The organism is Agrobacterium sp. a22-2 (assembly GCF_012276985.1).
In the GTDB taxonomy this organism is placed as follows: domain Bacteria; phylum Pseudomonadota; class Alphaproteobacteria; order Rhizobiales; family Rhizobiaceae; genus Allorhizobium.
Genome location: NZ_JAAXMM010000023.1, coordinates 1 through 44,966, shown reverse-complemented (window position 1 = coordinate 44,966; position 44,966 = coordinate 1). Strand labels below are relative to the sequence as shown.

41 protein-coding genes are annotated in these 44,966 nt (G+C 64.2%); 30 read left to right on the top strand and 11 right to left on the bottom strand.

Annotated features, from left to right (window positions below):
- Nucleotides 1–93: 93 nt before the first annotated feature.
- The 5 genes from HFC70_RS25055 to HFC70_RS25035 all read left to right on the top strand — a co-directional run bounded on the left by HFC70_RS25055 (nucleotide 94) and on the right by HFC70_RS25035 (nucleotide 3,511).
- Complete coding sequence (locus HFC70_RS25055; RefSeq protein ID WP_168476037.1) at nucleotides 94–693, top strand: HK97 family phage prohead protease; 600 nt, start codon at nucleotides 94–96, stop codon at nucleotides 691–693.
- A gap of 11 nt (nucleotides 694–704) precedes the next feature.
- Complete coding sequence (locus HFC70_RS25050) at nucleotides 705–1,958, top strand: phage major capsid protein (RefSeq protein WP_168476036.1); 1,254 nt, start codon at nucleotides 705–707, stop codon at nucleotides 1,956–1,958.
- A 247-nt stretch (nucleotides 1,959–2,205) separates the two neighbouring features.
- Complete coding sequence (locus HFC70_RS25045; protein ID WP_168476035.1) at nucleotides 2,206–2,775, top strand: head-tail connector protein; 570 nt, start codon at nucleotides 2,206–2,208, stop codon at nucleotides 2,773–2,775.
- Between the two features lie 2 nt (nucleotides 2,776–2,777).
- Nucleotides 2,778–3,113 (top strand): phage head closure protein, encoded by a 336-nt coding sequence (locus tag HFC70_RS25040; protein WP_168476034.1) that lies wholly within the window; start codon nucleotides 2,778–2,780, stop codon nucleotides 3,111–3,113.
- Nucleotides 3,110–3,511, top strand: a complete 402-nt coding sequence (locus HFC70_RS25035; protein ID WP_168476033.1) for a DUF3168 domain-containing protein — start codon at nucleotides 3,110–3,112, stop codon at nucleotides 3,509–3,511. The genes HFC70_RS25040 and HFC70_RS25035 overlap by 4 nt, the downstream gene beginning before the upstream one ends.
- Before the next feature lie 245 nt (nucleotides 3,512–3,756).
- On the opposite strand, the gene HFC70_RS25030 is transcribed toward HFC70_RS25035, so the two are convergent.
- Nucleotides 3,757–4,968, bottom strand: coding sequence for an MFS transporter (locus HFC70_RS25030; RefSeq protein WP_168476032.1), 1,212 nt, complete (start codon nucleotides 4,966–4,968; stop codon nucleotides 3,757–3,759).
- A gap of 323 nt (nucleotides 4,969–5,291) precedes the next feature.
- On the opposite strand from HFC70_RS25030, the gene HFC70_RS25025 reads away from it, so the two are divergent.
- The 21 genes from HFC70_RS25025 (at nucleotide 5,292) to HFC70_RS24925 (ending at nucleotide 27,572) form a co-directional block, all read left to right on the top strand.
- Nucleotides 5,292–5,699 carry a phage major tail protein, TP901-1 family gene (locus tag HFC70_RS25025; RefSeq protein ID WP_168476031.1) on the top strand — a complete coding sequence of 136 codons (408 nt, stop codon included), beginning with the start codon at nucleotides 5,292–5,294 and terminating at the stop codon, nucleotides 5,697–5,699.
- Nucleotides 5,699–6,058, top strand: coding sequence for a gene transfer agent family protein (locus HFC70_RS25020; protein WP_246735951.1), 360 nt, complete (start codon nucleotides 5,699–5,701; stop codon nucleotides 6,056–6,058). Before HFC70_RS25025 ends, HFC70_RS25020 begins: the two co-directional genes overlap by 1 nt.
- Nucleotides 6,055–6,324: a rcc01693 family protein gene (locus HFC70_RS27090; RefSeq protein ID WP_210259438.1), complete on the top strand. Its 270-nt coding sequence runs from the start codon at nucleotides 6,055–6,057 to the stop codon at nucleotides 6,322–6,324. Before HFC70_RS25020 ends, HFC70_RS27090 begins: the two co-directional genes overlap by 4 nt.
- Nucleotides 6,325–6,351: 27 nt before the next feature.
- Nucleotides 6,352–6,930: a phage tail tape measure protein gene (locus HFC70_RS25010; RefSeq protein ID WP_168476030.1), complete on the top strand. Its 579-nt coding sequence runs from the start codon at nucleotides 6,352–6,354 to the stop codon at nucleotides 6,928–6,930.
- A gap of 15 nt (nucleotides 6,931–6,945) precedes the next feature.
- Nucleotides 6,946–7,587: a TIGR02217 family protein gene (locus HFC70_RS25005; protein WP_168476029.1), complete on the top strand. Its 642-nt coding sequence runs from the start codon at nucleotides 6,946–6,948 to the stop codon at nucleotides 7,585–7,587.
- Nucleotides 7,584–8,474, top strand: a complete 891-nt coding sequence (locus HFC70_RS25000; RefSeq protein WP_168476028.1) for a DUF2163 domain-containing protein — start codon at nucleotides 7,584–7,586, stop codon at nucleotides 8,472–8,474. The genes HFC70_RS25005 and HFC70_RS25000 overlap by 4 nt, the downstream gene beginning before the upstream one ends.
- A complete protein-coding gene (locus tag HFC70_RS24995) occupies nucleotides 8,471–8,905 on the top strand; it encodes an NlpC/P60 family protein (protein WP_168476027.1) in 435 nt (144 codons plus the stop codon). Before HFC70_RS25000 ends, HFC70_RS24995 begins: the two co-directional genes overlap by 4 nt.
- A gap of 2 nt (nucleotides 8,906–8,907) precedes the next feature.
- A complete protein-coding gene (locus HFC70_RS24990) occupies nucleotides 8,908–12,750 on the top strand; it encodes a glycoside hydrolase/phage tail family protein (protein ID WP_168476026.1) in 3,843 nt (1,280 codons plus the stop codon).
- Nucleotides 12,751–12,780: 30 nt separating this feature from the next.
- Nucleotides 12,781–13,005: a hypothetical protein gene (locus tag HFC70_RS24985; RefSeq protein WP_168476025.1), complete on the top strand. Its 225-nt coding sequence runs from the start codon at nucleotides 12,781–12,783 to the stop codon at nucleotides 13,003–13,005.
- 93 nt (nucleotides 13,006–13,098) lie between these two features.
- On the top strand, nucleotides 13,099–13,398 hold the full coding sequence (locus HFC70_RS24980) for a hypothetical protein (protein ID WP_168476024.1): 300 nt from the start codon (nucleotides 13,099–13,101) through the stop codon (nucleotides 13,396–13,398).
- 89 nt (nucleotides 13,399–13,487) lie between these two features.
- Nucleotides 13,488–14,159, top strand: a complete 672-nt coding sequence (locus HFC70_RS24975; RefSeq protein ID WP_168476023.1) for a response regulator transcription factor — start codon at nucleotides 13,488–13,490, stop codon at nucleotides 14,157–14,159.
- A gap of 83 nt (nucleotides 14,160–14,242) precedes the next feature.
- A complete protein-coding gene (locus tag HFC70_RS24970; RefSeq protein ID WP_168476041.1) occupies nucleotides 14,243–15,643 on the top strand; it encodes a HAMP domain-containing sensor histidine kinase in 1,401 nt (466 codons plus the stop codon).
- Nucleotides 15,644–15,904: 261 nt separating this feature from the next.
- Nucleotides 15,905–16,333 (top strand): hypothetical protein, encoded by a 429-nt coding sequence (locus HFC70_RS24965; RefSeq protein WP_168476022.1) that lies wholly within the window; start codon nucleotides 15,905–15,907, stop codon nucleotides 16,331–16,333.
- A 118-nt stretch (nucleotides 16,334–16,451) separates the two neighbouring features.
- Nucleotides 16,452–17,609, top strand: coding sequence for a c-type cytochrome biogenesis protein CcmI (gene ccmI / locus HFC70_RS24960; RefSeq protein ID WP_168476021.1), 1,158 nt, complete (start codon nucleotides 16,452–16,454; stop codon nucleotides 17,607–17,609).
- Nucleotides 17,606–18,055, top strand: coding sequence for a cytochrome c maturation protein CcmE (gene ccmE, locus HFC70_RS24955; protein WP_168476020.1), 450 nt, complete (start codon nucleotides 17,606–17,608; stop codon nucleotides 18,053–18,055). The genes ccmI and ccmE overlap by 4 nt, the downstream gene beginning before the upstream one ends.
- The gene (locus HFC70_RS24950) at nucleotides 18,052–20,040 is read left to right on the top strand and encodes a heme lyase CcmF/NrfE family subunit (protein ID WP_168476019.1); all 1,989 of its coding nucleotides are present in this window, start codon (nucleotides 18,052–18,054) and stop codon (nucleotides 20,038–20,040) included. The genes ccmE and HFC70_RS24950 overlap by 4 nt, the downstream gene beginning before the upstream one ends.
- Nucleotides 20,037–20,519 carry a cytochrome c-type biogenesis protein gene (locus tag HFC70_RS24945; protein WP_246735949.1) on the top strand — a complete coding sequence of 161 codons (483 nt, stop codon included), beginning with the start codon at nucleotides 20,037–20,039 and terminating at the stop codon, nucleotides 20,517–20,519. Before HFC70_RS24950 ends, HFC70_RS24945 begins: the two co-directional genes overlap by 4 nt.
- 164 nt (nucleotides 20,520–20,683) lie before the next feature.
- Nucleotides 20,684–22,258: a Do family serine endopeptidase gene (locus HFC70_RS24940; RefSeq protein WP_246735948.1), complete on the top strand. Its 1,575-nt coding sequence runs from the start codon at nucleotides 20,684–20,686 to the stop codon at nucleotides 22,256–22,258.
- A 181-nt stretch (nucleotides 22,259–22,439) separates the two neighbouring features.
- Entirely contained in the window at nucleotides 22,440–23,129 is a 690-nt protein-coding gene (locus tag HFC70_RS24935; protein WP_305792535.1) for a response regulator transcription factor, read from the top strand.
- Nucleotides 23,130–23,139: 10 nt separating this feature from the next.
- On the top strand, nucleotides 23,140–24,549 hold the full coding sequence (locus HFC70_RS24930; protein ID WP_168476039.1) for a HAMP domain-containing sensor histidine kinase: 1,410 nt from the start codon (nucleotides 23,140–23,142) through the stop codon (nucleotides 24,547–24,549).
- A 68-nt stretch (nucleotides 24,550–24,617) separates the two neighbouring features.
- Nucleotides 24,618–27,572: a bifunctional [glutamine synthetase] adenylyltransferase/[glutamine synthetase]-adenylyl-L-tyrosine phosphorylase gene (locus HFC70_RS24925; protein WP_168476016.1), complete on the top strand. Its 2,955-nt coding sequence runs from the start codon at nucleotides 24,618–24,620 to the stop codon at nucleotides 27,570–27,572.
- Nucleotides 27,573–27,588: 16 nt separating this feature from the next.
- Here HFC70_RS24925 and HFC70_RS24920 read toward each other — a convergent pair whose 3' ends face one another.
- The 3 genes from HFC70_RS24920 to HFC70_RS24910 form a co-directional block, all read right to left on the bottom strand.
- Nucleotides 27,589–29,973, bottom strand: a complete 2,385-nt coding sequence (locus HFC70_RS24920; RefSeq protein ID WP_168476015.1) for a PAS domain-containing sensor histidine kinase — start codon at nucleotides 29,971–29,973, stop codon at nucleotides 27,589–27,591.
- A gap of 228 nt (nucleotides 29,974–30,201) precedes the next feature.
- A complete protein-coding gene (pepN, locus tag HFC70_RS24915; protein ID WP_168476014.1) occupies nucleotides 30,202–32,850 on the bottom strand; it encodes an aminopeptidase N in 2,649 nt (882 codons plus the stop codon).
- A 182-nt stretch (nucleotides 32,851–33,032) separates the two neighbouring features.
- Complete coding sequence (locus tag HFC70_RS24910) at nucleotides 33,033–34,142, bottom strand: methyl-accepting chemotaxis protein (protein ID WP_168476013.1); 1,110 nt, start codon at nucleotides 34,140–34,142, stop codon at nucleotides 33,033–33,035.
- Between the two features lie 332 nt (nucleotides 34,143–34,474).
- Between HFC70_RS24910 and HFC70_RS24905 the strand changes: the two genes are divergently transcribed.
- Nucleotides 34,475–35,413: a DMT family transporter gene (locus HFC70_RS24905; protein ID WP_168476012.1), complete on the top strand. Its 939-nt coding sequence runs from the start codon at nucleotides 34,475–34,477 to the stop codon at nucleotides 35,411–35,413.
- Between the two features lie 10 nt (nucleotides 35,414–35,423).
- On the opposite strand, the gene HFC70_RS24900 is transcribed toward HFC70_RS24905, so the two are convergent.
- The gene (locus HFC70_RS24900; protein ID WP_168476011.1) at nucleotides 35,424–36,689 is read right to left on the bottom strand and encodes an MFS transporter; all 1,266 of its coding nucleotides are present in this window, start codon (nucleotides 36,687–36,689) and stop codon (nucleotides 35,424–35,426) included.
- A 468-nt stretch (nucleotides 36,690–37,157) separates the two neighbouring features.
- Between HFC70_RS24900 and HFC70_RS24895 the strand changes: the two genes are divergently transcribed.
- On the top strand, nucleotides 37,158–38,009 hold the full coding sequence (locus HFC70_RS24895) for a hypothetical protein (RefSeq protein WP_168476038.1): 852 nt from the start codon (nucleotides 37,158–37,160) through the stop codon (nucleotides 38,007–38,009).
- Between the two features lie 111 nt (nucleotides 38,010–38,120).
- Here HFC70_RS24895 and HFC70_RS24890 read toward each other — a convergent pair whose 3' ends face one another.
- The 4 genes from HFC70_RS24890 to HFC70_RS24875 form a co-directional block, all read right to left on the bottom strand.
- Nucleotides 38,121–38,291: a hypothetical protein gene (locus tag HFC70_RS24890; protein ID WP_168476010.1), complete on the bottom strand. Its 171-nt coding sequence runs from the start codon at nucleotides 38,289–38,291 to the stop codon at nucleotides 38,121–38,123.
- 136 nt (nucleotides 38,292–38,427) lie between these two features.
- The gene (locus HFC70_RS24885; protein WP_168476009.1) at nucleotides 38,428–38,619 is read right to left on the bottom strand and encodes a hypothetical protein; all 192 of its coding nucleotides are present in this window, start codon (nucleotides 38,617–38,619) and stop codon (nucleotides 38,428–38,430) included.
- A gap of 158 nt (nucleotides 38,620–38,777) precedes the next feature.
- Nucleotides 38,778–39,644 (bottom strand): uracil-DNA glycosylase family protein, encoded by an 867-nt coding sequence (locus HFC70_RS24880; protein WP_168476008.1) that lies wholly within the window; start codon nucleotides 39,642–39,644, stop codon nucleotides 38,778–38,780.
- Nucleotides 39,645–39,735: 91 nt separating this feature from the next.
- A complete protein-coding gene (locus HFC70_RS24875; RefSeq protein WP_168476007.1) occupies nucleotides 39,736–40,617 on the bottom strand; it encodes a LysR family transcriptional regulator in 882 nt (293 codons plus the stop codon).
- Nucleotides 40,618–40,709: 92 nt separating this feature from the next.
- On the opposite strand from HFC70_RS24875, the gene HFC70_RS24870 reads away from it, so the two are divergent.
- The gene (locus tag HFC70_RS24870) at nucleotides 40,710–41,549 is read left to right on the top strand and encodes an arylamine N-acetyltransferase (protein WP_168476006.1); all 840 of its coding nucleotides are present in this window, start codon (nucleotides 40,710–40,712) and stop codon (nucleotides 41,547–41,549) included.
- A 36-nt stretch (nucleotides 41,550–41,585) separates the two neighbouring features.
- Here HFC70_RS24870 and HFC70_RS24865 read toward each other — a convergent pair whose 3' ends face one another.
- Nucleotides 41,586–42,878, bottom strand: a complete 1,293-nt coding sequence (locus HFC70_RS24865) for an Hsp70 family protein (protein ID WP_168476005.1) — start codon at nucleotides 42,876–42,878, stop codon at nucleotides 41,586–41,588.
- Between the two features lie 207 nt (nucleotides 42,879–43,085).
- Nucleotides 43,086–43,289: a hypothetical protein gene (locus HFC70_RS24860; RefSeq protein WP_168476004.1), complete on the bottom strand. Its 204-nt coding sequence runs from the start codon at nucleotides 43,287–43,289 to the stop codon at nucleotides 43,086–43,088.
- A gap of 256 nt (nucleotides 43,290–43,545) precedes the next feature.
- Here HFC70_RS24860 and HFC70_RS24855 point away from each other — a divergent pair, with 256 nt between their 5' ends.
- Entirely contained in the window at nucleotides 43,546–44,832 is a 1,287-nt protein-coding gene (locus HFC70_RS24855) for an MFS transporter (protein ID WP_168476003.1), read from the top strand.
- Nucleotides 44,833–44,966: the final 134 nt, after the last annotated feature.

Sequence of the window (44,966 nt, the reverse complement as noted above, 5' to 3'; positions counted from 1 at the left end):
GGTGGGGAGGGGTCTTTTTCATCTGCTATCAGCGCCACGGCGCCTGCCCTCTACCCCATCCAACATCGCACATTTCATCACGAGGAGACGGACATGCATGCTGAACGCGGGCGCGTTTTGCTGACGCAGAAATTTGCCGATCTGAGCTTGAGCGGCATTGCCGGCGACGGGCGGTTTTCAGGCTATGCCAGCGTGTTCGGCGAGGTGGATCTCGGCCGCGACGTGATCGAGCCGGGGGCCTTTCGCCATTCGCTGATGAAGCGCGGGGCGGCCGGCGTGCGCATGCTGTTCCAGCATGATCCGGCCGAGCCGATCGGCGCCTGGCGGGTGCTGCGCGAGGATGGGCGCGGGCTCTATGTCGAGGGGCAATTGTCGCCCGGCGTGGCGCGGGCCCGCGAGGTGCATGCGCTGATGAAGAGCGGCGCGCTGGACGGGCTGTCGATCGGCTTCCAGACCGTCAGGGCCCGCGCCGACGGGGGCGGCACGGCCGGCAAGAGGCCCGGCAAGGGCTCCGGCGTACGCCGCATTCTCGAGGCCGATCTCTGGGAAATTTCCGTCGTGACCTTTCCGATGGCGCCATCGGCCAGGGTCTCGAACGTCAAGCATGCGCGGTTTTTCCGCGACACGGAAACCGAGCTGCTGCGCACCATGCGCCGCGCCGCTCGGCTGATGGCCATCACCAACTTCAAATGAGGAGCAGCAGCATGACCAGGCAGATGACGACCGTGGCACCGGAGGTGAAAGCCGTGCCCGAAACCATGACGGCAGCCTTCGAGGATTTCATGCAAGCCTTCGAGGCCTTCAAGGATGCCAACGACCAGCGGCTCGGCGAAATCGAACACAAGCTGGTGGCCGACGTGGTGACCCGCGACAAGGTGGAGCGCATCAACAAGGCGGTCGACGAGCAGTCGCGGCTGCTCGACCAGCTGGCGCTGAAGAAGCTACGCCCGGCGCTCGGCCGCAGCGGTCAGGCCACGGTGGACGACACCGAGCGCAAGGCAGCCTTCGAGGCCTATATCCGCCGCGGCGACGAGGCGGGTCTGCGCGAGCTGGAGGCCAAGGCCCTGCAATCGGGCGTGGCCGGCGACGGCGGCTATCTGGTGCCCGAGGAGACCGACAGCGAGATCGGCCGGCGCCTGTCGGTGGTCTCGCCGATCCGGGCGCTGGCAACGGTGCGCCAGGTCTCCGGCGCCGTGCTGAAGAAGCCGTTCGCGCCGGCCGGCATGGCGTCGGGCTGGGTGGCCGAGACGGCAGCCCGCCCGCAGACCGGCACGCCGGAGCTGGCCGAGCTGTCGTTTCCGACCATGGAGCTCTATGCCATGCCGGCGGCGACGCAAGGCCTGCTCGACGATGCGGCGGTCGACATCGAGGCGTGGATCTCCAGCGAGGTCGACATCGCCTTTGCCGAGCAGGAGGGCGCGGCCTTCGTCGCGGGAGACGGCATCAACAAGCCGAAGGGTTTTCTCGCTTATGACACGGTGGCCGACGGAGCCTGGGAATGGGGCAAGATCGGCTACAAGCCGACCGGCACGGCCGGCGGTTTTGCGGCAAGCGGCCCCTCCGACATCCTGATCGACACGGTCTATGCCTTGAAGGCCGGCCATCGCCAGAACGCCCATTTCGTCATGAACCGCAAGACGCAAGGGGCGATCCGCAAGTTCAAGGATGCCGACGGCAACTATCTCTGGCAACCGCCCGGCGGCGTCGGCCAGCCGGCCTCGCTGATCGGTTTTCCGGTGACCGAGGCCGAGGACATGCCGGATGTCGCGGCCAATGCGCTTGCCATCGCGTTTGGCGATTTCCGCGCCGGCTACCTGGTGGTCGACCGCACCGGCGTGCGCGTGCTGCGCGACCCCTACAGCGCCAAACCCTATGTGCTGTTCTACACCACCAAACGCGTCGGCGGCGGCGTGCAGAATTTCGAGGCGATCAAGCTGGTGAAGTTTGCCGCGGGTTGAGGGGTGGGGCTCGATTTTTGCGAGGGCTGCCCCTCATCCCCGGCGCAACGGGTTGCGCCTGACCTGCCGGCACCTTCTCCCCATGAACGGGGGAGAAGGCATATGCCGCACCGGCTGTGTCTTATTGTGCCTCAGCGGTCCACGTCCCCTCTCCCCGCTTGCGGGGAGAGGGTCAGGGTGAGGGGCAAGGCGCAAGGCGCCACCAGGCCGCTCCCATCTTCCATCAATCCATGTTCCGGAGACATCCATGACCTATGCCCTGATCGCGCCGCCCGGCGCGGAGCCGTTGACGCTTGGCCAGGTGAAGGCCCATCTGCGTGTGGATGGGGACGACGAGGATCAGCTGCTGCAGAGTCTCATCGTCACGGCGCGCGAGCATCTGGAGCGCGAGACCGGGCTGTGCCTGTTGACCCAGGCGCTCAGGCTTTATCTCGACCGCTGGCCGCGCGACGGGGTGATTCCGATTGCGAGGGGACCGGTGCAAGGGATTCAAACCGTTACGGTTTATGAGGCCGACGGCACGCCTCTTCAGGTATCGCTTGAAGATCACCTGCTGGATGGCCAGAGCCGGCCGGCGCGGCTCTGGCTGCGCGATCCGCCGCGGCCGGGCCAGAGCCTGAACGGCATCGAGATCGACTTTCGCGCCGGTTATGGCGATGCCGGCACCGACGTGCCGGACACGCTGCAGCGCGCCATGCTGCTGCATGTGGCCGAGATGTTTGCCTATCGCGGCGTCGTCGATGCGAGGGACCAGCCGGCCGGGGTGCCGCGTGGTTACGAGCGGCTGATCGCGCCTTTCTGCCGGCGGGGGCTCTGACCATGGGTATGATCGAGATCGACCCCGGCGGCCTGACGGCGCGGCTGGCCCTGCAGGCGCCGGTGACGGTGCCCGACGGGCAGGGCGGCGCGGCGATCGGCTTCGAGGTGCTGGCCCTGATCTGGGCGCGCATCGAGCCGCGGCTGGTGACGGTGACGGAACAGGCCGGCGCCGAGACGGTGACCGTGACTCACGACATCTGGATCCGCCAGCGCGCCGGTGTTGCGGCCGGCATGCGCTTCGTCAAGGGCGGAAGGATCTTTGCCGTCAAGGCGGTGCACGACCCCGACGAGACGGGGCGATATCTCGTCTGTCGCTGCGAGGAGGAGGGGCGATGAGCGCCGTCAACGAATTGCTGCAGGCCGTTCACGCGCGGCTCTCCGGCGATGCGGCGCTGACGGCGCTGATCGGCACGGCCGGCATCCACGACCGGCGGCTCTCCAAGGCGGCGCTGCCCACTCTGGTGATCGGTAGCATCGAGGCGCGCGACTATTCGACGGGCACCGAGATGGGGTGCGAATGTTTGCTCAGCCTCGAGGCCTGGTCGGCGAGCGGGCGGCGCGAGGCGGAAGAAATCGCCGGCCTGGTGCGCGGGCTGCTCGACGATGCCGACCTGGCGCTGCCGAGCGCGGTGCTGGTCAGTCTCGCGCATCGCAAGACGGTCAGCCGGCGCGAGGTGAAGACGGCGCTGTTCGTGGCGGAGATGCAGTTTCGGGCGGTGTTGGAGGTGGGGTGAGGGGACGTCACGGGATGAGGCTTTGTAACGGCCCGTGTTGTGACCCTGCCCCTCACCCTAACCCTCTCCCCGCAGGCGGGGAGAGGGGACGAGGTCGAGGATGCCGCTCGGGTATCGGGAGCGTCGGCTTGCGTTGCGTCGAGTGCCGAGTTTTCGGGAGCATTGGGCGGTGCGGCCTATGCCTTCTCCCCGTTTACGGGGAGAAGGTCGCGGCAGCGGGATGAGGGGCACGTGGTATCCTAGACCTAAGCCACCCGCGCTCGCCGCGCCATCAGCGCGAGACCGGCGATACAGGCCAGCGCGGTGATCGCCAGCAGCGCCAGCGCCACGAGGGCGGTGGTGGCGCCCTGGCGGTCGAGCAGGGCGGTGAACAGCACCGGGGCGGCGGCGTTGGCGAGGTTCTGCGGCAGCGACAGGTGGGCTGATTGCTGGGCGAAGCGGCTGGCGGAAAAGAAGCTGAGCGGCAAGAGGACGCGCGACAGGGTGGCGATACCCGAGCCGAAACCGTAGAGCGCGATGAACAGCCAGAGCATCGAGGTCTGGCCATCCGCCAGGAGCAGCGCCACCATGGCCATGACCAGGAAGGCCGAGCCGACCAGGCCGGTCAACACCGGCGAGCTGCGCTTGCCGATCAGGACATCGACGGCGCGGGCCGCAATGCCAAGTACGGAGCGCAGCGAGCCAAGCTGCAGGGCAAGCGCCGGCGAGGCGCCGGAGACCTGCAGGATATGGATCAGCGACGGCGACAGGCCGAAGGTAATCAGGCTGAAGATCGAAGTGGAAACCGCAATCAGCAGGAAGGCAAGCACCGACTGGCGCGGCGTGAGCGCCAGCGGCTCGGTATCGGCGGCGCTCGACTGCTCGGCGCTGCGGACCTCGGGTTTGGAGAGCGCCAGGGCATGCAGCGGCAGGCAGACCAGAAGCTGGGCGCCGGCGGCAAGCATAAGCGTCAGGCGCCAGCCGAACTGCTGGTCGAGCAGGCTGAGGATCGGCCAGCAGACGGCAGACGACAGGCCGGCGAAGATCATCAGCATGCCGATGCTGCGCTTGGCACCGGCCCCTTCGTGCTCGACGACGGCGGTATAGGCCGGCACCGACAGGCCGAAGGCGCCGCCCAACCCGATCACCAGCCAGGCGCCAAGATAAAGGGCCGGCCCCTGGGCGAGGCTGAGCAGTAGAAGGCCGGATGTCATCAGGCAGGAGCCCACTGAGAGGATGCGCGAGGCGCCGTGTCGGGCCAAGAGCCGCCCGGTCTGCGGGCTGGCAAAGGCCAGCACCAGCATCATCACGGTCAGGCCGAGAAAGATCATTTCCATGCTCAAACCGAGATCGTCGGCAATGCGCCGGCCAAGCACGCCCGGCATGTCGAAGGTCGTGCCCCAGCCGAGGATCTGGCTGACCGACAGCAGGGCAATCAGCCCGGCGCGCGGCAGCCGGCGAGGCAGAGAGAGGGGCATGAGGATGATTCCGGTGAACGGTCTGGCGGGCGTTTTTCCTTAAGGCAAAACGGCGGCGGGTGGAACGGGGAATCTGTTGTCGTGCTTCTCCTGTGAGGTGCAGTGCGTTCCACCAGATTTGTCGGGGAATTGCTGCCCGTATGAGGCGGGTTATCACCTACGCAAGAAAACCCCTCCCCACAAGGGGGAGGGCTTAACCCTGCCGCACCGTCGATGAATGGAAGCGAGCGGTTTCCGCGAAGTTTTCTCCCTCCGTGTGGGGGAGATGGCCGGCAGGCCAGAGAGGGTCTTTTTCTATTTTTGTTGTCGAAAGGACGGAGACGATGGTGGCGCAGAAGGGCAAGGACCTTTTGATCAAGGTGCATGACGGCAATGCCTATGTGACGGTGGCGGGGTTGCGGACCCGGAAACTGAGCTTCAATGCGCAGACCGTCGATGTGACCGATGCCGAAAGTGCCGGGCGCTGGCGTGAGCTTTTGGGTGGGGCGGGGGTGCAGCGCGCGGCGCTGTCGGGGGCCGGGTTGTTCAAGGACCAGGCCTCCGACGAGCTTGTGCGCGCGGCGTTTTTCAATGCGGCGATCCTGTCGCTGCAGGTGGTGATCCCGTCGTTTGGCGCCGTGACCGGGCCGTTCCAGATCTCGGCGCTCGAGTATTCCGGCCAGCATGACGGCGAGCTGCAGTTCGAGATCGCCCTGGAATCGGCCGGCAGCCTGGCCTTCGGGGCGGCCTGATGGGCGGCCGGCATATGAGTGGCCGCGCCAATCGCCATCGCGGCGAGGTCGAGGCTGTGATCGACGGCGAGCGGCGCATACTGTGCCTGACGCTCGGCGCGCTGGCGGAGCTGGAGACGGCCTTCGCAGCGGAAAGCCTCGGCGATCTCGCCCGGCGGTTTTCCTCCGGCCAGCTGAAATCGGCGGATATGATCCGCATCCTCGGCGCTGGCCTGCGCGGCGCCGGCAATTGCTTTTCCGACGACGAAGTGGCCGGCATGGCGGTCGAGGGCGGCATTGCCGGCAGCGCCCGGGTGGTCGGCGATCTGCTGACGGTGACCTTTGCCGGCGACGAAGGGGCAAACCGCCCGAACCCTTGAGGGCCGCAGCGGCGGAGGCGGGCGGGACGATCGGACGCGGCGACGCGGCCGGACATGCCCCCATTGCGGGGCTAGACCCTTCGCCCTTTCCCTGGGGGCCGGCTTTGCATGCCGGGCTCTGCCTGCTGCGGCTTGATCCCACTGTTTTCTGGGCGCTCAGCCCGCGCGAATTTGCCGCCATGACGGGGGCCTTTGCGCCGCGCCGCGGCCATCCGCAACGGGCGGAGCTTAACGCGCTGATGGCGCGGTTCCCCGACGAGGCTTGAGGCCGACGAACCCTGAGGAGCAAAAAAATGGATGAGGATGACGGGCTGGCCGTGGCGGTGACGCTCGATGCCAGCGGTGTGACCAGCGTGCTCGACGATCTGGAGGCGCGCTCGCAGAGGTTTGGCCAGGCGCTGACCGGCGCGCTGAAGGGTGCCACGGTGGGCGGCAAGGATCTGGAGGAGACCCTGCGCTCGGTCGGCAACCGGCTGGCCGATATTGCCCTGTCAGCGGGGCTGAAGCCGTTGGAAAGCGCGCTGAGCTCGCTGGTGAGCGGACTGACCGGCAGTCTCGGTTCGCTGTTTGCCTTTGCCGATGGCGGCGTGCCGGGGCGGGTGACGCCGTTTGCCAGCGGCGGCGTGGTGTCGACGCCGACCTATTTCAACATGGGCAGCGATCTCGGCCTGATGGGCGAGGCGGGCTCGGAGGCGATCCTGCCGCTGAAGCGCGGGTCCGACGGGGCGCTCGGCGTCGCCAGCACCGGCGGCGGCGGTACGGTGATCCAGTTCAATGTGACGGCAACGGATGCGGCGAGCTTCAGGAAGAGCGAGGCGCAGATCTCCGCCATGCTGGCCCGCACCGTGCGGCGCGGCCAGCGCAGTCTTTAAGGGAGGAGGCCTGACATGAGTGAGAGTTTTCACGAGGTGCGGTTTCCGCTGAGGCTGTCGCTGGCCACCAGCGGCGGGCCGGTGCGGCGCACCGATATCGTCAACCTGTCGAACGGCCGCGAGGCCCGCAACCGGCGCTGGGCGAATTCTCGCCGCGCCTATGACGCCGGATCGGGCGTGCGGTCGCTGGCCGATCTCTATGCGGTGCTGGATTTCTTCGAGGCGCGCGGCGGCTCGCATGTCGGCTTCCGCTTTCGTGATCCAGTCGATGGCAATTCGGCCCGCCCCGGCGTGGCGGTGACGGCGCTCGACCAGCGCCTCGGCACGGGCGACGGCGCCGCGGCGACCTTCCAGCTGGTGAAGACCTATGGCGATGCGGCGGGCAGTTGGACGCGGACGATTGCTAAGCCGGTCGAGGGATCGGTGATCGTTTCGGTGGCCGGCACGGTGCTGCCGACGGGCGCCTATGGCTGCGACCCCGAGACGGGGCTGGTGACGCTGGGTGAGGACTTTATTCCTGTGTCCGGGCAGGCCGTCATGGCCGGCTTCGAATTTGATGTGCCGGTGCGCTTTGACACCGATCGGCTCGATCTGAATGTCGAGGCCTTCAATGCCGGCCGCATTCCGACCATTCCGCTGCTGGAGATCCTGCCATGAGACCGATACCGGACGGACTGGCCGGCCATCTGGCCAATGATGCGACAACACTCTGCCATTGCTGGCGGGTGACGCGCCGTGACGGCACGGTTCTGGGCTTTACCGATCACGACCGCGATCTGGTGACGGTGGGCACGGTGTTTCAGGCGGCGAGCGGCTTTGCGGCGAGCGACACGGAGGAGGAAGGCGGACTGTCGGTGCCGACGAGCGAGGTGTCGGGCGGCTTTTCGAGCGCGGCGATTGCCGAGGCCGACCTGATTTCAGGGCGCTATGACGGGGCGCGGGTCGAGGTCTTTCTGGTCAACTGGCAGGCACCGGGCCAGCATCTGCTGCTGAAGGTGCAGGAGATCGGCGAGGTCAAGCGCGAGGCGGAGCAGTTTTCCGCCGAGCTGCGCAGCTTTGCCCATCGGCTGACCCAGGAGCAGGGGCGGATTTTCAGCCGGCGCTGCGATGCGGCGCTCGGCGACGAGCGCTGCGGCGTCGATCTCGAGGCGCCGGGGCGCAGCGCCGACGGCGTCGTAACGGCGGTCGAGGCCGGTGACCGGATTGTGGTCTCGGGGCTTGCCGGCTTTGCCGACGGGTATTTTCGCCACGGGCGGCTGACGCTGAGCAATGGGGCCAATGCCGGCGTGACGGCGGATATCGACGATAGCAGGGTAGCGGGCGGCGGTATGCTGCTGGTGCTGTGGCTGCCCTTGGAAACGCTGCCGGAGCCGGGCGATGCGGTGCAGGTGACGGTCGGCTGCGACAAGGCGTTTGCCACCTGCCGCGAAACCTTTGCCAACCAGGTCAATTTCCGCGGCTTTCCCCATATGCCGGGCAGCGACTTTGCCTATTCCTATGCGGATGGCGAAACCACCCATGACGGATCGGTGCTGTTTGAATGAGCGCGATCGGCAACCAAGTGCTAGTGGCGGCCGAGCAGTGGATCGGCACGCCCTATCGCCATCAGGCCTCACGACGTGGCGTCGGCTGCGACTGTCTCGGCCTGGTGCGCGGCATCTGGCGGGATCTCTATGGCGAGGAGCCGGAATTGCCGCCGCCCTATGCGCCGGACTGGGCCGAGCGTAGCGGCGAGGACCGGCTGATCGCTGCCGCCGAGCGGCATTTTGTGACGGTCGCGGGGATCGGCGCGGCCGAGCCGGGCGATCTGCTGCTGTTTCGCTTCCGCCCGCACTATGCCGCCAAGCATGCCGGCATCCTGGCCGGGCCGGAGCATTTCATCCACGCCTATGAGCAGGCCGCAGTGATCCGCTCGGCGCTGGTGCCGGCCTGGCGCCGCCGGGTGGTCGGCGTCTATCGTTTTCCGGAGATCTGAGCATGGCAACCATTCTCTTCCAGGCGGCCGGTGCGGCGCTTGGCGGCATTTTCGGCCCGGTCGGCGCGATGATCGGCCGGGCGGCGGGAGCACTGGCCGGCAATGCCATCGACCGCAGCCTGATCGGCGGTTCGACGGTGTCCGGCTCGCGCCTGTCGACGGCGCGCATTCCCGGTGCCAGCGAGGGCACCGCGATCAACCGGCTCTATGGCACGGCGCGCATCGGCGGCACGCTGATCTGGGCGACGCGGTTTGAAGAAGAGGTGACGACCGAACGCTCCGGCAGCAAGGCGAGCGGCAGCAAAGTCAAGACATACAATTATTTCGCCAATATCGCCCTCGGCCTCTGCGAAGGGCCGGTCGCTTCGATCCGCCGCGTCTGGGCTGACGGGAGCGAACTCGATCTGACCGAAATCGAGATGCGGTTTTATCGCGGCAGCGAGACGCAAGGTCCCGACCCGCTGATCGAGGCCAAACAGGGCGAGGGCCGGGCGCCGGCCTATCGCGGGCTTGCCTATGTGGTGTTCGAACGGCTGCCGCTCGACACGTTCGGCAACCGCATTCCGGTTCTGCAATTCGAGGTGCTGCGGCCGGTCGGGCGGCTGGAGCGGCAGATCCGGGCGATCACGCTGATCCCCGGCGCCACCGAGCATGGCTATGCGACGACGGCGGTCAGCGAAAAGACCGGAGAGGGCAGCGCCCGCATCGTCAACCGCAACACGCTGACGGCGGCGACCGACTGGCAGGCGGCGCTTGACGAGCTGCAGGCGCTCTGCCCCCATCTCGACCATGTGGCGCTGGTGGTCAGCTGGTTCGGCACGGACCTGCGGGCCGAACAGTGCCGCATCGTGCCGGGCGTCGAAGTGGCAAGCCGCGACGATGAAAGCCGGCCTTGGCGGGTCTGCGGCATCGCGCGCGGCGCGGCGCATGTCGTCAGCCGGAACGATGGCGGACCCGCTTATGGCGGCACGCCGGACGATGCAAGCGTCATCGAGGCGATCGCCGACCTGAAGGCGCGCGGGCTGAAGGTCTTTCTCTATCCCTTCGTGATGATGGACATACCAGTCGGCAATGGACTGCCCGACCCCTATGGGGCGGGCGAGCAGGCAAGCTATCCCTGGCGCGGCCGCATCACCTGCCATCCGGCACCGGCACGTCCCGGCAGTCCGGACCGGTCGGCCGCGGTCGGCGAGGCGGTCGACAGTTTCTGCGGGCAGGCCGAGGCCGGCGATTTCACCGTCTCGGGCACATCGGTGCGTTTCAATGGCGACGACGAGGGCTACCGCCGCCTGGTGCTGCATTACGCCCTGCTGGCGCAGGCCGCGGGCGGCGTTGACGGCTTCATCATCGGCTCGGAACTGCGTGGGCTGACGACCCTGCGCGATGGGATGGACGGCTTTCCTTTCGTGGCGCGGCTGGCGAGCCTGGCTGCGGACGTGCGCGCCATTCTCGGCAGCGCCGCCCAGCTGACCTATGGCGCCGACTGGAGCGAATATTTCGGCTATCAGCCGCAGGACGGATCGGGCGACGTCTATTTCCATCTCGACCCGCTCTGGGCCAATCCAGCCATCGATGCGGTCGGCATCGACAATTACATGCCGCTGGCCGACTGGCGGGACGCGGACCTGACTGCGGCAAACCCGGACGGCTTTCGCATCGCCGATGATGTTGCTGCGATGCGCGGCCAGATCGACGCCGGCGAGGGATTCGACTGGTATTATGCAAGCGCTGCTGATCGCGACAGCCGGACGCGGTCCGCTATTACCGATGGTCTGGCCGGCAAGCCCTGGGTCTATCGTTACAAGGATATCGAGGGCTGGTGGACCAACCGGCACTATGACCGCAGCGGCGGGGCGGAAAGCGAAACGCCGAGTGCCTGGCTGCCGCGCATGAAGCCGGTCTGGCTGACCGAGCTTGGTTGTCCTGCGGTCGACAAGGGCGCAAACCAGCCGAATGTCTTCGTCGATCCGAAATCGGCTGAAAATGCGCTGCCGTATTTTTCCTCCGGCCAGCGCTCCGACAGCATGCAGCGGCGCTTTCTGGAGGCTCATCACGGCTGGTGGAGCGGCACACAAGTGCCGGACGGCATGGTCGATCCTGAGCGGATCTTTGTCTGGACCTTTGACACGCGGCCCTATCCGGCCTTTCCGCAGGATCTCGACATCTGGGCCGATGGCGACAATTGGCGAAGCGGCCATTGGCTGAACGGGCGGCTGGGAACCGCGACGCTCGCCGATACGATTTCAGGCATTCTCGACGACCATGGCTTCGAGGATTATGATGTCTCGGCGGTCGGCGGCGATCTGGGCGGCTATGTGCAGGGCGAGGTGACCTCGGCGCGCAGCCTGATCGAGCCGCTGATCGATGCCTTCCAGATCGACGTGATCGAGGATGGCGGCACGCTGGTGTTCCGCTCGCGCGCCAGAGCGAGCCTGCCGGCCACCGAACTCTCTGTGCTGGCCGATCGCGACGACGCACCGCTGTGGAGCGAGACGCGCGGCCATGACAGCGATTTTGCCGGCGAGGCGATCCTCTCCTTCTACGACATGGCGCAGGATTACGAGGCGGGCAGCGCCCGCTCGCGCCGCGTTGCCGCCGCATCGAGCCGGGTGCTGAGTCTCGATCTGCCGGCGGTGATGACGGAAGCCGAGGCGCTGGTGGCGGCCGAAGGACGGCTGCGCGACCACCGTATATCGAGACGCACGGTGGAGCTGTCGATCGGCCCGGCGGAGCTGCAGCTGCAGCCGGGCGACGTCGTGACCGTGGCCGACGGGCCGCAGGGTCGGTTTCTGGTGACCAAGATCGAGGATGGCGACATGCGGCAGCTGTCGCTGCGCGAATTTGCGGCCGGTGTGCCCACGGCCGTTGCCGAGACCAGCAGTGGCCGACGCAGTGCCAGCCGGGCGGCCGAGGCCTATGCGCCAGTGGTGCGCCTGCTCGACCTGCCGCGCCATCAGGCCGGTAACGAGACCGATTTTGCCTGTGCCGCCGTGCTCTCGAAACCCTGGCGGCGCACGGTACTGTCGTCGTCTGCCGAGAGCGAGGCCTATCAGACGCGCGTGGTCCTGGAGCGGCCGGCAGTGCTCGGCGTGCTGACACAGCCGCTGGCACCCGGCGTGTCCGGACGGTTCGATCGGGCCAATATCATCGAGGCGGACCTCTACCACGGCGAACTGGCCTCGGCGTCGCGGCTGGCGGTGCTGAACGGCGCCAATCGGTTGGCGGTGCACGCCGCCAATGGCGCCTTCGAGGTGATCGGCTTTGCTGAGGCGCAGGAAACGACGGCGGGCCACTGGCAGATGGCGACACTGCTGCGCGGGCTGGGCGGCAGCGAGGACGCCATGCGGGCAGGCGCTATCGCCGGGGCCGAGATCGTGCTGCTTGATGCCGCGGTCAAGCCGATCGGACTTTCTTCGGCGGAGGCCGGCCTGACGCTCAACTGGATCGCCGAGGCGGCCGGCACAGGCCTGCCGGCCAGCGGACCCATAACCTTTGCCGGCCGAACGCGGGCCCAGGTACCGCTCTCGCCGGTGCATCTGCGCGGCGCCAGAGGAGCAGACGGCGCGATCCGGCTGTCGTGGATCCGCTGCGGCCGGATCGATGCCGACAGCTGGCTGCAGGCGGAAATTCCGCTCGACGAAGAGGTGGAGCGCTACCGGCTGCGGATCCTTGAGGACGGCGCCATCCGCCGCACCGTCGAGGTCACGGAACCGGCCTATCTCTATGACCAGACCCAGGAGATCGCCGATTTCGGCAGCCTGCAGCCAAGCCTTGCTGTGACCGTCTGCCAGATCGGCCGCGGCATTGCCGAGGGCATCGAGGCGCAGGCGGTGATCACACTGTGACGTCAACACAAACGGGAAAAGGAGACTGTCATGCAGGACTTGAAATCGTGGTATCAGTCGAAGACGATCTGGGGCGCACTGGTGGCGGTCGCTTCGTCGCTGCTGGGGCTTGCCGGCGTGCATTTGGGACTTGACGAGCAGGGCGATCTTGCCGACCTTCTGGTCGGGCTTGGCGGTTCGCTGGGCGGATTGCTGGCGCTTTACGGTCGGATCTCGGCCAAGGCCAGCATTGTCCAACGCTCTCGCAGCGAATGACGTCGGTATATGCGGTGGCATTCATTTGCCATTCAGATGCTGTCCGGTAAAGATCGACCATAAGCAATGGCGTAGCGGAAGAAGTAAAACCTCATGGCATCATCCCTGATCATAGCGAGCATCGCAGCCGGTCTGGCCGGGTCTCCGATGCCGGATGCCGCGGCCTTTGCGCAACCCTTGCCTGTGGTTCAGGTGCAGGCGCAGGGAAACAACGGCAAGAGCCGGAGCGATGGCGGCGGCGATTGCCGGGCGGCGGTCTCAAGGGCGCTCCAGCAATCCGGCGGCACCTTGCTGTCGGTCCGGCCCTCCGGCGGGCAGTGCCTGGTCACGGTGTTGATCCCCGGCAAGGGCAATGCCCGGCCGCGCAAGGAAACCATCCCGGTGCCGCGCTGAGACGAATGACGGTGCTGAGTGCGAAACGACGGTTTCGCTGGCAGGCCTCACGAGAGGGCCTTGATGTAGAGATGGGGAGAACGGGGTAAATGCGGATTCTGGTCGTCGAGGACGATGTCAACCTGAACCGGCAACTGGTCGAGGCCCTGCAGGAGGCCGGCTATGTCGTCGATCATGCGCTGGACGGCGAAGAGGGCCATTTTCTCGGCGATACGGAACCCTATGACGCTGTCATCCTCGATATCGGCCTGCCGGAAATGGACGGCATTACCGTGCTGGAAAAATGGCGGGCCGGCGGCCGGGTCATGCCGGTGCTGATCCTGACGGCCCGCGACCGCTGGAGCGACAAGGTGTCCGGCATCGACGCAGGCGCCGACGATTATGTGACCAAGCCGTTTCATGTCGAGGAAGTGCTGGCGCGCATCCGCGCCCTGATCCGCCGTGCCGCTGGCCACGCCTCGTCGGAAATCGTCTGCGGCCCGGTACGGCTCGACACCAAGGCGTCGAAGGCGACGGTCAACGGCACGACGCTGAAACTGACCTCCCACGAATTCCGGCTGCTGTCCTACCTGATGCATCACATGGGCGAGGTGGTGTCGCGCACGGTGCTGGTCGAGCATATGTACGACCAGGATTTCGACCGCGATTCCAACACGATCGAGGTGTTCGTCGGGCGGCTGCGCAAGAAGATCGGCATGGACATGATCGAGACCGTGCGTGGCCTCGGCTACCGGATCAAGGCGCCGGCCGATGCGGGTTAAAGCGAAGCTTCGGGAGGTGCGATGGGCTTTCGTGACCGGATCGGGGTGCCGAAACGGCGCCGCGTCCAAGATCTAGAATGGCGATCGGTCCCCGCTCCCTTACCGTCCGGGTGCTGCTGCTGGCGACCGTCTGGTATGCTGCGGCGCTGGTGACGATTGCGGTCGTCATCTCGGCCCTCTACCGGCAGGGCGCCGAGCGCGCCTTCAACGATCTGCTGCGCGCCCAACTCTACAATGTCATCAATTCGGTCTCGATCGGCGATGGCGACAGCCTGTCCGGCAGTCCGTCGCTCGGCGACCTCCGGTTTTCGCAACCGGAGACCGGCTGGTACTGGCTGGTCGAGCCGCTCGGCAATTTTGCCGCAGCACCCATGGCCTCGACCTCGCTCGGTACGGCCAACCTGCCGGTGCCGAGCACGGAGGAAACGCCGTTCGACCAGAGCTACGAGCGTTTCTACGGAATGAGCGACGAGTTCGGCAACCGCTTGCGGGTCGCCGAAACGGAAGTCATCCTCGACGAGGGCGGACGGGCGGCGCGGTTTCGCGTCTCCGGCAACCTGATCTCGGTGGAAGAGGAAATCCAGGCCTTTTCGACACGGCTCTATGCAGCCCTTGCGGTGTTCGGCTTCGGCGGCCTGCTGGTCAACGGGTTGGCCATTCTTTACGGGTTGAAGCCGCTGGACCGGGCACGCCGGGCGCTGGAGGCGATCCGCGGCGGCGAGGCCGAACGCATCGAGGGGCAGTTTCCCCGTGAGATCGAGCCGCTGGCCAATGAGATCAACGCCTTGATCGACAGCAACCGACGCATCGTCGAGCGAGCCCGCATGCAGGTCGGCAATCTCGCCCATTCGCTGAAGACGCCGATCGCCGTGCTTTTGAACGAATCGCGGGTGCTGAAAAAGCCGCATGGAGAGGTGGTCAAATCCCAGGCCGAGGCCATGCAGGCGCAGGTCGCCTCCTATCTCAACCGCGCCCGCATCGCCGCCCAGCGCGAGTCGGTCCTGGCGCGCTGCGAGGCCGATCCGGTTCTGGAACGGCTGACGCGGGTGATGCGCCGGCTCAATCCCGACAAGGAATTCGAGCTTGATGTCGCCGCGCCAGGTCTGGTTTTCGCCATGGAGCAGCAGGACCTTGAAGAAACCATCGGCAATCTTCTGGAGAACGCCGCGCGCTATGCGGCCTCCAGGGTGAAGGTGGCGGTCGGCGTGGCGGCATCCGGTGAAGAGGGCGTCGATCCCGCAAGGCGGCAGTGGATCGAGGTGACGATCGAGGACGACGGACCGGGACTGGAGCCGGACCAGATCGTCGAGGCGCTGAAACGCGGCCGAAGGCTGGATGAAAGCAAGCCCGGCACCGGCCTCGGCCTGTCAATCGTCAAGGAGATTTCCACCGAATATCAGGGCGCATTCGGGCTCTCGCGCGCCATTTCGGGCGGGCTGAGGGCGCGGCTCCTGCTGCCGGGCGTCTCGAAGGATGCAGCATGAGGTCCGGCCAGGTGACCGCCATGCGCCGGACAGAACCGGTTGGTTGCAGCAGTCATTGCGGTCACGATCCCGCCGCCGCTGTTGCAGCTTGGACGCGTTCGGCGAATTCTTTCGCGGCAAGCGCCGGAATTTCCATCCTATTTGTCGATTCGCGCGCTAATATGCGCAAAGAGAGACAGCCACAATGATGCCATGTCCGTGCAGCAGCAGTAGGGTTCCATTTGCATGATCAATACTTCAGGCTCGATTCGGACCTACCCCATGATTGTATCCGCCACGCGGCGCTCGGTTGCTGTCGGCCTGAGTGCGCTGCTCCTGTCGGCCTGCACCACCAATGGTGGCGGCAGCCGTTCCGGGCTGCTGTCTTCCGGCGGTTCCAATTCCTCTGCCGTCTACATCACGGCGCTGCAGGGCGGCATCGTGTCGCGCAGCCCGGTCGAACTGAGCTCCAGCGAAAAGCAAAGGGCGCTTGAGGCCGAATATCGGGCGCTGGAAGCCGCCCCCGGTGGACAGCCGGTGACCTGGACCGGCCGCAATGTCAGCGGCCAGGTGGTCGCCTCGGCGCCCTATCAGGTCGGCGCGCAGAACTGCCGGCAATATGCCCATAAGCTGGTCGACGGCGGACGTCAGACCGAAGCCCGCGGAACGGCCTGTCGCAACGCCAATGGAACCTGGACCCCCTTGACTTAAGTCAAGGCTGGCCCGTTGATGCCAGCATAGAGCATTCCATGCGGCCAAACGCCTCAAATTCGCGTCATCGGCCGTTTGTCGGTTGGATTGTCCGGCCGGTTGCAGTATTTGGGCGCTTATGTTGTTCTGGATCGTCATCGCCGTCTTAACGTTTGTCGTCGCTCTTGCGCTCATGCTGCCTTTGATGAGAGCGGGGGTGACCGTATCAACCGGCGACGAGGGCGAGGCTGCGGTCTACCGCGACCAGCTACAGGAACTGGAGCGCGACAAGGCGCTCGGGCTGATTTCCGACCAGGACTCGTCCTATGCCAGGGCCGAGATTGGCCGCAGGCTGCTGGCCGCTTCCGCTGCGCCGACCGGCCTGACGGACGCTCCGGTGGCGCCGCGCGGCCATCCGCTGGCCCAGCTTTTCATCTTTCTCTGTCTTCCCGCCATAGGCCTCGGCCTTTATCTGATGACCGGCAGCCCAGGCACGCCGTCGCAGCCGCTGGCCGCGCGGCTTGAAAATCCCGGCGGCAATCTCGACCTTTTGGTCGCCAAGGCCGAACGGCATCTGGCTGAAAACCCCAATGATGGATCCGGTTGGGACGTTCTGGCGCCGATCTATTTCAAGAGCCAGCGTCTCGGCGACGCCGAGCTTGCCTATCGCAACGCCATCCGGCTGAACGGGGCGAGCGCCGAGCGGTTGAGCGGCCTTGGCGAAACGCTGATTGCCGGCAACGAGGGCATCATCACCGACGATGCGCGGTCCGCCTTCGAGGAGGCGCTGCGGCTGAAGGCAGACAATCCGCGCGCCGCGTTTTATCTGGCGCTGGCACAGGAACAGGCCGGCAAGCACCCCGAGGCATTGGCGGCCTTCAAGGCGCTGGCCGAACAGTCGCCGCCCGGCGCGCCGTGGCTGGACCTGGTCAACGAGCATATCGTGGCCAACGGCGGTGAGGCGGCTGTCGCCGAGGCCACGCCGGTCAACCCCGATGCACCGGGAAATCCGAGCGCAGCCGACGTGGCGGCAGCGCAGGGCATGGCGACCGGCGACCGCATGGCGATGATCCGCAGCATGGTCGATGGCCTCGACCAGAAGCTGAAGGAAAATCCTGACAATTTCGAAGGATGGATGCGGCTTATCCGTTCCTATGCCATGCTGAAGGAGCCCGACCGCGCTGTGGCTGCGCTGAAGGCGGGGCTGGTCGCCTTTCCTGCTGAGGGAGAGCAGGGCAAGGCGCTGATGGCATCGGCCCGCGAACTGGGACTGCCCGTGGAGGAAGCACTGAAATGACCCGCAAACAGAAACGTCTCGCCGTGATTGCCGGCGGCATGGGCTTCATCATTGCCGCCGTCCTGCTTGTCATGTTCGCTTTCGGCCAGGCAGTTGCCTATTTCTACATGCCGTCCGACATTGCCAAGATGCCGATCGATCCGGGAACGCGCATCCGGCTCGGTGGGCTGGTGGCCGAGGGGTCCGTGGTGCGCGGTGAGGGCTCGACGGTGAAATTTTCCGTGACCGACGGATCGAGCACGGTGCCGGTCACCTATGTCGGCATCCTGCCGGATCTGTTTCGCGAGGGGCAGGGGGTGGTGACCGAGGGCGTGTTCGAGGCGGGCTCGACGGTGTTTTCTGCCGATACGGTGCTGGCCAAGCATGACGAGAACTACATGCCCAAGGAAGTCGCCGACCGTCTGAAGAAAGACGGCGTCTGGCAGGGCGAGGAGGCGACGCAATGATCATCGAACTCGGGCACTACGCGCTGGTCCTGGCGCTGGCGGCCACGGTGGTTCTGTCGATCCTGCCGATCATCGGCGCGCGGCGCGGCGATGCGGCGCTGATGGCGATCGGCACGACCGGAACGCTGGTGCAGTTTGCCCTCGTCGCCTTCTCCTTCGGCGTTTTGACCTATGCCTACATGGTCTCCGACTTCTCGCTTCTGAACGTCTGGCAGAATTCCCATTCGCTGATGCCGGCGATCTACCGGTTCTCGGGCGTCTGGGGCAATCACGAAGGCTCGATGATGCTGTGGCTGCTGATCCTGACGCTGTTCAGCGCCATGGTCGCCTTCTTCGGCACCAACCTGCCGGATCGCCTGAAAGCCAATGTGCTGGCTGTGCAGGCCTGGATCAGCGGCGCCTTCATCCTGTTCATCCTTTTGACCTCCAACCCTTTCGTGCGCATCAGCCCGGTGCCGGCCGAAGGCGAGGACCTCAATCCGGTGCTGCAGGATGTCGGGTTGGCCATTCATCCGCCGCTGCTCTATCTCGGCTATGTCGGCTTTTCCGTCTGTTTCTCGTTTGCCATCGCCGCCCTGATCGACGGGCGCATTGACGCCGCCTGGGCCCGCTGGGTACGGCCATGGACTCTGGCCGCCTGGACGTTTCTGACCGCCGGCATCGCCATGGGCTCCTACTGGGCCTATTACGAACTCGGCTGGGGCGGCTGGTGGTTCTGGGACCCGGTCGAAAACGCCTCCTTCATGCCCTGGCTTGCCGGCACCGCGCTCTTGCATTCGGCGCTGGTGATGGAAAAGCGCGAGGCGCTGAAGATCTGGACGGTGCTTTTGGCCATCCTCACCTTCTCGCTGTCGCTGCTCGGCACCTTCCTGGTGCGCTCCGGCGTGCTGACCTCGGTGCATGCCTTCGCCACCGATCCGAGCCGCGGCATCTTCATTCTGGGCATCCTGACCTTCTTCATCGGCGGTGCGCTGACGCTGTTTGCCTTCCGCGCCCCGCTCTTGAAGGCCGGCGGCCTGTTCGCGCCGATCTCGCGCGAAGGTGCGCTGGTGCTCAACAATCTGATCCTGACCGTGTCGACGGCCACCGTTCTGATCGGCACGCTTTATCCGCTGCTGCTGGAAACCCTGACTGGCGAGAAGATCTCGGTCGGCGCGCCGTTCTTCAACCTGACCTTCGGCCTTTTAATGGTGCCGCTGCTGGTCGCCGTGCCGTTTGGCCCGCTGCTGGCCTGGAAGCGCGGCGATCTGCTGGGCGCGTTGCAGCGGCTCTACGTGGCGGCCGGCTTGGCACTGCTGGCCGGCCTGACGCTGTTTTATATCGAGAACGGCGGACCGGTTCTGGCCATCCTCGGCATGGCGGCGGGCTTCTTCCTGATGTTCGGCGCCATCACCGATCTGTGGTATCGCGCCGGTTTCAACAAGCAGACCTGGTCGATCGGCTTTCGCCGTTTGCGTGGTCTGCCGCGCTCGGCATTCGGCACGGCGTTGGCGCATTTCGGCTTCGGCGTGACGGTTCTCGGCATCGTCGCGGTGACCACGTTCGAAACCGAGACGGTGGTCGAAATGAAGCCGGGCGCGACGGTCGAGGCGGGCGGCTATTCGATCACCTTCGACGGGTTGCGGTCCTTCACCGGGCCGAATTTCACAGAGGACCGCGGCCACTTCAACCTGCGCCAGGGCGGCGTCGACATCGGCGATGTCTGGTCGTCGAAGCGGCTCTATACGGCACGCCGCATGCCGACCACCGAGGCCGGGATCCGCACCTTCTGGACCAGCCAGCTCTATATCTCGCTCGGCGACGTGATGGCCGACGGCGGCATGGTCGTTCGGATATGGTGGAAGCCGTTCATCCTGTGCATCTGGCTGGGTGCGCTTGTCATGATGACCGGCGGCTTCGTCTCGCTCAGCGACCGGCGCCTGCGGGTCGGCGCGCCGACCCGGCGGGCCAAGGCGATGCCGGTCGGACTGGAGGCGGCTGAATGAAAAACAAGACCATGGGGTCATTCACCTTGCGTGCCATGCTGCTGTCGGCCGCGTTGCTGTTGATCCCCCTTGCGGCCCACGCCGTCAATCCCGACGAAATCCTTGCCGATCCCAAATTGGAGGAGCGGGCCCGCAATCTCTCGGCACAATTGCGCTGCATGGTCTGCCAGAACCAGTCGATCGACGACAGCAATGCGGAACTGGCGCGCGACCTGCGGCTGATCGTTCGCCAGCGCATCGTCGATGGCGATAGCGACCAGGACGTCATCCAGTATGTCGTGTCGCGTTACGGCGAATTCGTGCTGCTGAAGCCGCGCGTCAGCGTCAAGACGATCGCGCTCTGGGGCACGCCGGTGGTCATGCTCTTGATCGGCCTTGCCGTGATGGCGGGTTTTGCCCGTCGCAGAAACAGCCGCCCGGCCACCGAGGCACTGACCCCGGACGAGGAAGCCCGCCTCGAAAAACTGCTCGACAAGTAAACAGACGAATTCGCAGGCGGATTTCCGTTTCTTTTCAAAGATTACCAAATATTCATGCAGCGGACAGTTCGTTGTAAGGTGCAGCGTCTTATATCTTCATCATCCACCGCTTCACGGCCGGTTCCCCCGGCTTCCAGTCAGCAGCAGATATGAAGGTACAGTCCATGTTCTACAACAAAAACGACCGTTCTCCGCTCAAGTCCATCCTCAAGAACTCCACGGCAGCGGGACTGGCGGCGCTCATGTTGTCCGCAGCCCTTCCGGCCATGATCACCCCTGCCCATGCTGAGGCCGTCAAGGTCGAGGCCCCGCAGGTCCCGAGCTTCGCCGACGTCGTCGAAGCCGTGTCGCCGGCCGTCGTCTCCGTCCGCGTCCAGTCCGATGTGCAGCCGGCCTCCGATGAAAGCGGCTTCAACTTCGGCTTCGGCGGTCGCGATTTCGACGAGCTGCCGGACGATCATCCGCTGAAGCGCTTCTTCAAGGAATTCGGCGCTCCGGGCCAGGAAGGTCGCGGGCCAGAGGGACATGCCATGCGCCCGCCGCGCGACGGCGGTCCGGAACGCCATGGCAAGCTTCGTCCGACCTCGCAGGGCTCTGGCTTCTTCATCTCCAAGGACGGCTACATCGTCACCAACAACCACGTCGTGGCCGATGGCGCTGCATTCACCGTGGTGATGAACGACGGCACCGAGCTTGACGCCAAGCTGATCGGCAAGGACAGCCGCACCGATCTGGCCGTGCTCAAGGTCGAGGAACCCAAGCGCGAGTTCACCTATGTCGAATTTGCCGAGGAATCGGATATCCGCGTCGGCGACTGGGTCGTGGCCGTCGGCAACCCCTTCGGTCTCGGCGGCACGGTGACCGCTGGTATCGTCTCGGCCCGCGGCCGCGACATCGGCTCCGGCCCCTATGACGATTACATCCAGATCGACGCAGCCGTGAACCGCGGCAATTCCGGTGGTCCGGACTTCAACCTATCCGGCAAGGTGGTCGGCATCAACACGGCGATCTTCTCGCCGTCCGGCGGCAATGTCGGCATCGCGTTCGCCATTCCGGCGACCGTCGCCAAGGACGTCATCGCCGATCTGATGAAATCGGGTTCGGTCGATCGCGGCTGGCTCGGCGTGCAGATCCAGCCGGTCACCAAGGATATCGCCGACTCGCTTGGCCTGGCTGAGGCAAGCGGTGCGCTGGTTGTCGCCCCGCAGGCCGGCTCGCCCGGCGAAAAGGCCGGCATCAAGCAGGGTGACGTGGTGACCGCCGTCAATGGCGAGACCGTCAAGGATCCCCGCGACCTGGCCAAGCGCATCGCAGCCTACGCACCGGGTACCAAGGTCGATGTGTCCCTGTGGCGCGCCGGCAAGGCAACCTCGGTGAAGGTCGATCTCGGCCAGTTGCCGAACGAGCAGGAAATGGCCAATTCCACCGGCCAGGCGCCGGAGGAAGAGGAAGGCACTGCGACCGAACAGGCCCTGGCCAATCTCGGCATGAGCGTCACACCCGCCGAAGACGGCAAGGGCCTGACGATCGTCGAAGTCGATCCGGACTCCGATGCCGCCGACAAGGGCCTGAAGACCGGCGAGAAGATCACCTCGGTCAACAACCAGGCCGTCGCGACGGCGTCGGAAATCACCAAGGTCATCGACCAGGCCAAGAAGGACGGCCGCACCAAGGCGCTGTTCCAGATCGAGTCCGACAGCGGCAGCCGCTTCGTCGCCCTGCCGATCAACCAGGGTTGAATGGGCCTGCCCATTCAGCCGGGCTGATTGCGGTCTCAGCATCATGAAGGGGCGCCGCGGGCCGGACCGATCCGGAACGCGGCGCCCTTTTCTCATTGAAGAGGAGCGGACAATGGGTTCCCAATCCCAACAATCTGTGAAGCCGGGCATTTCCGGTTGTGCGGATGGCGCGGCCGGCGATATGGTCCCGCACATGAAGATACTGGTTATTGAAGACGACCTGGAAGCCGCAGCCTATATGACGAAGGCGTTCCGCGAGGCGGGAATCGTTGCCGATCACGCAAGCGACGGCGAAAGCGGCCTCTTCATGGGCTCGGAAAACAGCTATGACGTCATGGTCATCGACCGCATGCTACCGCGCCGCGACGGCCTGTCGGTGATCAGCGAATTGCGCAAGCGCGCCATCAACACGCCGGTGCTGATCCTCTCGGCGCTGGGACAGGTCGACGACCGGGTGACGGGGCTCCGGGCTGGCGGCGACGACTACCTGCCGAAACCTTACGCCTTTACCGAACTGCTGGCGCGCGTCGAGGTGCTCGGCCGCCGCAAGGGCACGCCTGAACAGGACATGGTCTACCGGGTCGGCGATCTCGAACTCGACCGGCTGAGCCATGAGGTGCGCCGTGGCGGCAAGGATATTCCGCTGCAGCCGCGCGAATACCGGCTGCTGGAATATCTGATGAAGAATGCCGGCCAGGTGGTGACCCGCACCATGCTTCTGGAAAATGTCTGGGACTACCACTTCGACCCGCAGACCAACGTCATCGACGTGCATGTGTCGCGGCTTCGCTCGAAGATCGAGAAGGATTTCGACAAGCCGCTGCTCAAGACCGTGCGCGGCGCCGGCTACATGATCAAGGACGAGGGGTAACGTGCGCTCCATGATCCGGTTCGGCGTTCTGTTCAAGTCGACGGCGGTTCGCCTGTCGGCCCTCTACATCATCCTGTTTGCCCTGTGCGCTGCCTTTCTCGTCTTCTATGTGACGGCGTTATCAGAGCGGTTGCTCAACCAGCAGACCCGCGAAAGCCTCCAGCAGGAGGTCGAGGAGGTCCAGGCCTCCTATGATCGTGGCGGCATGAACCTGCTGCTGCGCACGCTGGAACGGCGCGCCCGCCAGCCCGGCGCCAATCTCTACGTGATTGCCTCGCCGAACGGCGAGATCCTCGCCGGCAATGTCGCCTCCGTCGAGCCGGGCGTCTTCGACGACGAAGGCTGGACCAATTTTCCGTTTCACTACGAGCGCTATTCCGACAGTGGCGCGGTGCGCAAGCATCTGGCGACGGCGCATGTGTTTTTCCTAGACAACAGCCTGCGGGTGCTGATCGGCCGCGACCTCGGCGAGCCGGCAAAGTTTCGGCTGCTGGTGCGCAAGGCGCTGATGGTGGCACTGGCCATCATGGGCGCCGGCGCGGTGATCATCTGGTTTGCCATCGGCCGAAATGCCCTGAAGCGCATTGATCGCCTCTCGGCGGCCAGCAAGAAGATCATGGCCGGCGATCTGTCGCAGCGCCTGCCGGTCAGCGGTTCGGGCGACGAATTCGACCGGCTGTCCTCGTCGCTGAACGAGATGCTGGGCCGCATCGAAAAGCTCAACGAGGGGCTCCGGCAGGTCTCCGACAATATCGCCCATGACCTGAAGACGCCGCTGACCCGGCTGCGCAACAAGGCGGCCGATGCGCTGGCGGAAGACGATGTGGCGACGCGCCGCGCCGCCCTCGAAGGCATCATCGTCGAATCGGACCAGCTGATCCGCACCTTCAACGCGCTTCTGATGATATCCCGCGTCGAAGCCGGTTCGATCGCCGCCGAACTCTCGGACGTCGATATCTCGGCGATCGCTGCCGACAGCGCGGAACTCTATGAGCCCGCGGCGGAAGAGGCGGGGCAGACGCTGGCAACCGCAGTCGAGCCGGGGATTTCTGTCCGGGGAAACCGCGAACTGATCGGCCAGGCGATTTCCAACCTGCTCGACAATGCCATCAAATATGCCGGCGGCGAGCAGGGTCGGCCGGAAATCCGCCTGACCGTCACCCGGCAGGACGGCGAGGTCCGCCTGACGGTGGCCGACGGCGGCCCCGGTATTCCAGCCGATCGCCGCGAGGACGCCGTCAAGCGCTTCGTGCGGCTCGACGAAAGCCGCTCAAAACCGGGAACCGGGCTCGGGCTGTCGCTGGTCGAGGCGATCATGGCGTTGCACGGTGGACGCCTCGAGCTGGCCGACACGGTTGCCGATCGCGAGACAGGGCGCGGGCTTTCGGCGACCATGGTCTTTCCGGCACAGACATCCTAACCTGCAGGCAACCCCGCTTGAGATTCGGCAACGGATCGGGGCGGGACGCGCAGGGGAGGGCGTAAAGCATGGTGGACAGAGCGGACAGGCGGCTGGACGAGGTCAAGGCCGGCGTGATCCGGCCGATGAGCCAGACAGAGCTGAAATCCGTACTATCCACCCTCAAGGAGATGGCCAAGGAGCGTCCGGCGGTCGCCGAACTGCTTGGCTCCGAAAGCCCTCTCAAGGATTTCATCACCGCCGCGCTGACCCTTGCCCCGCATATACGCGACACAGCGGTCCTCAAGCCGGCCTTGCTGGTCACTGCCCTGACCGAGCCGCTCGAACCTGTTCTCCATGACCTCGTCGCTACCGCGCGCCATGCCTGGCGCAACGAGCAGGGCGGCGCGTCGACAGAGGCGCAGGTCATGGCGCGGCTGCGCAACGCCAAGCGGGCACTGTCCTTTTTCGTGGCGCTGGCCGATCTGGCGCGGATTTTCGATGGGCGGCAGACGACCGCCTGGCTGAGCGCCATGGCCGATGCGGCGGTGGCCGCCACAATCGATCACCTGCTGCTGACGGCTCATGAGGCCGGCAAGGTGACGCTGACCGACCCTGCCGCGCCCTCGGTGGGTAGCGGCCTGATCGTGCTCGGCATGGGCAAGCTCGGCGCGCATGAGCTCAACTATTCCTCCGATATCGATCTGGTGGTGTTCTTCGATCCCGACGCCGGCATTCTGGCCGATCCCGACGATGCCACGGAAACCTATGGCCGGATGATGCGCCGCCTGGTGCGCATCCTGCAGGAGCGCAGCGCCGACGGCTATGTGTTCCGCACCGATCTCAGATTACGGCCCGATCCAGGCTCGACGCCGCTTGCCGTGCCGATCGAGGCGGCACTGCTCTATTACGAGGGCAGGGGCCAGAACTGGGAGCGCGCCGCCTATATCAAGGCACGCCCGGTCGGCGGCGATATCACGGCGGGCGAAGGTTTTCTGAAGGAACTCGTGCCCTTCGTGTTCCGCAAATATCTGGACTATGCGGCCATTGCCGACATTCACTCGATCAAGCGCCAAATTCATATTCATCGCGGCCATGGCGCGATCGCGGTCAAGGGTCACAATGTCAAGCTGGGCCGCGGCGGCATCCGTGAGATCGAGTTCTTTGCCCAGACCCAGCAGCTGATCGCCGGCGGACGCATGCCCGACCTGCGCGCCCACGGCACGGAAGCGGCGCTGAAGGCGTTGACCGCGGCCCACTGGATCGACGAGACGACCTGCGACGAGCTGATCCGTTGCTACTGGTTTCTGCGCGATGTCGAGCACCGCATCCAGATGGTCCATGACGAGCAGACCCATCTGCTGCCCGACAGCGAAACGGAGCTGAAACGCATCGCCTTCATGGCGGGTTTCGACGGGACGGCGGCGTTTTCCGCAAGCCTGGAAGTGGTGCTCAGGACCGTCGAGCGGCGCTATGCGCGGCTGTTCGAGCATGAGGAGGGGCTGTCCTCGGCCGGCGGTAACCTGGTCTTTACCGGCCAGAAGGACGATCCCGATACCCTGAAGACCCTGCGCGACATCGGCTTTGAGCGGCCGGAGGATATTTCCCGCGTCATCCGCACCTGGCATTACGGCCGCTACCGCGCCACCCAGTCGGTCGAGGCGCGCGAACGGCTGACGGCGCTGACGCCGGAACTGCTGAAAGCCTTTGGCGAAAGCCGGCGGGCCGACGAGGCGCTGCTGCGGTTCGACACCTTCCTGTCGGGCCTGCCGGCCGGCATTCAGCTGTTCTCACTTCTGGGCAAGAACCCGGCGCTGCTCGATCTGATCGTCAGCATCATGTCCTCGGCGCCACGGCTGGCCGACATCATCGCCTCGCGCCCGCATGTCTTCGACGGCATGCTCGATCCCGGCCTGATGGTGGAACTGCCGACCCGCGATTATCTGGCCGTACGGCTCGATGCCTTTCTCGGCGGCTCCAGACATTATGAGGAGGTGCTGGACCGGCTCAGGATCTTTGCCGCCGAGCAGCGTTTCCTGATCGGCATCCGCCTGCTGACCGGCACCATCAATGGCCGCCAGGCAGCCTATGCCTTTACCGACCTGGCCGGCCTGGTCATCGGCGCGGCCTTCGATGCAGTGCTGGGCGAAATGCACGCCGTGCACGGCCGGTTTCCGGGTGGTCGGGTGGCGGTGGCCGGCATGGGCAAGCTTGGCAGCAACGAGCTGACGGCCGGCTCCGATGTCGACCTGATCCTGCTCTACGATTATGACGACGCGGCCTTAGAATCCGACGGGCCGAAGCCGCTCGACGCGACGCGTTATTTCACGCGCCTGACCCAGCGGTTGATCGCAGCACTCTCGGCGCCGACGGCGGAGGGCGTGCTCTACGAGGTCGACATGCGACTGCGGCCCTCCGGCAACAAGGGGCCGGTGGCGACAAGGCTCAAATCCTTCGAACGCTACCAGAAGGAGGAGGCCTGGACCTGGGAGCATATGGCGCTGACCCGCGCCCGGCTGATCTGCGGCGACGATGGACTGGTCGAACAGGTCGACGCGATCATCGACGGCGTGCTCGGGGCTGAGCGGGATCTAAAGAAGATCGCAGCCGACGTTGTCGAGATGCGCGCCCTGATCGACAAGGAAAAGCCGCCACGCGATATCTGGGATTTCAAGCTCATTCCCGGCGGGCTGATCGATATCGAGTTCATCACCCAGTATCTCGCCCTGATGGCGCCGGTGCGCGGCGTGGTGCTGCCGGAACGCGGCTTGAGCACGGCGGACCGCTTGAAGACGCTCGGCGCCGAGATGATGACGCCGAGCGATCTCGACATCTGCCTGGAGGCGCTACGGCTGTTTACCGACGTATCCCAGGTGATCCGGCTGTGCATCGACGGACCGTTCGAGGCGAAGACCGTTCCCGCCGGCCTGATCGATCTGGTCTGCCAGGCCGGCGATTGCCCCGACCTGAAGACGCTGGAGGCCGAAATCCGCCGCCTGTCGAAGGCCGTTCGCAAGGTCTTTCAGGCCGTGGTGAAGCCATAGGCGCGAAGCCATGCTCTCAAGCCGGCTCGGCAATCCTTACGGTTGCCGCTGCGACAACCTGCTGCCTTGCGGGTACTTTTGGAAGGGTTTCAGTGCAGTGCGGCACGCGGATCGACACCACGGTGCCGCAGCCTTCCCGGGAGCGCACGGTCAGTTCGCCGCCATGCAGGTTGGTGAGCGAGCGCGAGATGGCAAGGCCAAGGCCGGAGCCGCCCTGGCTCTTGGCATAATGGTTCTGCACCTGCTCGAAGGGCTGGCCGATCTTTTCGAGCGCCGCCTTGGGAATGCCGATGCCGGTATCGGCGATCGTCAGGCAAACCGCACCACGCACCGTTTTCGCCCGAAGCACGATGCGGCCGCCTTCGCCGGTGAACTTCACGGCATTTGACAGGATGTTGAGCATGATCTGCTTCAACGCCCGGCGGTCGGCAACCAAGGTCAGGCCTGAGGAAATCCGCTGTTCGATGCGGATGGTCTTCTCCTCGGCGGAAACGCTGGTCAGGCGCAGGCTTTCCTCGATCAGCGGCGCGAGATCGATCGTTTCGCATTTCAGCTTCATATGGCCGGCTTCGATCTTCGACATGTCGAGAATGTCGCTGATGACGTTCAGCAGATGCTGGCCGCTATCGTGGATGTCGCGGGCATATTCGCTGTATTTCGGCGAGCCGACCGGCCCGAACATGCCGTTCAGCAGGATTTCCGAGAAGCCGAGGATGGCATTGAGCGGCGTGCGCAACTCGTGCGACATGTTGGCGAGGAATTCCGACTTGGCCTGGTTGGCCGCCTGGGCGCGTTCCTTTTCGGCGAGATATTTCTCGTTGGCGTCGGACAGTTCGGCCTTTTGCCGCTCCAGCTTCTTCTGGGATGCGGAGAGATCGCCGATCGTCGCCATCAGCCGGCGCTCCTGCTCGCGCAGGCGCTCCTGGTGGCGCTTCAGCAGGGTGATATCGGTGCCGACGGAAACCAGGCCGCCGTCGCGGGTGCGCCGTTCGTTGATCTGCAGCCAGCGCTCGTCGGCCAGCTGCAATTCCGTGGTGCGCGAACTGCCGCCGCGATCGGGATCGGCGATGCGGCGCTGGATGATCGGCCGGGCGGAGGCTGCATCCACCACCGACCGCTCGGTGCCGGGCACCAGCACGCTATCGGGCAGTCCGTAGACCTTCTGGAAATGGGCATTGCACATCACCAGCCGGTCGTTCTTGTCCCACAGCACGAAGGCTTCCGAGGTGCATTCGATGGCGTCGGCCAGCCGCTGGTCGGCTTCGGCATAACGCTGTGCCAGCCGGTGCTGTTCGGTCACGTCCATGGCAATGCCGATGACATGGGTTCCGCCGGAATTGGTGCGGATGACCTGGGCGCGAGCCCGGAGCCAGACATAATGGCCATTGGCATGGCGCATGCGGAACACCTGGTCAACCTGGCGGCTGTCGCCGCGGCCGACGGTGCGGGCAAGGGCGAAAAGATTGCCGTCGTCGGGATGCATCAACCGGGCGGCATCGGCAAAGGACAGGACATTGCCCGCCGGCGGCAGGCCGAGCATTTCATACATCGACCGCGACCAGAACAGCCGGCGGCTGGCCAGATCGAAATCCCACAGGCCGCAGCGTCCACGCGACAGCGCCGTTTCGACCCGCAGGTTGGACTCCAGGAAGGTATCGTCGGCCTCGCGGGCCCGCTTTACCTGGCTGTAATAGGCATAGAGGATGACCAGCAGGATTGACGAGATACCGGCAAACAGCGTGACGTTGAGCGCCACCTCGTTGCGCCAGAAAGCCATGACGCCGGTCAGCGAATGGGCGGCGAGAATGAGCGAACCGTCGCTGCCGGCCGGCGCCAGCACGGCGACATGGCGAATGCCGCCGATATCGGTCTCGATCGCGCCGGTATGATCAGGGAAGCGCCGGATGGTGGCAACTTCCGGCAGGAGGCTGGTGATCGGCATGCCGACATAGCCAAGGCCGGCGGTCGAACTGGCAAAGACCCGGCCGGCCGGATCGATGAGCAGGATGAAGGAGTCGTTACCCAGACGGTCCTGTGGCAGGTAGCCGGCAATCCGGGCTTCCGTGGCGGCCCTGTCGGCCGATACGATCTTGTCCTCGCCGCCAAGGGCTGCAGAGGCGGCGATCGCCGAAAGCGCCGTAGAGTGGCGGATCGCCGCTTCCATCCGGGTCTGTTCTGCCGTGATGCCCAGCATGCGGGCCGCAGCCACGACCATCAGGAAGGCGATGATCAGCACCGGTATGGCGCGTCTGAGGATGATCTCGACATGGGACGACCTGTCATTGCGGGCACTCTGGGGCCGCGCCAATCGTCCGTAAAAAGTGTCCCGGTAAGCCAGAAGTTTAGAAAATTTGAGTCGCAACCGCTCATCGGCTGCGGTTGCCCGCCGCGCGTTCGACATCGTCCCTGCCTGATCCCTCGTCTGATTCGCAGCGCCGCTCGCCCGAACCTAAGCCATTGAATCAAAGGTGATTCGCTCTGTCTAGTCGGAAAAAGTAAAACTTTGTTAACCTGTTGCAAAGACTCGCATAAGCTTTTGCGACAAGCCCTCTACAGGCCGTCGTCTGCACATTTTTGCGCCGGACAACAGTCGGCGGACACTCAGGTCCGCCGATCGCCAAGAGGAAAATTACCCCTTCAGCATGCGATCCACAATATCGCGGACATCGGTCGAGAGGGCGGCCGCGCGTTCGATCTGCATCAGCGCCGAGCGGGCAAGGTCGGCTCGGGCCGGTTCCAACAGCCGCCAGGAGCGCATGGCCGTCAGCAGCCGGGCGGCAAGCTGCGGATTGCGGCTGTCGATCGCCAGGATCTGCTCGGCAAGGAAGTGATAGGCGGCGCCATCGGCCCGGTTGAAACCGGTCGGATTGGAAAAGGCGAAGGTGCCGACCAGCGCGCGAACGCGATTGGGATTGGTGGCATTGAAATGCGGGCTTCCGGTCAGGATGCGGATGCGGTCCAGGGCGGCGCTGCCGGGGATCGTCGCCTGGATGGCCAGCCACTTGTCGATGACCAGTGCATTCTCAGTAAAGCGCGCCTCGAAGGCGGCAAGTGCTGCTTTCGTTTCCTCGGCATCGGGAAAACGATGGGCGAGAATGGTCAGCGCCTGGCTGAGGTCTGTCATGTTGTCAGCCTTGGCAAAGGCCTCGGCTGCCACGGCCGGGGTATTCTCGGCAAGCGCCAGGAAACCCAATGCAGCATTCTTCAGGGCGCGGCGGCCGGCGCTGGCGGCATCCGGCGTGAATGGTCCCTCGGTCTGCATCGACGCATAAAGAGCCCGGAAGATGTCGATGCCCTGCTTTGCGATATCGGTCAGGATCGCCTGACGGCCTTCGTGGATGGCGTCCGGGTCGTTGTTGCTGCCAAGTTCGCGGGCGATATCGGCCTCGCTCGGCAGTGCCAGGGCCTGGGCGCGGAAGGCCGGCTCCAGGCTGTCGTCGGCCGCAATCGCCAGCAGGGTTTCGCTTAAAGCGGCATTGCAGACGACAGGCGCTGCCTTGCGTGCGGCATTGGCCGCGTCGCAAAGGTTGGGCAAGGCGAGGTCGGTCAGAGCCTGCCAGCGGGCGAAAAGATCGCTCTCATGGCGGGCAATCAGGCTGCGGTCGTCGGCACTCTGGTCGAAATGCAGGGTGACAGGCGCCGAGAAGCTGCGGTTTAATGACAGCACAGGACGCGAGGCGATGCCGGAAAAGGTGAAGGTCTGGCTGCGTTCGGTTAAGTGCAGCACGTCGCCGGTCACTTCGCCGCCGGTCACGGCGCTCGGCGCGAATTCCGTGCCTTCGGCCGAGAGCAGCGCAAATTTCAGCGGGATATGCATGGGCTCCTTGGCCGTCTGGCCAGGCGTTGCCGGAACGAGTTGCTCGAGCGACAGGGAAAAGCTCTGCTTGGCCGGGTCATAGGCGGTCGAGACGGTGATCTGCGGCGTGCCGGCCTGACTGTACCACAGCGAGAATTGCGTCAGATCCCGGCCGCTGGCATCCTCGAAGCACTTGACGAAATCCTCGACCGTGGCCGCGTCGCCGTCGTGGCGCTCGAAATAAAGGTCCATGCCCTTCTTGAACAGATCGGCGCCGAGCAGGGTGGCGATCATCCGGGTGACCTCGGAGCCCTTCTCGTAGACCGTGGTCGTGTAGAAATTGTTGATCTCGCGATATTTGGTCGGCCGGACCGGATGGGCCAGCGGCCCGGAATCCTCGGCGAACTGTTCGGAGCGCAGGTGTCGCACTTCGGCAATGCGCTTGACCGAGCGCGAGCGCTGGTCGGCGGAAAACTCGTGGTCGCGATAGACCGTCAGGCCTTCTTTCAGGCACAGCTGGAACCAGTCGCGGCAGGTGATGCGGTTGCCGGTCCAGTTGTGGAAATATTCGTGCGCGATGATCGCCTCGATATTGGCATAGTCGGCATCGGTCGCGGTTTCAGGATCGGCCAGGACGTACTTGTCGTTGAAGACGTTGAGGCCCTTGTTCTCCATGGCGCCCATGTTGAAGTCGGACACCGCGACGACCATGAAGATATCGAGGTCGTATTCGCGGCCGAACACCTCCTCGTCCCATTTCATCGAGCGCTTCAGCGCATCCATGGCATAGGCGGCACGCGGCTCCTTGCCGTGTTCGACGAAGATCTTGAGCGTCACTTCGCGCTCGGACATGGTGACGAATGTGTCCTCGACCACACCGAGATCGCCGGCGACCAGCGCAAAGAGATAGCTGGGCTTGGGATGCGGATCGAACCAGGCCGCAAAATGCAGGTCGCCGCCATAGCCGGCGCCGCCAAGGAAATTGCCGTTCGACAGCAGCAGCGGATTGGCCGCCTTGTCGGCGATGATGTTGACCGTATAGGGCGCCAGAACGTCAGGGCGATCCGGGAAATAGGTGATACGGCGGAAACCTTCCGCCTCGCACTGGGTGCAATAGATGCCGCCGGTGCGGTAGAGGCCCATCAGCTGGGTATTGGCCTCGGGATTGATCACCGTGGTGACGGTGATCTCGAACGGCGCGGTCTCCGGCAGATCGCGGATCGTCAGGCTGTCGGACGTCACGGTAAATTGCCCGGCCGGCAGCTCGTTCTGGTCGAGCAGGAGGCCGCCGAGATTCAACTCGTCGCCATCCAGCACCAGCGGTGCCGATAGGTCGGCCCCTTCGCGGCGATGGAAAATCAGGCGGGACTCGACCTTGGTCTCTGTCGGATCCAGTTCGAAGGTCAGATCGACCCGTTCCAGTACGAAATCGGTGGGGCGGTAGTCCGCCAGATTAATGACCTGGCCCGTGTCTGTTCGCATAAATTTGTCCTGATTGTCTTTTGCGTAAACCGGATGTGCGCGAGCACTAGACCGAATCCCGGGCAGCGCGACTTTGGATCAATCATTGCATCAATTTCTGAACGATTGCTAAAACTGTAAAAATACTTCGCACATCGGAATTAAATAATAACACAGCAACCTGCGGCCGGCACCCTCCAAGCTTATTTGAGACCGAACTGGGCGCGAATGGCGTCGTCGCTTTCCGTTTGCTGAACGATTACACCATACCAGCCCAACCCATCGTAATCTTCGTAACCGAGCGTCTTGGCAAAGGCGACGATGTTGCCGCTGTTGTCATAATAATTGCCGCGCATGCCGTTGCCGGGATTGTGAAGCGCGAAATGGGTGTAGCGCCGCGCCGGATTGCTGGCGGCGATGACCCTGAGATTGCCGTCGAGCAGGAGCACCTCGGTCTTTTCGGCAATATGCGGCGGCAGGTTGGCTTCCTTCTCGACGATCGCCTGGCCCTGCGCCTGCCAGTCGAAATAGACGCCAAGTGTGCCGATCAGCGCGCCATCGGAGCGTCCTTCCTGGCGCACGCCGGTGGCATAGACGAGGATATCGCGATTGTCGTGCAGCAGGCTCGGCTTGACCTCGTCGACGATATAGTCGTCGCCGCTGCGGCAGGATCTTGCTGCCGTAAACCAGGGCTCGCCGGACATGTTGCGGTCCTTCAGCGCCCGCTGGTAGCGCGGATTGGCCGAGGCGATCACCCGCCCGGACGCATCGGTCAGGACAAGGTCCAGGTAGACGGTGTAAAAGCGGTTGATGACGCCGAGCCGTTCTGCAGCAAAGGCGGCGACATCGGTCGACGGCGCCTGCAAGGCGTTCCACAGCGCCGGATCGGTCGCCCACCAGCGCACGTCGGCTGTCCGTTCGAACAGGTTGCGGACGATGAACTGTACCAGCGTCTGGGCCAGATCCGTGAGCCTCACTCCCTCCATTTCACGCACCAGTTCATCGGCCATCGATCGGCCGACGCCAATGCGTCCGAGTACGTTTTCCTGGAACTGGTCGGCGATGTCTGCGGCTCCCTGCGCCAGACGCTGTACTTCGTTGGCAACGACGGCGAATCCCTTGCCCGTTTCGCCGGCCCGTGCCGCCTCGATCAGCGCGTTGATGGCCAGCAGCTTGATCTGCTTGACGATATGGGTGTTGCTGGCGCTGAAGCGTTCCAGATCGGAACCAATGGCCTCCGTGACGATGCGCATGGAGCGCGGCGTCGTGGTTGGCGCTGACTGGGACTTTATCTGGGGGTGGGCGTCTTTCATCGAATAAGGTCCTTGAATAGAAAGAGCGAGACGGGACGCTGAACTTGCTCTGATGAATGCCAGAATTTGAAGTCGATTCATCAAATATGACTTAAGATCCCAGTAAAGCGTTAACTGTGAATAAAAGTAGTTTCATCAGATTTGATGAATTAGGCTCGCTGGCGGCGTTTTTTGACTCTGTCAGGCTCCTCTCAGGCTCTTGCCGATGACGGAGCGCAACGAAGCCCTTGCCAGACGCGCCGGCTTGATCGATCTTGGGCGCCTTCTCCTCCTGTCGAATCGTGACGTCGTCCGTTCGCCAACCCTTGCATCCAGTTCACGAGCAGCCCCCGATGGCCATTGCCGCCACAAATCCCCTTCGGGGAATTTTGTTGAAGATCGCCTCCGTCGCCGTTTTTGTTGGCATGCAGACCTGCATCAAGGCAGCCGGTCCTGACATTCCGGCCGGTCAGATCGCCTTCTACCGCTCCGCCTTCGCTATTCTGCCGATTTTGCTCTACCTGACCTACCAGGGCGATCTGCGTTCCGCCTTCTACACCCGCAATCCGTTCGGCCATGTCAAACGGGGAGTGATCGGCATTGTTTCGATGGGCTTCGGCTTTTATGGCCTTGTCCACCTGCCTCTGCCCGACTCGATTGCCATCGGCTATGCCATGCCGCTGATTGCCGTCGTCTTTGCGGCCGTATTCCTGAAAGAAAGCGTGCGCTTCTATCGCTGGTCGGCGGTATTGATCGGCATGGTGGGCGTGTTGATCATCACGTGGCCCAAACTCACGCTGTTTTCGGAAAGCGGCCTCGGGTCGACTGCAGCCGTGGGAGCAGCGGCGGTGCTGATGTCCGCGACGCTTGGCGCGGCCGCCATGCTGCAGGTGCGCCAGCTGGTTCGCGAGGAAAAGACCGCGACGATCGTGCTCTATTTCTCGCTGATCGCATCGCTGCTCTCAGCCATTACCTGGGCTTTCGGATGGTCGGTGCTGGCCTGGTCGTCACTCGGGCTTCTGGCGATGTCGGGCTTTCTGGGCGGTATCGCCCAGATCCTGCTGACGGAAAGCTACCGTCACGCCGATGTCTCGACGATCGCTCCTTTCGAATACTGCTCGATCCTGCTCGGCTCGGTGATCGCCTATTTCCTGTTCGGCGATATCCCGACCTTGAATACGCTGTTCGGTACGGCGATCGTCGCATCGGCCGGCATTTTCATCATCTATCGCGAGCACCGGCTCGGTCTGGAACGCAAGGCGGCCCGCAAGGCCTCGATGCCGCCGGGCTGACTGTCGGCTGTCAGGTCCGCGTCGGGCCGCCCGGTTCGGTTTCGCCGAACGAGGCATTCGGCGTGTGACCCGGATCGGTGCCCTGCATGGGGATCGGCATGGATTGGAAATCGGTCTTGCCGACCAGTCCCTCGCGCGATGGCCGGCGTGTCATGCGCCATCCGGCATAGCCGGCATAGGCTGCAAAGCTCAGAGCCAGGAACCACAGCAGGCCTTTCGGGCCGGTCCATTCCATGACCGTTCCGGCCATCAGTGGACCGGAAACGGTGCCGAGGCCGTAAAGAATCATGATACCGCTCGAAATCGTCACATATTCGTTGGGTTCGGCCAGGTCGTTGGCATGGGCGACGTTGAGGGCATAGACCGGATAAAGCACGGTGCCGACAAAGAACCCGCCGATATAGAGTGGCAGGGGATTGTCGATACTGAAGACCGCCATGACCAGGCAGGAGAGCGTGCCGAACAGGCCGCAGAACACCATTACCAGGCGGCGGTCGATCCGGTCGGAAATGCGGCCGATCGGCATCTGTGCCAGCGCACCGCCGGCCAGCACCGCCGACAGAAGCGTAGCACCTTCGGCCGTGCTCATGCCGACATTCTGGGTGTAGACTGCCCCGAGGCTGCCCCAGGTTCCCGACAGGGCGCCCGACAGCAGCGAGCCGATGAAGGCGACCGGCGACCGCCGGTAGAGCTGCTTGAGGTCGAATCGCGCCTGGGTGATCGGCGCCGGCGACTGGGCGGTCGACAGTGCCGTGGGGAAGATCGCCAGCGAGAAGATCAGCCCGCACAGGATGAACAGTTGCGCACCGCTCGGGTCGCCGAGCGGCACGATATACTGTCCGCCGATCGAGCCGACCAGGCAGGTGATCATGTAGACCGAAAACAGTGCGCCGCGATTGTCATTGGTGACGCGCTCGTTCAGCCAGCTTTCGATGATCAGGTAGCTGCCGGCAATGGCAAAGCCGGCAAGGCCGCGAAACAGCACCCAGGCGCGCCATTCGATAATCAGCGAGCAGAGCAGCACCGAGACCGTCAGCAGGGTGATCAACGCGCTGAACACCCTGACATGGCCGACCCGCTGCACCAGCTTCGGCGTGACGATGCACGACAGCGTAAAGCCGAACGTATAGCCCGTGGCGATCACCGAAATGGTCAGGGTCGACCAGCCCTCGGCGATCGATCGGATCGGCAGCATGAAATTCATCAGGCCGAAGCCCGCCATCATCAGCAATGTGGACAGCATCAGGGTGGCGACGGAGGCGAGGCTGACCAGCATGGCTTGGGTTCCGATCTATTGCGCCGGGACAGCGGTTGGGCATTGCCATGGCGGCGCGAGCAACGAGGCGTTGGAGGGCAGGGCAAACATCGGCCCGCTGCTCTTTGCGTCTCGCCGGGCTCGCTTCGAATCACGGCAGCGACCGACAGCTGTCCTAACGGCTGAAGTGATCCTGCCTTTACCCAAAAGAAGATGCGCTGTCGATTGCGACACGTGCCGCTGCAAAAGAGAGGATTTTTAAATCAGTATCGCGTAACCTTCCATTTATGGGAGTTTCGGGCGGCTTGTTCGACCAAGGCAATCACGAGCGCCGCCCAGGCTTCATGGCGCTGCGGAACGCTGAATATTCAGCGCCCGTTCAGCCTGGGAACGCTAGAGCTTTGAAGGGCCGGAGAACGGCGGTTATGGGCAGGCGTTTCGGGTGGGTCGACAGATATGAATATGCATTTGGAGCGCAGGCACTTGAGTATGGCCCTTTCGGAACAGCAACTGATCGAGTCGCCGGCTTTTGTTGCCGCCCTGCGCTTTCTGGCCGTCAACCTGCAGGGCGAGTTTGACGGCAATCCGCGGCTGTCGCGCATGCTGGCCTCCCATCAGCGCTGGCTGCTGAGCCAGGCGGGATTTGCGCTTTATCTCGAATACGATCCGACGGCCTTGCCCTCCGGGCTGACCGCCGGCCGCCTGAAGCAGATGATCACCGAGGTCGATGTCGCCAGCCGCAACACGGTCCTGAACTTTCTCGACCAATTGCTGAGCTACCGGTTCATCCGCGTCGCCGGCGATGCGAACCGCCGGCCGCGCCGCTTCGAGGCGACGGAGATCAGCCATCAGGCGATGTGGCAATGGCTGGCCGCCAATCTGGCGGCGCTCGACCAGATCGACGGCGGCGATCGGTTTGCCGCCTATTGTGCCACACCCGGCCTGTTCCGCGCCGTCCAGCCGCGCGTGGCGCGGTGCTGCATCGATGACCGTCGCTGGCGCGAGCCGCCGGAGCGCGTGGCGATCTTCCTGTGGACCGAGGCCGGCGGCCTCGTCATGGACGAATTGATCCGCCGGATCGAGCCGGGCAGCGAGCAGGCGCAAGGCTACGATATCGGCCGCGTCGACGCCCGTGCCATGGCCGGCCATTTCATGATGTCGCGCACCCATCTGCAGCGCCTGCTGCGCAAGGCTGTGGACATGGGCTGCCTGGCCTGGCACGACGACACGAAGAAGACCCATCTCTGGATGAAAAGCGACTATCTGGAGGAATATTGCCGCTGGCAGGCGGTCAAATTCGCGATCATCGACAAGGTCTTTGCCGAAGCGCGGCTGGGCTGAGCGCCGCGGACCCTGCAAGAGGTGCCGGCTGAAGCCGGATACGAAAACGCCGACGCGAAAGCGCCGGCGGCCATGTCTTCAAACATTCAGCAAATGCTGCCCGGCCTCCGCTCAGAGCGGAATGCCCGTCAGGCCGCCATGAACCTTCGACGGGAACCGGCCGAAGGCGTGGCTCGGGTCCGCCGAGGAGGCGCGGCTGTATTCTTCCGAAGCGCTGATGGCCGAGCTGATCTGCAACACGGCTTCCTTCAGGCTGCGCAATGGATGGGGTCTTGCGATCATGACGACTATCCTAGAGTTACCTTAGGTCTTGAAGCGATGCCGCATAATCGCCCCGGACAGGAAATTGTGCAATGCACAATGGTGCGGGGCAGCTATGCAGTCAGTGCCGGGCGATACCCGGCAGCTTCGCCGCCGCTCAGGATTCGCGAAAATCGGCGAAGACAGCCGATGGGCGGGTGATCTGGCCGATGCGGCTGAACACGCGCGCGCTGATCTGCTCGTTGGTTGCCGATCCGAAACGGTGATAGGGATGGCTTGATCTGATGGGTTCACCGGCCAGACGCAATGTCTCGAAATTGCTGTGAATGGCGCGAAGGCGGGTCGTCATTGCTGTGGTTCCTTGTCGTCCGGTCCTCCCACGGCTGAAGTCTATATTGCACCGCACCATCGATTCGGCAATGCGGTTTGGCGCGGCGCTGATATGCACAAAGCGCATACCGGTTTTCACATATTGTTCATGATTGCCGAAAAAATCGCCAATCGCGCTCAGGTCGCGGCGATTCGGCTTTTGAAGGCCAGCAGGTCCTGCCAGGCCAGCGCCTTGGTGGCAGGCGCAGTCAGCAGCTCCTGCGGATGCAGGCTGGCCATGGCCGACACCGTGTGGCTGCCGCAGGCGATCTCGCGCCATTGGCCGCGCAGCGCGTGAATAGTCTCGTTGCCGCCGAAGAAGAACCGGGCGGTGAAATTGCCGAGCAACAGCACGGCGCGCGGCTCGGCAAGCTCGATCTGGCGTTCGATGAACGGGCGGCAGATGGCACTTTCCGGTACTGAGGGCATGCGGTCGCCCGGCGGACGCCACGGAATGACGGTGGTCAGCAGCGTATCGGCCCGGGTGATGCCGATGGCCGACAGCATGCGGTCCAGCAATTGGCCCGGCCGGCCGGAAAACGGCAGACCCTCGCGGTCGTCGTCGCCATTGGGGATCGGGCCGATCACCATGATTCGCCCGGCGGCAGCGCCATCGGCAAAGATCGTCGAGCGGGCGCTCATTTTCAGGTTGCAGGCCGAAAAGCCCTCGATCGCGGTTTTAAGCTCTGCCAGGCTGCGGGCGCTCTCGGCGGTCAGCCGTGCCTCGGTGACGGCGTGTTCGTCGGGAATGGCAACCGGCATGGCCGCCTGCGGGCGTGGCGCGGGCCTGTCGCTGGCAGACTGATGTTTCGCGGCCGCTGCCGGCATCTGTGCCGTGGCCGGGGCAGGAGTTGGCACGCGCGCTTGCCGCGCCTCCCGCTCGGCGGCGAAGGCCGCCACCCGGTCGACCGGCGCCTCTTCCAGCAGCCATTCCACGCCGGCATCCCCATGGAAATGCAGAAGCGCTGCAAGCTCGGCGGCGTTGAGGTCGTTGGCGGATATCATGGCCCTGTTCTAGAACGGCGCGGCGGCAAAGGAAACAGCCGAATGCCCCGTCGTCAACAGGCGCCGGCAGCGCCTGGACTGTTGCCCACCATCAGCCGACGCGCTTCAGTGGCGTCTCGGTGCTGCGGAAATGCGAGCCGGACCAGCGCAGGAAGGCGGCGACGCGCGGTTGCGCCATGACCGCCCGCCGGGCAACCATCCAGATCTCCGTCACCGGCAGATCGAGTTCCGTCTCCAGCCGCAGCAGCGGCGAGCCGGCCGGCACGATCGAGGACGGCAGGAAGGCGATGCCCGCGCCGGTCTCGGCCACATCGCGCTGGGTGAGCGTGCTGGACGAACTGAACACGGCGGTGCCGCCCAGCGCGCAGAACCATTTGCAGGCGGCGATGTCGACGAGCGTACCCGAGGGATGGACGACCCGGTGCCCGCTGAGCGAGGCCGCCTTGGGATCGAACGGCTGGTTCGCCAGATAGTCGGGCGTTGCGTAAAGGCCCCAGCGCAGGTCGCCGATGCGGCGGCCGACCATGTCTTCCGGTGCCGACTCAAGCGGCGTGACGATGATATCGAAGGAGTCTTCCGGCATCTCGAACAAGGTGCTGTAGATGGTGAGATCGCTGGGCAACCCAGTCTCGACGGACCAGGCGGCAAGCGCCGGCGCCGCATATTCCTTCGACAGGACCTCGCAGCTGGCCAGCCGGACCGGCGCCGGGATGGTGCGCAGGTCGGAATTGGCTTCCGCCACGGTCTCGCGTACCCGCTGTGCCGCCTCGATCAGTCGTCCGCCGGCCTCGTTCGGCTCCAGGCGCCCATCCGGCGTACGGGTGAAGACCGGGCGGTTCAGTCCGGTCTCGATGGCCTGCAGGCGGCGCGACACCGTGGACTGGTTGACGCCGAGCGACCGCGCAGCGCCGGACAAAGTTCCGGCCGCAGCAATGGCCAGGATGGTCTGCAGATCATTCCATTCCGAAATCATGGTCTGCTTCCTTGCATGGGGTCATGCAAATTCGCTGATTGCGCGACACCTGTCAATTCTGCGAGAAAACCGCTTTCCGCGGAGTGATTTTCATGACCTTCGATCTTTGCCAGTATCTGTCCCGTCTGGACCTGGAGGCTGAAGCGGTTCCAACCACGGTGGAGGGCCTGCAGCACCTGCTCACCGCGCAGATGCGTGCCTTGCCCTATGAGACCATCGACGGCTTCCTCAACGCCTCCGACCGGGATGCCGCAACGGCCTGGCAGACGATCATACAGGGCGGGCGCGGCGGCCAGGACGAGCAACTGAACGGCCTGTTCTGCAAGGCCCTGTCGGCGCTGGGCTTTGCCTTCCTGCCGGTTGTGGCGCGGGTCGGCGTTGAACAGATCCGCAACCGCAGCCAGGCGCATCTGGTGACGGTGGTGTCCATTGATGGCCAATGCTGGCTTGCCGATAGCGGCTTTTCGGCCGGCGCGCCGTTCGGTCTGGTGAACCTTGTGACCCGCAGCCCGCAATATATCGGCGGCGACGTCTTTCGCGTCACCACCAATAGCCGATCGGGCGACGGCTGGCTTGGCGATCTGGTGCTGGAGCGCAAATGCGGCGAGCAATGGCAGGCGCTTTACGGGATCGACCATGTCGCCATGCGCGATCCCGGCTCTGCGGCCACCCAGATGCAGTGCATGCGCCGGGCGACCCTGCCGCCGGTCGTCGATCTCGATGTCAACATAACCAGTGCCAGAGGCCGCGCCTTTCTGCGCAACCGCGAGGTCAGCTGCCTCGACCGGGGCGTCGAGACCCGCTGGACCGTCCTGTCGGCGCCGGAAATGCGCAGCGTGCTCGGCGACATCTTTGGCCTCAGCCTCGATATGGCAACGGTGGACCGCATCTGGCGTAGGCTGGACGGACTGCCGCAAAGCCGGGCTGCCTAACGATCGGGCGGCCCTAGGCTCACGCGGCCCCCAGGCTCAGGCGGCCCACTGCGCGATGTCGTCCCGCTCGCCGATCAGTGCCAGGCCATGGGCGATCGACACCAGTTCGCCGCCGGTCTCGATGCGGTCGCTAGCAAAGCGCTCGGTAAAGATCCGCCGCACCGCCGGCACGAAGGACGTGCCGCCGGTCAGGAACACCTTGTCGATGCTGCCGGGCGCGGTCTGGGTTTTTTCCAGCACCTCGTCGAGCGCCCCTTCGATGCGCGCCAGATCGGCGCCGATCCAGCTTTCGAAATCGCTTCGCTTGACCACCTTCTGCCCCGCCTTGCCGAGCGGTGAAAAGTTGAACGGCGCTTCTTCGCCAGCCGACAGCGCCATCTTGGTGGCCGATACCGCCTGGTAGAGCGGATAACCCTCGTCATGATCGACCAGATCGATGAACAGCTCCAGCTTGTCGGGCGCAAGGCTCTGGCGCACCAGCGATTTCAGGTCGGTGAATTCCTTCGATGTCTTGAAGATCGACAGCTGGTTCCAGCGCGAGAACGAGGTGTAGTAATTGCTCGGAATATCCAGCACCTTGTCGAAACTCTTGAACTGGCTGCCCTTGCCGATCTCGGGGGCTACCAGATGCTCGATGATGCGCGCATCGAACTGGTCGCCGGCAATGCCGACGCCGGAATGGCCAACCGGCGTGGCCGAAAGCTTGCCGCCGGATGTCTCGAAGCGGATCAGCGAATAGTCGGTCGTGCCGCCGCCGAAGTCTGCCACCAGCACGGTTGCATCCGCGGTCAGGTGCTGGGCGAAATAGAAGGCGGCGGCCACCGGCTCATAGACATAGTGGATTTCCGGAAAGCCGAAGCGCGACAGCGCCTCGTTGTAGCGCCGCATCGCCAGATCCGGATCCGGGCTGGCGCCGGCGAAATGCACCGGCCGGCCGGCGACGATGCGCTTGGCATGGCCCGGCCAGCCATCGCCCGCATAGGCTTCCAGCCGCCGCAAAAACACTTCCATCAGGTCTTCGAACTGGAAGCGCCGCGCATGCACCAGCGTGCCCTGGAACAGGGCCGAGGCCGCAAAGGTCTTGATCGACTGCAGGAAACGACATTCGCCGGGATTGTCGATGAACTGGCGGATCGCCGCCTGTCCGGCCTCGACTTTCAGCGCGCGGGCGCCGAGCTGTGCATCCTTCATGAAGGACAGAGCCGTGCGCATGCTGTCGCTGGTGCCGGCCGCCGAGGTGAAGGACACCGAGCGCGTCGTCGTCGCGCTGTCGGCCAGCGCCAGAACCGTGTTTGTCGTGCCGAAATCCAGCCCCAGCGCCTCAGCCATCGCCGCCGCTCCTTGGTCGTTTAGGAATGTTGGAACAGGGAAACCCCCGAACGCGAAACGGGGCGCCTTGTGATCAAGCACCCCGACGATTGAAGAGCCGGCGTGATGCCACAGGCGGGAGGGTATGGCAAGGGGAGATGCTGCGGTGCGGCAACTGTTGAGGGGTGGCGGCGGCGAGATCGACTGTCTCAGGCGGCAGGAAACGACCTACCGGATATAGCGCCGCGCAGCCCAGATGACCGCCAGCCCGACCACCATCAAAACGGCGCCGCGCAGGATCCACGGGCTCTGGTTGATCATGAAGCTGGAGGCTGGATAGGGGAACAGGCCGGTGCCCTGACCGATCCAGACAAGGCCCATCAGGGCGGCAAGGGCGCCGATGACGGTGAGGGCGATTTTGACGATGGCCATGATGGTGTGTGCCTCTCGGGATGATGCAGGATGTCGCGACCATAGGTCCGAAAGGCGAGGGGACGAAGTGATTTTTTCGTGACGAGGGCCGCGTTGGGCCATTGCGGACTTTCGCTGCAGTGCCCGCCAAGGTCGGCTGTGCGGACAAAGTGTGAGTTCGCTGCAAGTACGCCAACGACCGCTTTCGCGAGGCGTTGGTTTACTGCGGATCAGCACATCTGTTGTATTTGGTGCCGGTGTAGACGATGCTACGAACATGGCAACCGACCTCGAATTCTCATTCCAATTGCTCACGCGGTCTGCTCAGCGGCACATTCGGGTATTTCAAGTACACCAGTTTCTGGATCGCTTCGCGATGGGTCTGACAGTGGCCGTTGTTGCATTGGCTCTGAACGACCGAGGCATGGACCTGTTCCAGATTTCGCTTCTTTTTGGCGTCTACTCGCTCACGACCATAGCTATGGAATTGCCATTTGGTGGGCTGGCGGACAACGTTGGACGCAAGCCCGTTTTCTTGTCTGCGGTCGTTGCAAGTCTGATCTCTCTGGCTCTCTTCGTGTCGTCACACGACTTCTATGTTCTGGCCCTATCGTTTGCCTTCATCGGCTTTGGACGTGCACTGCGCTCCGGCACTCTGGATGCGTGGTTTGTCGAGAATTTCAAAGCCATGGCTCCAAATGTTGATGTTCAACCTGCTCTTGCAAAAGCCCAGTTTGCCAATGCAATGGGATTGGCTTCCGGTGCCATTTTTGGAGGTCTGTTGCCCGATGCCTTCGGCTCAGGCGCAGTTCGACTAGGGTTCAGTATTTTCGACGTCTCTTACTTGGCAAGTTTTGTTTTGATGTTGGCTGTGTTCGCTTACACTGTGTTTGCCATTTCGGAAAAGCGGCGTCCGCTAAACCCCAAGGCACTCGTACAGGGGTTCGCAGGCGTTCCACATGTGATCAAAGATGCGGGTCTGCTCGCCTTAAAACACCCCACACTCTCGATCCTTCTAGTGGCGCTTGCCTTGTTCTTGATGGCTACAAACCCGGTCGAAGTGATCTGGCCAACCCACGCAAAACCCATGCTGGATGATGGCTACGCGAATTCTGTGGTTGGCGCACTGACGGCGACCTACTTCTTCTCAATTGCCTTTGGAGCGTCACTGTCTTCTCACATCAGTCGGATTTTCAGACGCCGTCACGCTATCACACTATCAGTGATTTTTGCCTGTCTTGCAGCCGTTCAAATCGCGTTGGCGTTACAAGAAAATATCATTGGCTTTGTTGCAATCTTCATCCTCTACTCGGTGATCTTGGGCGCGAGTGAAACGCCTGCCAGCAGCATTCTGCATTCCTGCGTTGAAGATCGACAGCGGTCTACAATGCTGTCACTGCGCTCACTCGTACAGCAATTGGGGGCTGCATTTGGCTTGGTCTTGGTTGGAGCTGTTGCCGAGGCTTACACAACGCCCACCGCGTGGATGGTTGGGGCAACCTTCCTTGTAATTGCGCTGCTCCTGATGGGTGTGTTGGCCAGAAGGCTACGGGCAGAAGAATGACATAGCCGACATTCGTTTGCTATGCAGCATCACGCAGAGTGGGCTCCCTGCTGCCTTTCGCTGCAGATGACACGAAGGTCGGCTATGGGCCGATGGTGGCCGGGCGCAGCCCACCCGGCACCGGGGCCATGGGT

Bases quoted from the DNA above. Each gene is read 5' to 3' on its own strand.
- HFC70_RS24910 (WP_168476013.1), bottom strand. From the start codon at position 34,142: ATGAAAGACGCCCACCCCCAGATAAAGTCCCAGTCAGCGCCAACCACG.
- HFC70_RS24980 (WP_168476024.1), top strand. From the start codon at position 13,099: ATGGCATCATCCCTGATCATAGCGAGCATCGCAGCCGGTCTGGCCGGG.
- HFC70_RS24935 (WP_305792535.1), top strand. From the start codon at position 22,440: ATGGTCCCGCACATGAAGATACTGGTTATTGAAGACGACCTGGAAGCC.
- HFC70_RS25025 (WP_168476031.1), top strand. From the start codon at position 5,292: ATGGTGGCGCAGAAGGGCAAGGACCTTTTGATCAAGGTGCATGACGGC.
- ccmI (WP_168476021.1), top strand. From the start codon at position 16,452: ATGTTGTTCTGGATCGTCATCGCCGTCTTAACGTTTGTCGTCGCTCTT.
- HFC70_RS24900 (WP_168476011.1), bottom strand. From the start codon at position 36,689: ATGCTGGTCAGCCTCGCCTCCGTCGCCACCCTGATGCTGTCCACATTG.
- HFC70_RS24950 (WP_168476019.1), top strand. From the start codon at position 18,052: ATGATCATCGAACTCGGGCACTACGCGCTGGTCCTGGCGCTGGCGGCC.
- HFC70_RS24990 (WP_168476026.1), top strand. From the start codon at position 8,908: ATGGCAACCATTCTCTTCCAGGCGGCCGGTGCGGCGCTTGGCGGCATT.
- pepN (WP_168476014.1), bottom strand. From the start codon at position 32,850: ATGCGAACAGACACGGGCCAGGTCATTAATCTGGCGGACTACCGCCCC.
- HFC70_RS25010 (WP_168476030.1), top strand. From the start codon at position 6,352: ATGGATGAGGATGACGGGCTGGCCGTGGCGGTGACGCTCGATGCCAGC.
- HFC70_RS25050 (WP_168476036.1), top strand. From the start codon at position 705: ATGACCAGGCAGATGACGACCGTGGCACCGGAGGTGAAAGCCGTGCCC.
- HFC70_RS24945 (WP_246735949.1), top strand. From the start codon at position 20,037: ATGAAAAACAAGACCATGGGGTCATTCACCTTGCGTGCCATGCTGCTG.
- HFC70_RS25045 (WP_168476035.1), top strand. From the start codon at position 2,206: ATGACCTATGCCCTGATCGCGCCGCCCGGCGCGGAGCCGTTGACGCTT.
- HFC70_RS25035 (WP_168476033.1), top strand. From the start codon at position 3,110: ATGAGCGCCGTCAACGAATTGCTGCAGGCCGTTCACGCGCGGCTCTCC.
- HFC70_RS24940 (WP_246735948.1), top strand. From the start codon at position 20,684: ATGTTCTACAACAAAAACGACCGTTCTCCGCTCAAGTCCATCCTCAAG.
- HFC70_RS24880 (WP_168476008.1), bottom strand. From the start codon at position 39,644: ATGATATCCGCCAACGACCTCAACGCCGCCGAGCTTGCAGCGCTTCTG.
- HFC70_RS24995 (WP_168476027.1), top strand. From the start codon at position 8,471: ATGAGCGCGATCGGCAACCAAGTGCTAGTGGCGGCCGAGCAGTGGATC.
- HFC70_RS24920 (WP_168476015.1), bottom strand. From the start codon at position 29,973: ATGTCGAACGCGCGGCGGGCAACCGCAGCCGATGAGCGGTTGCGACTC.
- HFC70_RS25000 (WP_168476028.1), top strand. From the start codon at position 7,584: ATGAGACCGATACCGGACGGACTGGCCGGCCATCTGGCCAATGATGCG.
- HFC70_RS24895 (WP_168476038.1), top strand. From the start codon at position 37,158: ATGGCCCTTTCGGAACAGCAACTGATCGAGTCGCCGGCTTTTGTTGCC.
- HFC70_RS24875 (WP_168476007.1), bottom strand. From the start codon at position 40,617: ATGATTTCGGAATGGAATGATCTGCAGACCATCCTGGCCATTGCTGCG.
- HFC70_RS24930 (WP_168476039.1), top strand. From the start codon at position 23,140: ATGATCCGGTTCGGCGTTCTGTTCAAGTCGACGGCGGTTCGCCTGTCG.
- HFC70_RS25005 (WP_168476029.1), top strand. From the start codon at position 6,946: ATGAGTGAGAGTTTTCACGAGGTGCGGTTTCCGCTGAGGCTGTCGCTG.
- HFC70_RS25030 (WP_168476032.1), bottom strand. From the start codon at position 4,968: ATGCCCCTCTCTCTGCCTCGCCGGCTGCCGCGCGCCGGGCTGATTGCC.
- HFC70_RS24870 (WP_168476006.1), top strand. From the start codon at position 40,710: ATGACCTTCGATCTTTGCCAGTATCTGTCCCGTCTGGACCTGGAGGCT.
- HFC70_RS24905 (WP_168476012.1), top strand. From the start codon at position 34,475: ATGGCCATTGCCGCCACAAATCCCCTTCGGGGAATTTTGTTGAAGATC.
- HFC70_RS24860 (WP_168476004.1), bottom strand. From the start codon at position 43,289: ATGGCCATCGTCAAAATCGCCCTCACCGTCATCGGCGCCCTTGCCGCC.
- HFC70_RS24885 (WP_168476009.1), bottom strand. From the start codon at position 38,619: ATGACGACCCGCCTTCGCGCCATTCACAGCAATTTCGAGACATTGCGT.
- HFC70_RS24865 (WP_168476005.1), bottom strand. From the start codon at position 42,878: ATGGCTGAGGCGCTGGGGCTGGATTTCGGCACGACAAACACGGTTCTG.
- HFC70_RS24975 (WP_168476023.1), top strand. From the start codon at position 13,488: ATGCGGATTCTGGTCGTCGAGGACGATGTCAACCTGAACCGGCAACTG.
- HFC70_RS24890 (WP_168476010.1), bottom strand. From the start codon at position 38,291: ATGATCGCAAGACCCCATCCATTGCGCAGCCTGAAGGAAGCCGTGTTG.
- HFC70_RS25020 (WP_246735951.1), top strand. From the start codon at position 5,699: ATGGGCGGCCGGCATATGAGTGGCCGCGCCAATCGCCATCGCGGCGAG.
- HFC70_RS25055 (WP_168476037.1), top strand. From the start codon at position 94: ATGCATGCTGAACGCGGGCGCGTTTTGCTGACGCAGAAATTTGCCGAT.
- ccmE (WP_168476020.1), top strand. From the start codon at position 17,606: ATGACCCGCAAACAGAAACGTCTCGCCGTGATTGCCGGCGGCATGGGC.
- HFC70_RS24855 (WP_168476003.1), top strand. From the start codon at position 43,546: ATGGCAACCGACCTCGAATTCTCATTCCAATTGCTCACGCGGTCTGCT.
- HFC70_RS24985 (WP_168476025.1), top strand. From the start codon at position 12,781: ATGCAGGACTTGAAATCGTGGTATCAGTCGAAGACGATCTGGGGCGCA.
- HFC70_RS25040 (WP_168476034.1), top strand. From the start codon at position 2,778: ATGGGTATGATCGAGATCGACCCCGGCGGCCTGACGGCGCGGCTGGCC.
- HFC70_RS24925 (WP_168476016.1), top strand. From the start codon at position 24,618: ATGGTGGACAGAGCGGACAGGCGGCTGGACGAGGTCAAGGCCGGCGTG.
- HFC70_RS24965 (WP_168476022.1), top strand. From the start codon at position 15,905: ATGATTGTATCCGCCACGCGGCGCTCGGTTGCTGTCGGCCTGAGTGCG.